Origin of the sequence: Amycolatopsis sp. NBC_00348, assembly GCF_036114655.1 — a bacterium.
Lineage (GTDB): Bacteria > Actinomycetota > Actinomycetes > Mycobacteriales > Pseudonocardiaceae > Amycolatopsis.
Genome location: NZ_CP107994.1, coordinates 5336601 through 5393553, shown reverse-complemented (window position 1 = coordinate 5393553; position 56953 = coordinate 5336601). Strand labels below are relative to the sequence as shown.

57 protein-coding genes (2 of these 57 only partly in view) are annotated in these 56953 nt (G+C 72.5%); 26 read left to right on the top strand and 31 right to left on the bottom strand.

All coding sequences use genetic code 11. From position 1 onward, the window contains the following. From OHS58_RS22990 to OHS58_RS22980, 3 genes are all read right to left on the bottom strand, one after another. A protein-coding gene (locus OHS58_RS22990) for an HRDC domain-containing protein (protein WP_442788357.1) crosses the window boundary here: on the bottom strand, window positions 1-240 show its 5' portion. It extends 984 nt beyond the left edge of the window; 240 of the gene's 1224 nt are visible here — the first part of the coding sequence; its start codon is at window positions 238-240; its stop codon lies beyond the left edge, outside the window. Between the two features lie 100 nt (window positions 241-340). After that, window positions 341-1057 (bottom strand): response regulator, encoded by a 717-nt coding sequence (locus tag OHS58_RS22985; RefSeq protein WP_033261886.1) that lies wholly within the window; start codon window positions 1055-1057, stop codon window positions 341-343. Between the two features lie 762 nt (window positions 1058-1819). Beyond that, complete coding sequence (locus OHS58_RS22980) at window positions 1820-2383, bottom strand: DUF3000 domain-containing protein (RefSeq protein WP_326947730.1); 564 nt, start codon at window positions 2381-2383, stop codon at window positions 1820-1822. An 88-nt stretch (window positions 2384-2471) separates the two neighbouring features. Here OHS58_RS22980 and hemE point away from each other — a divergent pair, with 88 nt between their 5' ends. From hemE to OHS58_RS22960, 4 genes are read left to right on the top strand one after another with little or no spacing between them, the layout of a single operon-like run. After that, window positions 2472-3542: a uroporphyrinogen decarboxylase gene (gene hemE / locus OHS58_RS22975; protein ID WP_328643962.1), complete on the top strand. Its 1071-nt coding sequence runs from the start codon at window positions 2472-2474 to the stop codon at window positions 3540-3542. Further along, window positions 3539-4939: a protoporphyrinogen oxidase gene (gene hemG, locus OHS58_RS22970; protein WP_328643961.1), complete on the top strand. Its 1401-nt coding sequence runs from the start codon at window positions 3539-3541 to the stop codon at window positions 4937-4939. The genes hemE and hemG overlap by 4 nt, the downstream gene beginning before the upstream one ends. Window positions 4940-4996: 57 nt before the next feature. Next, window positions 4997-5689, top strand: coding sequence for a hydrogen peroxide-dependent heme synthase (gene hemQ, locus OHS58_RS22965; RefSeq protein WP_328643960.1), 693 nt, complete (start codon window positions 4997-4999; stop codon window positions 5687-5689). Then, window positions 5689-7026 (top strand): CoA transferase, encoded by a 1338-nt coding sequence (locus OHS58_RS22960; protein ID WP_328643959.1) that lies wholly within the window; start codon window positions 5689-5691, stop codon window positions 7024-7026. The genes hemQ and OHS58_RS22960 overlap by 1 nt, the downstream gene beginning before the upstream one ends. A gap of 1 nt (window position 7027) precedes the next feature. On the opposite strand, the gene OHS58_RS22955 is transcribed toward OHS58_RS22960, so the two are convergent. Then, window positions 7028-7960 (bottom strand): NADP-dependent oxidoreductase, encoded by a 933-nt coding sequence (locus OHS58_RS22955; RefSeq protein WP_328643958.1) that lies wholly within the window; start codon window positions 7958-7960, stop codon window positions 7028-7030. Between the two features lie 92 nt (window positions 7961-8052). Between OHS58_RS22955 and OHS58_RS22950 the strand changes: the two genes are divergently transcribed. Further along, window positions 8053-8628: a TetR/AcrR family transcriptional regulator gene (locus tag OHS58_RS22950; RefSeq protein WP_328643957.1), complete on the top strand. Its 576-nt coding sequence runs from the start codon at window positions 8053-8055 to the stop codon at window positions 8626-8628. Window positions 8629-8656: 28 nt separating this feature from the next. Here the strand turns inward: OHS58_RS22950 and OHS58_RS22945 are convergent, their stop codons facing one another. The 8 genes from OHS58_RS22945 to OHS58_RS22910 all read right to left on the bottom strand — a co-directional run bounded on the left by OHS58_RS22945 (window position 8657) and on the right by OHS58_RS22910 (window position 15032). Beyond that, window positions 8657-8995 carry a hypothetical protein gene (locus OHS58_RS22945; RefSeq protein WP_328643956.1) on the bottom strand — a complete coding sequence of 113 codons (339 nt, stop codon included), beginning with the start codon at window positions 8993-8995 and terminating at the stop codon, window positions 8657-8659. Then, complete coding sequence (locus OHS58_RS22940) at window positions 8992-9792, bottom strand: DUF692 domain-containing protein (RefSeq protein WP_328643955.1); 801 nt, start codon at window positions 9790-9792, stop codon at window positions 8992-8994. The genes OHS58_RS22945 and OHS58_RS22940 overlap by 4 nt, the downstream gene beginning before the upstream one ends. Next, entirely contained in the window at window positions 9785-10705 is a 921-nt protein-coding gene (locus tag OHS58_RS22935; protein WP_328643954.1) for a TIGR04222 domain-containing membrane protein, read from the bottom strand. Before OHS58_RS22935 ends, OHS58_RS22940 begins: the two co-directional genes overlap by 8 nt. Window positions 10706-10771: 66 nt before the next feature. Beyond that, window positions 10772-11692 (bottom strand): TIGR04222 domain-containing membrane protein, encoded by a 921-nt coding sequence (locus OHS58_RS22930; RefSeq protein ID WP_328643953.1) that lies wholly within the window; start codon window positions 11690-11692, stop codon window positions 10772-10774. Window positions 11693-11779: 87 nt separating this feature from the next. Further along, window positions 11780-12202 (bottom strand): peptide-methionine (R)-S-oxide reductase MsrB, encoded by a 423-nt coding sequence (gene msrB / locus OHS58_RS22925; protein ID WP_326947740.1) that lies wholly within the window; start codon window positions 12200-12202, stop codon window positions 11780-11782. A 19-nt stretch (window positions 12203-12221) separates the two neighbouring features. Further along, window positions 12222-12527, bottom strand: coding sequence for a hypothetical protein (locus OHS58_RS22920; protein WP_247049058.1), 306 nt, complete (start codon window positions 12525-12527; stop codon window positions 12222-12224). Window positions 12528-12583: 56 nt separating this feature from the next. Beyond that, entirely contained in the window at window positions 12584-14239 is a 1656-nt protein-coding gene (locus tag OHS58_RS22915) for a serine/threonine-protein kinase (protein ID WP_328649847.1), read from the bottom strand. 118 nt (window positions 14240-14357) lie between these two features. Next, the gene (locus tag OHS58_RS22910; protein WP_326954776.1) at window positions 14358-15032 is read right to left on the bottom strand and encodes a TVP38/TMEM64 family protein; all 675 of its coding nucleotides are present in this window, start codon (window positions 15030-15032) and stop codon (window positions 14358-14360) included. 89 nt (window positions 15033-15121) lie between these two features. Here OHS58_RS22910 and ligD point away from each other — a divergent pair, with 89 nt between their 5' ends. Beyond that, window positions 15122-16147 carry a non-homologous end-joining DNA ligase gene (ligD, locus tag OHS58_RS22905; protein ID WP_326954775.1) on the top strand — a complete coding sequence of 342 codons (1026 nt, stop codon included), beginning with the start codon at window positions 15122-15124 and terminating at the stop codon, window positions 16145-16147. A gap of 1 nt (window position 16148) precedes the next feature. On the opposite strand, the gene OHS58_RS22900 is transcribed toward ligD, so the two are convergent. Next, on the bottom strand, window positions 16149-16772 hold the full coding sequence (locus OHS58_RS22900; RefSeq protein WP_328643952.1) for a hypothetical protein: 624 nt from the start codon (window positions 16770-16772) through the stop codon (window positions 16149-16151). Between the two features lie 344 nt (window positions 16773-17116). Between OHS58_RS22900 and OHS58_RS22895 the strand changes: the two genes are divergently transcribed. Both OHS58_RS22895 and OHS58_RS22890 read left to right on the top strand, forming a co-directional pair. Then, entirely contained in the window at window positions 17117-17509 is a 393-nt protein-coding gene (locus tag OHS58_RS22895) for a DUF6221 family protein (RefSeq protein WP_247049063.1), read from the top strand. 48 nt (window positions 17510-17557) lie between these two features. Continuing rightward, on the top strand, window positions 17558-18538 hold the full coding sequence (locus tag OHS58_RS22890) for an LLM class flavin-dependent oxidoreductase (protein WP_328643951.1): 981 nt from the start codon (window positions 17558-17560) through the stop codon (window positions 18536-18538). A gap of 116 nt (window positions 18539-18654) precedes the next feature. On the opposite strand, the gene OHS58_RS22885 is transcribed toward OHS58_RS22890, so the two are convergent. Beyond that, window positions 18655-19308 carry a maleylpyruvate isomerase N-terminal domain-containing protein gene (locus tag OHS58_RS22885; RefSeq protein WP_328643950.1) on the bottom strand — a complete coding sequence of 218 codons (654 nt, stop codon included), beginning with the start codon at window positions 19306-19308 and terminating at the stop codon, window positions 18655-18657. 18 nt (window positions 19309-19326) lie between these two features. After that, complete coding sequence (locus OHS58_RS22880; RefSeq protein WP_328643949.1) at window positions 19327-20889, bottom strand: PucR family transcriptional regulator; 1563 nt, start codon at window positions 20887-20889, stop codon at window positions 19327-19329. Between the two features lie 125 nt (window positions 20890-21014). Between OHS58_RS22880 and pruA the strand changes: the two genes are divergently transcribed. The 3 genes from pruA (at window position 21015) to OHS58_RS22865 (ending at window position 24858) form a co-directional block, all read left to right on the top strand. Continuing rightward, entirely contained in the window at window positions 21015-22643 is a 1629-nt protein-coding gene (gene pruA, locus OHS58_RS22875; protein ID WP_326947748.1) for an L-glutamate gamma-semialdehyde dehydrogenase, read from the top strand. A gap of 12 nt (window positions 22644-22655) precedes the next feature. After that, window positions 22656-23585, top strand: coding sequence for a proline dehydrogenase family protein (locus OHS58_RS22870; protein WP_328643948.1), 930 nt, complete (start codon window positions 22656-22658; stop codon window positions 23583-23585). Between the two features lie 67 nt (window positions 23586-23652). Next, window positions 23653-24858 (top strand): IS30 family transposase, encoded by a 1206-nt coding sequence (locus OHS58_RS22865; protein WP_328643947.1) that lies wholly within the window; start codon window positions 23653-23655, stop codon window positions 24856-24858. Window positions 24859-24917: 59 nt separating this feature from the next. On the opposite strand, the gene OHS58_RS22860 is transcribed toward OHS58_RS22865, so the two are convergent. Beyond that, on the bottom strand, window positions 24918-25292 hold the full coding sequence (locus tag OHS58_RS22860; RefSeq protein ID WP_247049069.1) for a thioredoxin family protein: 375 nt from the start codon (window positions 25290-25292) through the stop codon (window positions 24918-24920). An 89-nt stretch (window positions 25293-25381) separates the two neighbouring features. On the opposite strand from OHS58_RS22860, the gene OHS58_RS22855 reads away from it, so the two are divergent. Continuing rightward, complete coding sequence (locus OHS58_RS22855) at window positions 25382-25624, top strand: DUF2630 family protein (protein ID WP_247049070.1); 243 nt, start codon at window positions 25382-25384, stop codon at window positions 25622-25624. Window positions 25625-25731: 107 nt separating this feature from the next. Here OHS58_RS22855 and OHS58_RS22850 read toward each other — a convergent pair whose 3' ends face one another. The 11 genes from OHS58_RS22850 to OHS58_RS22800 form a co-directional block, all read right to left on the bottom strand. Continuing rightward, complete coding sequence (locus OHS58_RS22850) at window positions 25732-27276, bottom strand: alpha/beta hydrolase (protein WP_371827491.1); 1545 nt, start codon at window positions 27274-27276, stop codon at window positions 25732-25734. Between the two features lie 69 nt (window positions 27277-27345). Further along, window positions 27346-28425, bottom strand: a complete 1080-nt coding sequence (locus OHS58_RS22845) for an ATP-dependent DNA ligase (protein ID WP_326954769.1) — start codon at window positions 28423-28425, stop codon at window positions 27346-27348. Between the two features lie 26 nt (window positions 28426-28451). Continuing rightward, the gene (locus OHS58_RS22840; RefSeq protein ID WP_328643946.1) at window positions 28452-29051 is read right to left on the bottom strand and encodes an alkaline shock response membrane anchor protein AmaP; all 600 of its coding nucleotides are present in this window, start codon (window positions 29049-29051) and stop codon (window positions 28452-28454) included. After that, window positions 29048-29584 carry a DUF6286 domain-containing protein gene (locus tag OHS58_RS22835; protein WP_326954767.1) on the bottom strand — a complete coding sequence of 179 codons (537 nt, stop codon included), beginning with the start codon at window positions 29582-29584 and terminating at the stop codon, window positions 29048-29050. The genes OHS58_RS22840 and OHS58_RS22835 overlap by 4 nt, the downstream gene beginning before the upstream one ends. 2 nt (window positions 29585-29586) lie before the next feature. Beyond that, window positions 29587-29937, bottom strand: a complete 351-nt coding sequence (locus tag OHS58_RS22830) for a hypothetical protein (RefSeq protein ID WP_328643945.1) — start codon at window positions 29935-29937, stop codon at window positions 29587-29589. Beyond that, complete coding sequence (locus OHS58_RS22825) at window positions 29934-30110, bottom strand: hypothetical protein (protein ID WP_013224542.1); 177 nt, start codon at window positions 30108-30110, stop codon at window positions 29934-29936. Before OHS58_RS22825 ends, OHS58_RS22830 begins: the two co-directional genes overlap by 4 nt. A 101-nt stretch (window positions 30111-30211) precedes the next feature. Further along, a complete protein-coding gene (locus tag OHS58_RS22820; RefSeq protein ID WP_328643944.1) occupies window positions 30212-30475 on the bottom strand; it encodes a hypothetical protein in 264 nt (87 codons plus the stop codon). Then, a complete protein-coding gene (locus OHS58_RS22815) occupies window positions 30472-30909 on the bottom strand; it encodes an Asp23/Gls24 family envelope stress response protein (protein ID WP_247049077.1) in 438 nt (145 codons plus the stop codon). Before OHS58_RS22815 ends, OHS58_RS22820 begins: the two co-directional genes overlap by 4 nt. Window positions 30910-31000: 91 nt before the next feature. After that, window positions 31001-31402 carry a hypothetical protein gene (locus tag OHS58_RS22810; protein ID WP_247049078.1) on the bottom strand — a complete coding sequence of 134 codons (402 nt, stop codon included), beginning with the start codon at window positions 31400-31402 and terminating at the stop codon, window positions 31001-31003. Beyond that, entirely contained in the window at window positions 31402-31962 is a 561-nt protein-coding gene (locus OHS58_RS22805; RefSeq protein ID WP_326947757.1) for an RNA polymerase sigma factor, read from the bottom strand. The genes OHS58_RS22810 and OHS58_RS22805 overlap by 1 nt, the downstream gene beginning before the upstream one ends. Beyond that, on the bottom strand, window positions 31959-32693 hold the full coding sequence (locus tag OHS58_RS22800; protein WP_328643943.1) for a dihydrofolate reductase family protein: 735 nt from the start codon (window positions 32691-32693) through the stop codon (window positions 31959-31961). The genes OHS58_RS22805 and OHS58_RS22800 overlap by 4 nt, the downstream gene beginning before the upstream one ends. 100 nt (window positions 32694-32793) lie before the next feature. Here OHS58_RS22800 and zapE point away from each other — a divergent pair, with 100 nt between their 5' ends. After that, the gene (gene zapE / locus OHS58_RS22795) at window positions 32794-33816 is read left to right on the top strand and encodes a cell division protein ZapE (RefSeq protein ID WP_326954763.1); all 1023 of its coding nucleotides are present in this window, start codon (window positions 32794-32796) and stop codon (window positions 33814-33816) included. Here the strand turns inward: zapE and OHS58_RS22790 are convergent. The 4 genes from OHS58_RS22790 to rocD all read right to left on the bottom strand — a co-directional run bounded on the left by OHS58_RS22790 (window position 33770) and on the right by rocD (window position 38472). Next, complete coding sequence (locus OHS58_RS22790; protein ID WP_326951477.1) at window positions 33770-34321, bottom strand: phosphatase PAP2 family protein; 552 nt, start codon at window positions 34319-34321, stop codon at window positions 33770-33772. The two genes, zapE and OHS58_RS22790, sit on opposite strands and share 47 nt — an antisense overlap. A 74-nt stretch (window positions 34322-34395) precedes the next feature. Continuing rightward, window positions 34396-35694 (bottom strand): glycoside hydrolase 5 family protein, encoded by a 1299-nt coding sequence (locus OHS58_RS22785; protein ID WP_328643942.1) that lies wholly within the window; start codon window positions 35692-35694, stop codon window positions 34396-34398. A gap of 84 nt (window positions 35695-35778) precedes the next feature. Beyond that, entirely contained in the window at window positions 35779-37137 is a 1359-nt protein-coding gene (locus OHS58_RS22780) for a DUF2252 domain-containing protein (RefSeq protein ID WP_328649753.1), read from the bottom strand. A gap of 102 nt (window positions 37138-37239) precedes the next feature. Beyond that, entirely contained in the window at window positions 37240-38472 is a 1233-nt protein-coding gene (gene rocD / locus OHS58_RS22775; protein WP_328649752.1) for an ornithine--oxo-acid transaminase, read from the bottom strand. 162 nt (window positions 38473-38634) lie between these two features. Between rocD and OHS58_RS22770 the strand changes: the two genes are divergently transcribed. From OHS58_RS22770 to aspS, 13 genes are all read left to right on the top strand, one after another. Then, the gene (locus OHS58_RS22770) at window positions 38635-39489 is read left to right on the top strand and encodes a PPK2 family polyphosphate kinase (RefSeq protein ID WP_326947763.1); all 855 of its coding nucleotides are present in this window, start codon (window positions 38635-38637) and stop codon (window positions 39487-39489) included. A gap of 20 nt (window positions 39490-39509) precedes the next feature. Then, complete coding sequence (locus tag OHS58_RS22765; protein WP_328649751.1) at window positions 39510-41609, top strand: S9 family peptidase; 2100 nt, start codon at window positions 39510-39512, stop codon at window positions 41607-41609. Further along, on the top strand, window positions 41606-42556 hold the full coding sequence (locus tag OHS58_RS22760) for an LLM class F420-dependent oxidoreductase (RefSeq protein ID WP_328649750.1): 951 nt from the start codon (window positions 41606-41608) through the stop codon (window positions 42554-42556). Before OHS58_RS22765 ends, OHS58_RS22760 begins: the two co-directional genes overlap by 4 nt. Window positions 42557-43036: 480 nt before the next feature. Continuing rightward, window positions 43037-44482, top strand: a complete 1446-nt coding sequence (locus OHS58_RS22755) for a pyridoxal phosphate-dependent decarboxylase family protein (RefSeq protein WP_328649749.1) — start codon at window positions 43037-43039, stop codon at window positions 44480-44482. Then, entirely contained in the window at window positions 44479-45765 is a 1287-nt protein-coding gene (locus tag OHS58_RS22750) for a lysine N(6)-hydroxylase/L-ornithine N(5)-oxygenase family protein (RefSeq protein WP_328649748.1), read from the top strand. The genes OHS58_RS22755 and OHS58_RS22750 overlap by 4 nt, the downstream gene beginning before the upstream one ends. After that, window positions 45762-47501: an IucA/IucC family protein gene (locus tag OHS58_RS22745; RefSeq protein WP_328649747.1), complete on the top strand. Its 1740-nt coding sequence runs from the start codon at window positions 45762-45764 to the stop codon at window positions 47499-47501. The genes OHS58_RS22750 and OHS58_RS22745 overlap by 4 nt, the downstream gene beginning before the upstream one ends. Continuing rightward, window positions 47498-48823, top strand: coding sequence for a glutamine synthetase (locus OHS58_RS22740; protein ID WP_328649846.1), 1326 nt, complete (start codon window positions 47498-47500; stop codon window positions 48821-48823). The genes OHS58_RS22745 and OHS58_RS22740 overlap by 4 nt, the downstream gene beginning before the upstream one ends. A 120-nt stretch (window positions 48824-48943) precedes the next feature. Continuing rightward, entirely contained in the window at window positions 48944-49900 is a 957-nt protein-coding gene (locus OHS58_RS22735; protein ID WP_328649746.1) for an alpha/beta fold hydrolase, read from the top strand. Further along, on the top strand, window positions 49875-51074 hold the full coding sequence (locus tag OHS58_RS22730) for a hypothetical protein (protein ID WP_328649745.1): 1200 nt from the start codon (window positions 49875-49877) through the stop codon (window positions 51072-51074). Before OHS58_RS22735 ends, OHS58_RS22730 begins: the two co-directional genes overlap by 26 nt. A gap of 101 nt (window positions 51075-51175) precedes the next feature. Next, a complete protein-coding gene (gene sthA, locus OHS58_RS22725; protein ID WP_328649744.1) occupies window positions 51176-52588 on the top strand; it encodes a Si-specific NAD(P)(+) transhydrogenase in 1413 nt (470 codons plus the stop codon). A gap of 184 nt (window positions 52589-52772) precedes the next feature. Continuing rightward, complete coding sequence (locus OHS58_RS22720) at window positions 52773-54701, top strand: intein-containing Rv2578c family radical SAM protein (protein WP_328649743.1); 1929 nt, start codon at window positions 52773-52775, stop codon at window positions 54699-54701. Window positions 54702-55041: 340 nt separating this feature from the next. Next, complete coding sequence (gene merB / locus OHS58_RS22715) at window positions 55042-55644, top strand: organomercurial lyase (RefSeq protein ID WP_247049093.1); 603 nt, start codon at window positions 55042-55044, stop codon at window positions 55642-55644. A 104-nt stretch (window positions 55645-55748) separates the two neighbouring features. After that, window positions 55749-56953, top strand: partial view of an aspartate--tRNA ligase gene (gene aspS, locus OHS58_RS22710; protein WP_328649742.1) — the 5' portion only. The gene runs 574 nt beyond the window's last position; 1205 of the gene's 1779 nt are visible here — the first part of the coding sequence; its start codon is at window positions 55749-55751; its stop codon lies off the right edge, out of view.

Sequence of the window (56953 nt, the reverse complement as noted above, 5' to 3'; positions counted from 1 at the left end):
GTCGAGCTCGGTCGGGTCGATCAGGACCGTGCCGGAACCCTCACGTCGCAGCTGGACGAGATAGGCCTTGGGCCAGTACCGGTAGCCGGACGCGCGTTCGGTGTCGACGGCGACGGCCCCGGTGCCCGCGGCGAGCCGCTCACAGGCTTCGAGCAGTGCGGCCCGGTCGGTGACCACCGGAGGTGTGCCCTCGGCGGGCTCGCGTAGCAGCACGGGTCCGCCTGCGGACTCGATCTCCATCCCGGCGTCCTCGGCTTCTGCGCTTTCCATGGTTGACGACCCTACGGGACGGGCGTACCGCGCCTGGTGCGCCCGCCCCGTGGGGAGGTTCGTCTATCCGTCAGCGGATGACGCCGGCTCGCATGGCCAGCGCAACCATCTGAGCCCGGTCGCCCGTGCCGAGCTTGCGCCCGATGCGAGACAGGTGGGACTTGACGGTGAGGGCGGAGAGGGAAAGTTCCTCGCCGATCTCCTTGTTGGACTGTCCGTCGGCGACCAGCTGGAGCACCTCCACCTCACGAGCGGAAAGCTCGCGCGGGGTGTTGTCGGTGCCGGCGACGCGGGTCCCGGTGGCGAGCACCGGAGCCACGCTCGGGTCGGCGTAAACGCCGCCTTCGAGCACACGCCGCACGCCATCGGTCACTACGACCGGCGACGCGGACTTCAGCAGGTACGCCTGGGCCCCGGCCTGGAAGGCCGAGCGGACCGCGTACGGGTCGTCCGAAGATGCGAGAACCACCACGCGCGGCCACCCGTGGCTACGAAGTTCCGTAACCAGTTCGATGCCGCTGCCGTCCGGCAGTCCGAGATCGAGGATCGCCAGGTCACAGGGCCCTGTGGCCTGTGCTCGCGCCCTCGCTTCGGCCACCGTGGCGGCTTCGTGAACGGTACCCGCACCCATCTGTGCGAGTCTTGCTGCGATTGCCTCCCTCAACAGCGGGTGGTCATCGACCACCAACACGGAAAAAAGCTCTTCCCGCGGGTGCGGAACCATGCTCGCCGGCAAAGCACCGGCTGGCGTGGATCGGACGGCCTGAGAAATGCCGACGGTAGCCACGTCACTACCTCCCTGGAGTCGGTCGTGCCCCCCGACCGGCACCGGGACCTTCGGCCGTTCAGCCGCGCCAGCTTTAGACCGAAAGTGGTGTCGTCGAAGGCACTGTAGCCGCCCTGAGGCCGCTGCGGGGGGATCGAATGGGTATCTATCTCAAACGAACAGTCACTCAGGGAGTTCGTGGTAACACGATTGGGCTAGTACACGGCCGGTTGCTAACGGATAGCCCAGCGAACACGATGCAAAGAAGTTACCGGCGCCCAAATGGCCGTGCAGATGGGCCGTGCACCTTCCAGTGCGTCCGCCGACCGGGGGCTCCACGGGGGTCCGACTGCTCCGGAAAGCGGTCTCGGCCGGGGCATGATCAACTTCGTGAAACGGCTTCAGAAGGGCTTTCGCAGCCGCTCGTGGTGACTGTCCGTATCCCGTGAAGGGTGTTCACCGGTTCCGGCGGCGATCGCGGGGCAAGTTGATCTTGTCGCACTGCGTGACGGCGTTGTCTCACGAACGGGGGCATCCGCGCGAGACGTGAAATGACCTCGGGAACGCTCCGGGTGGTCCGCCGGGGTCTTGTGTTGTATAGACCACTCCGAGCGCGTGACGGCCCGCTGAGCGGCCGTCGAACGGGCCGCCCGGGGTTGGCCGTCGTTCGGCGGACGCGAATTTTGCTCACATTCGTACAAGACGCGACCCGGCGGACGCTCGCGAAGACCCGGCGTCGCGGTTCCGCCCGTGACTGTCGCCCGGACGGCCGCAGGGCGCGGCTCAGGAGTTCTGGCGCTGCCCGAAGAGCGTCACGCCGACCGGCGGCAGGCCGACGACGCTCGCCATCACCTGGCAGAACGCCTGCCCGTGGGGCAGCAGCGCGCCGTCGGCGGGCGTCCAGGACGCCCGCAGCTCGAGGTCGTCGGTGCGGGCCGGGCCGGAGATGTCGCCGAAGCGGGCCGACGACGTCTCGGTGACCGTGCCGCCCAGTGCCTTCCAGCTCGCGCCGGACACCTCGAGGGCGTCGGTCAGCCACGACCAGCCGACGCCGGGGAGGAAGGGATCGGTCGCCAGTTCGCGGTCCAGCTCCGCGCGCACGTACATGACAAGGCGCAGGACGCCGTCCCAGCCTTCCTGGCCGTCCGGGTCGTGCAGCAGGACCAGCCGGCCCGAGGCCAGCACGTCGGCGGGACCGGCGACCTCACAGCTCACCGCGTAGGAGAACGGTGCGAGCCGCTGCGGCGCCCGCATCCGCTCGAGCAGCACCTCCCGGCGGGGCCGGACGGACTGCAGCGACGCGACGGCTTCGCGGAAGAGTTCGGGCACTGGAGTCGTCGCGGTCACGCATCGACTTTAGGGCGGGCACGCCCTGTTGCGGGCGGAGGCGCGCCGAGAGAAGGGCCCCACCGGGCTCGTGGCACGATTGAAGACGATGTCTCCCACCACGCCTCTGCCGCAGCGGACCCCCGCGTCCGCCCGCCGCGAGCTGCCCGAAGCCCCGTTCCTGGCCGCCGCGCGCGGCGAACGCCCGGCGCGCACGCCCGTCTGGTTCATGCGCCAGGCCGGGCGGTCGCTGCCCGAGTACCGCGCGCTGCGCGAGGGCGTGGCGATGCTCGACGCCTGTTTCGACCCCGAGATGCTCGCCGAGATCACGCTGCAGCCGGTCCGGCGGCACGAGGTCGACGCCGCGGTCCTGTTCAGCGACATCGTCGTGCCGCTCAAGGCCGCCGGGGTCGACATCGACATCGTCCCGGGCACCGGTCCCGTGGTCGCGACGCCGGTGCGCGACCTGGCCGCCGTGAGGGCGCTGCCGGAGCTGGTCCCCGACCAGGTCGGCAAGGTCGCCGACGGCATCGCGCTGCTGGTCGAGCGGCTCGGCGAGACGCCGTTGATCGGCTTCGCCGGCGCGCCGTTCACCTTGGCCAGCTACCTCATCGAGGGCGGCCCGAGCCGCAACCACGAGCACACCAAGGCGCTCATGCACTCCGAGCCGGCGGTGTGGCACGAGCTGGCCGGCCGGCTGGCCGACATCGCGCTGACCTTCCTGCGCGCGCAGCTCGACGCCGGCGTCGACGCGATCCAGCTGTTCGACTCCTGGGCCGGCGCGCTGTCCGAGCGGGACTACCGCGAGTTCGTGCTGCCGCACTCGGCGAAGGTCCTCGACGGCGTCGCCGCCCACGGCGTCCCCCGGATCCACTTCGGCGTCGGCACCGGCGAGCTGCTGCCCGCGATGCGCGACGCGGGCGCGGACGTCGTCGGCGTCGACTGGCGGATCCCGCTCGACGAAGCCGTCCGGCGGCTCGGTGGCAAGGCCGTGGTGCAGGGCAACCTGGACCCGGCGCTGCTGTACGCGTCCTGGCCGGTGCTCGAGGCCCAGGTGCGCCGCATCGTCGCCGAGGGGCGAGCCGCCGACGGCCACATCTTCAACCTGGGCCACGGCGTGCTCCCCAGTGTCGATCCCGAGGTCCTGACCCGCGTGGCCGGGCTGGTGCACGAGCTGTGACGCGGGTCGCCGTCGTCGGGGCGGGCGTCTCCGGCCTGACCGCGGCGTACCGGCTGCGGCAGCTGCTCGGCACCGGCGCCGAGATCGTCGTCTTCGAGAAGACCCGGACCCCGGGCGGCAAGCTGCGCACCACTGAGCTGGCCGGCGTGCCCTACGACGTCGGCGCCGAGGCGTTCCTCGCCCGCCGGCCCGAGATGCTCGCGCTGGTCCGCGAGCTGGGCCTCGACGTCGTCCACCCGACCGGCGCCCGCGCGAAGATCCACGCCGGCGGGACCGTGACCGGGCTGCCGCCGGGCACCGTGATGGGTGTCCCGGCGTCGGCGGAGTCGGTCGCCGGCGTGCTGTCGGAGGCGGGGCGCCGCGCGGTCGAGGCCGAGGTGTCGCTGCCGGAGCTGCGGCTGCCGGGCGGGGACGTGCCGCTGGGGCCGCTGCTGCGCGAGCGGTTCGGCGACGAATTGGTCGACCGGCTGGTCGACCCGCTGCTGGGCGGCGTCTACGCGGGCGGGGCCGACGGTCTCGGCCTGCGCGCGACCATGCCGGGCCTGGCCGCGGCGGTGGCCGCCGGCGCGGGGTCGCTGACCGCGGCGGCCGCGTCCCAGCTGCCCGCGTCACCCAGCTCGGCCCCGGTGTTCGGCACGGTTCCCGGCGGCCTGGGCACGGTCGTCGACCGGCTGACCGAGCTGTCCGGCGCCGACCTGCGGACCGGGCTGCCGGTGTGCGACATCGAGCGGAACGGCACGAGCTGGCGGTTGCGGATCGGCGCGGCGCCGACCGCGCACGCGCCCGCGGAGAACACGATCGACGCCGACGCGGTGGTCCTCGCGGTGCCCGCGCCGTCGGCCCGCCGCCTGCTCGCGGACCTGGTGCCCGCGGCGTCGGCGGCGTTCGGCGAGGTCGAGCTGGCGTCGATGGCGGTGGTCGCGCTGGCCCTGCCACCCGGCACGGAGCTGCCTTCGGCGTCGGGAATCCTGATCGGCCAAGGCGAGCGTGACGCGGCGGGTGTGCCGTACGCGGCGAAGGCGTTCACGTTCTCTTCGCGCAAGTGGGCGCACTTCGGCACGGGCCCGGTCCTGGTCCGCGGCTCGGTGGGCCGCTTCGGCGAGCTGGGCGCGTTGAAGGCGGACGACGTCGAGCTGGTCCGCGTGGTCCGCGACGACCTCGCGCGCCTCACGGGCGTCACGGCGGAACCGGTGGAGACGCTGGTGACCCGCTGGGGTGGCGGCCTGCCGCAGTACGGCACCGGCCACCTGGAGCGGGTCGAGCGCATCGAGAAGGCGATCGCCGGGATCCCGGGCCTGGCCGTGGCGGGCGCGACCCTGCACGGCGTCGGGCTGCCGGCGTGCGTGGCGACGGCCGAAGCGGCCGCACAGCGGGTGGCAGCGCACCTTTCCGCGTGAGTGCTCTCACGGCTACCCGTGGGGGCGCCCTGCGGGCCTCGGTGACAGGATGGACGTATGGCGCGGGTCAACTTCAGCGAGCTCAACGACACCATCCGGTACACCACGTGGTCGGTCTTCCGGATCGAGCCCGGCAGGCTGGGTGAGGACCGCGGGACCGCCGGTCGCGAGACCACCGAGTACCTCGACGGGCTCGAGGTCAAGGGCGTCGTCGTCCGCGGCGTCTACGACCTTTCCGCGCTGCGGGCCGACGCCGACTACATGATCTGGTGGCACGCCGAGGAGATCGAGCAGGTCCAGGCCGCCTACGCCGGGTTCCGGCGGACGCCGCTCGGGCGCGCGTCGACGCCGGTCTGGAGCCAGACCGCGCTGCACCGGCCCGCCGAGTTCAACAAGAGCCACATCCCCGCGTTCCTCGCCGGGGAAGAGGCCCGCAAGTTCATCTGCGTCTACCCGTTCGTCCGCTCCTACGAGTGGTACCTGCTGCCGGAGAACGAGCGCCGCAAGATGCTCGCCGACCACGGCAAGGAAGCCCGCGACTACCCGGACGTGCGCGCCAACACCGTCGCGTCGTTCGCGCTGGGCGACTACGAGTGGATCCTCGCCTTCGAGGCCGACGAGCTGCACCGGATCGTCGACCTCATGCGCCACCTGCGCGGCACCGAAGCGCGCCTGCACGTGCGTGAAGAGATCCCGTTCTACACCGGCACCCGCGTGCCGCCCGCCGAGCTCGTCGCGGCGCTGCCGTAGTGACCGAGATCCTGGACGGCGTCTGGCACACCCTCACCGGGGAGACGCCGGGGCCGGTCGAGCTGACCGGGACCGAAGACGTGCTGCCCGGCCCGTACCGGGTGGCGGCGGCCGCGACCACGACCATCGCGGCGGCGACCCTGGCCGCCGGCGAACTGCTGAAGCTGCGCGAGATCGACCCCGGCGTCGTCACGGCGGACACCCGCCACGCGGCGGCGGCCTTCGCGAGCGAAGCCTTCTCGCGCGTCGAAGGCATCGAGCCCGAGTCCGTGTGGGCGCCGCTGTCGGGCAACTACCGCACGACCGACGGCTGGGTCCGCCTGCACTGCAACTACCCGCGTCACGAAGCCGCGGTGTGCTGGGGACTCGGCGTCCCCGGCAGCCGCGACGTCGTGACGAAGACGGTCGCCGGGCGCATCGCGCGCGAGGTCGAGCACGCCGTCGTCAGCGCCGGGGGAGCGGCCGCGGAGCTGCGCTCGCCGGAGGACTGGGCGGCGCACCCGCAGGGCGAAGCGGTGGCTTCGCTACCGCTCGTGGACCTCGCGCCGATCGGCGAAGCGCCGAAGCGGACGTTGTTCTACTCGGACCGCCCGCTCGGCGGCGTCCGCGTGCTGGAGTTGACGCACGTCCTCGCCGGCCCGGTGGCCGGCCGGGTGCTCGCCGCGCACGGCGCCGACGTCCTGCACGTCGGGGCCGCGCACCTGCCGCGCGTCGAGACGCTCGTGCGGGACACCGGGCAGGGCAAGAAATCCGCGTTCGTCGCCCTCGACACCGAAGGCGGCCGCGCGCGGCTCAAGAAGCTGATCAGCCGGGCCGACGTGCTAGTGCAGTCGTTCCGCCCGGGCGCGCTCGAGCGGATCGGCTTCGGCCCCGCGGATCTGGCCGAGCTGCGGCCGGGTTTGGTGATCGCCGACCTGAGCGCCTACGGCTGGGAAGGCCCCTGGGCCCGGCGGCGCGGGTTCGACAGCCTGGTCCAGATGTCGAACGGCATCGCGTGGGGAGACGAGCCGTCGCCGCTCCCGGTCCAGGCGCTGGACCACGGCACGGGCTGGCTCGCCGCGGCGGCGATCATGACGGCCCTGCGCCGCCAGGTCACCGACGGCGGCACCTGGCGGGTCCGGCTGTCCCTCGCGGGAACCGGCCGCTGGCTGGATTCCCTGGGCCGCAAGGATCCTGCGTCGTCCGAAGTGGACTTCAGCGACCTGCTGGAGGAGACCGACAGCGGCTACGGCCGGCTGACCCGGGTCCGGATGGCGGGCGGCCTGCCGGGCGCGGAACCGCACTGGGACTTCGGGACGCGCACCCCGGGTGTCGACAAGCCGACCTGGACGCCGTGACCTAGAGGTCGATGACGACCTTGCCGTGCACGTGCCGGCCGGCCTGCAGTTCGGCCGCGCGGCGGATCTGCCCGATCGGGAAGCTCGCCCCGACAGGCACCCGGAGCCGGCCCGCCGCGACCAGGCGGGCGAGCTCTTCCAGGGCGCCGGGAGCGGCGTTGGCGCCGTTGGCCGCCGACACGCCCTCGACCTGCGCGGCGACGGTGCAGATGCGGCCGTCCGGGACGCCGAGATCCCGTGCGACGTGCACCGTCTCCGTCCCGTGCAGGTCGATGGCGGCGGTGACACCGCCGGGCGCGATGGTCCGGACCCGGTCGGCCAGGCCGTCGCCGTAGACGACCGGCTCGGCGCCGAGGTCGCGCAGGAAATCGGCCGACGACGCCGACCCCGTCCCGATCACGCGTGCTCCGGCGATCCGGGCCAGCTGGACGGCGAACACCCCGACCCCGCCCGCCGCGCCGCCGATCAGCACGGTGTCGTCCGGGCCTGGGGCGACCACGGCGAGGGCGGCGGATGCCGTGCGGCCGGCGATCGTGAGGGTGGCGGCGGTGCGGTCGTCGACGCCGTCGGGGGTGTGGTGGGCCTCGTTCGCCGCGATCACCCCGGCCGGCTCGATCACCACGAAGTCGGCGACCGCGCGGGACAACGCGCCGCCGAACACCCGGTCGCCGGGGGCGAAGCCGGTCACCCCGGCGCCGACCTGGTCGACCACACCCGCGTAGTCGGTGCCGAACCCGGCCGGGAGGCTCAGGCCGAACCGGGCGGCGGTGTCCGCGTCGGCGGTCATGATCCAGTCCATCGGGTTCAGGCCGGCCGCGCTGACCCGCACGCGGACCTGTCCCGGGCCGGCCTGCGGAGCGGAAACCGCACGGACGTCGAGGACTTCGGGGCCGCCGAAGGCGTCGAGCCGGACCGCCCTGCTCTGTTCTTGCATGGACGTCTGTCTCCTCGGGTCAGGGAACGCGGTGAAACGGACTATGCTCCGTTTCCATGGACGACCCTAACACAACCGGAGCGCGATCCGTTTTGGCTGAGGCGGAGACACGCGTGCCGCGGGCGGACGCGGCCCGCAACCGTGACCAGCTGCTCGCGGTGGCGACCCGGGTGTTCGTGACGGCGGACGCCGAGCCGTCGATGCGGGCGATCGCCCGCGAGGCCGGGGTCGGCATCGCCACGCTCTACCGGCACTTCCCGACCCGCGAGTCGCTGGTCGACGCGGTCTACCGCGACCAGGTCGGCCGGCTCACGACCGGCGCCCGCGAGCTGACCGAAGGGCTGCCCCCGGCCGCCGCGATGCGGCGCTGGATGGACCTGTTCGGGGACTGGATCGCGACCAAGAACGGCATGCTCGACACGCTGCTCGCGATGATCGACGCCGGCGAGATCGCCCACGCGCAGACCCGGACCGAGCTGCTGACGGCCATCACCACGATCCTGGACGCCGGCCGCGCGGCGGGCGACCTCCGCGCCGACGTCACCGCCGAGGACATCGCCGCTTCCCTCATCGGCATCTTCACCGTGGCGCCCCGGCCCGAGCAGGAAGCCAAGGCCGGTCGCCTGCTGGACTTGCTGATGGACGGCCTCCGGCCGCCGCCCGGCTGAGCCGCTTCGACGGCGGCCGGCGCGCCGGCTAGCGGCGCCGGAGCCGGGAAACCAGGCTCCGCTTGGGTTTCGGCAGGTGGCCCGCCGCGATCAGCCACGTGACGAACTCGTCCGCGTACGCGTGCGAATGCTCCGTGGCCTTCTTCGGGCGGCCCGCCGCGAACTCCGCGAACAACGGCCCGTACCGCTCGCCCAGCGTCTCCGCCAGCTCCGGGCGCTGGTAGGCCAGCACCTTGCCGTGCTTGCGGCGCAACACGTTCGCCTCCACCTTCAACCGCGCAGGGTCGAAACCCGGCGGGGCCTCGCCGCCGGCCAGGAGGGCGTGCAGCAGCTCCGCCTGCCGCGTCGCCAGCTCCTCGCGGCTCACACCGTCACCGCCGCCCGGAGCGCGGCCAGCTCCGCCGCCAGCTCGGCGTCGCTCGGGTAGTCGTCGTCGCGTTCCAGCAGGACTCCCGGCGGGTCCGTCCGGCGGCGGAGTTCCGCCAGCAGCGCGAGAACTTCCGGCAGCACCGGGTGCGCGTGCGTGTCGTGGTAGACGCCGTCGCGCTCGATGCCGCCCGCCATGTGCACGTACGCCAGGCGCTCCCACGGGATGCCGTCGAGGAAGGCCTCCGGGTCGGTGCCGATGTTGCGGGCGTTGGCGTACAGGTTGGCGACGTCGATGATCAGCCGGCAGTCCGTCCGCTCGGTGAGCTCGGTGAGGAACTGTTCTTCGGTGAGCTCGGCGTGCGGCCATTCCAGCACCGCCGCGATATTCTCCAGCGCGAACGGGACGTCCACAATGGACTGCGCCAGGCGCACGTTCGCGACCAGCACGTCCAGCGCCTCCCGGGTGCGGGGGAGCGGCATCAGGTGCCCGGAGTCGAGCCCGCCCGCGCGCACGAAGCAGACGTGGTCGCTGACCAGCGGCGCGTCCAGCGCCCGCGCGATCTCCGCGAGGTGCTGGACACGCCCGGTGTCGAGCGGCTCGGCCCCGCCGAGCGAGAGCGAGACGGCGTGCGGCAGCACCGGCAGACCGCGCTCCCGCAACGCGACGAGCGTCTCCGGGAGGTTGTCGTGGTGCAGGTTCTCGGCCACGACCTCGACCCAGTCCACGCCCGGGAGCCGGGCGATGGACAGGTCGAGCTCGTGCCGCCAGCCGATCCCGATGCCGAGCTCACCCACCGCAGCCCCCGCCTCCGCAGCCACCGCCGCCACCGCACGAAGAACCGCTGCTGCACGACGACGAACTCGAACACGACGACCCGCTGCTGCACGACGACCCCGACGACCCACCGCCGCCGACCGCGCCCGCGGGCGGCATCAGGGCCGCGCTCAGCTCTTCGTCCGGGTACATCGCCAGGCCGCCGAGGGCGACCGCGGCGACGGCGCCGCCGAGCAGCACGCCGCCCGCGAGCGCCCCGGCCGGCACCGGCCCGGACGCCGCCGCGCGCGCCTGGCCGAGCAGGCGGTGCCCCGCGGCCGACGGCTGCCGCATGCCGGTCTTGTTCCGCCGGACCGCGGCCACGATCGTCAGCACGGCCGCGATCAGCACCAGGAACACCAGGACACCGACCGGGCGGCCCAGCGAGATGCCGTTGAGCAGCCGGATCACGCCGAGCGCGAGCACGGCCAGCTGCAGGACCAGGCCGACCGTCCGGGCCTGGCGCCGCGCCGCGGCGGACGTCAGCAGTCCCCGCTGGTCGAGGCCGTCCTCCAGCGCCCGCATGGCCGCGGAGCCGCGGACCTTCGCCCGGATCGTCGCGGTCGTCTTCAGCTGCGCGACGTCGGCGACCGCCTGCTCCAGCGGCTCCACCGGGCGTGCGCCGGCCTGGCTGATCTGCCGGTAGCTGTTGACCCGCAGCTGGCCGCGTTCCACCAGCGCCGCGATCGCCGCGTCGGTCGCCCGGTCCGGGCCGCCGGCCAGGAACGCGAGCTGGTAGACACTCGGCGTCGGGCCGGGCTGGGCGTGGTCGGCGCGCATCGCGCGGCCGGCCATGACGCCGGACACGACGAGCCGGATCAGCAGGACCGCGCCCAGCAGCGCGATGTAGAGGACCACGAAATCGGGTCCCGAGATGCCCCACGGGTCGTCCATCGCCCGTCTCCCCTCAGTTGATGCCGGTTACCGTAGCTGTGAGACGCAGCAGGTCGCGTCGGCGTTTCAACCGCCGCAGCCCCCGCCGCCACCGCCGCCACCACACCCGCCGCCCCCGCCTCCGCCGCCGCAGGAGCTGCCGCCCCCGCCGCAGGAACTGCCGCCGTAGTAACCGACGGCCGCGCCGCCCCCGGCGTTCGCCCAGCGCGAGCGGCGTGCCCGGCGCTCGTAGGTCTTGGCGGCGGCGTGCGTGGCCCGGGTGACGGCCGTGCGGACGTCCTTGTCCGGGTGGGCGGCGAGGCCGCCGCTCGCGACGGTGCCGGTCGTGCCGGAGAGCAGCGTCCCGGTCCGGCGGGCTTCTTCGACGGCCATCCGCCCGGCGCCGGTGGCCTTCGCCTCCGGCGCGTTCGCGGCCCGCACGGTGACCGCGACCACCGCGACCACGTTCAGCACGAGCAGTCCGAGCAGGTAGCCGACGGCGTGGCCGGTGCTCGCCCCGGCGACCAGCCGCGCGATGCCGAGCGCGATCAGCACCCAGTACGCGATCGACGTGGTGGTCCAGGTCAGCCGCAGTTTCCGCGTGTCGGCGAGCAGGCCGCGGCCGACCAGTCCGGCCGCCAGCTCGGTCACCGACCGGTGCTGGGAGACGGCGGTGCGCACCCGGTCGACCGAGCTGCCGGTCTTGCCGACGCGGTCGACCGCGATGCGGCCCAGCTCGTCCGCCGGCCGGCCCGTGACGCGGTGCAGCCGGCCGGTGCCGTCCATCCGGACGAACTGGTGCTCCAGCAGCCCCGCGACGACGACCTCGCCGACGCGGTCGGGCCCGCCCGTCAGCAGGGCCAGCTCTTCGACGCTCCGGGGTGCCCCGCCCGCGTGGCCACGCGCCAGCAGGCTGGTGCGCACCACCGCGTAGAGCAGGGGAATGAGAAGCAGGCCCAGGTAGAGGCCCGTGAACAGCGGTCCGGGAATGCCCCACGTGTCGGTCATGACTCCGCCCTCCCTCGTCCGTGTGCGGAGACTACGTTCGAGGAAGGGCGGAGGGTTGCCGGCTTAAGGAGGATTTAGGCCTGCGATTTAGGCCTGTGGTTCCAGTTTCAGGGAGATCGAGTTGATGCAGTAGCGCTGGTCGGTCGGGGTCGCGTACCCCTCGCCTTCGAAGACGTGCCCGAGGTGGCTGTGGCAGGAGCCGCAGAGCACCTCGATCCGCTTCATGCCCATGGCCCGGTCTTCCCGGAGCAGGACGGCGTCGGAGTCGGCCGGGTCGTAGAACGACGGCCAGCCGCAGTGGCTCTCGAACTTCGTGTCGCTGCGGAACAGCTCGGCACCACAGGCGCGGCAGGCGTAGACGCCGGTCGTCTTGGTGTCGGTGTACTCGCCGGTGAACGGCCGTTCGGTGCCGGCCTGGCGGAGTACGGCGTACTCCTCCGGGCCCAGCTCCGCCCGCCATTCCTGCTCGGACTTCACGACGCGAGGGGTGGCGCCGACAACGGGTTTCATACCTTTCACCCGATCCACGTTACGCCGCGAGCCACGCGAGGGCGTGCACCACGATGTCCCATGCGGCGACTATCACTCCCAGGACGATGAGCACGACGATCAGGGCGGACACCCAGTAGCGCAGGCCGCCGAGGCGGTTGCTGGAATCGGCGAAGTCGGCGACGCCGTCGAGCGCGGCTTCGATCGTGAAGTTCGGACCGGATCGTTCGATCCGGTCGAGGTGCTCGGCGAACGCGCGCGCCTCCGGGTCAAACGGGTCCAGCCCGACCAGGTCCTCGTGGAAGCGAGGGTTCCCGCCCGGCGGCGAAGCTCCGCTCTCGGCCATACCACCACGGTAGGCCATCGGGACCGCTCAGCCCACCAGCGGCGCGTTAAGTCTCACTAGCGGGAGGCCGAGCCGGGGAGCCTGGTGTCGGCGTCGATGAGCATCTGACCGCCGACCGTGACGATCCGGTAACCGCTGCGGACCCCGTTGACCGTCAGGTTCATCGTGATCGAGCCGTCGGAGTTGGCGCCGCCGCTGTCGGCGCGGGCCGTGCTGTAGTTGGGGGCTTTGTTGCTCGACCAGTAGTCGGTGAAGGCCTGCTCGCCGCCGTACACCTGCTGCGCGGCCTGGGTGAGCTTCGACCAGCCGCTCGACGGGCTGTCGTAGAACGCGGTGAGCGCGCGGCCGGCGGCGCCGTAGTCGCTGATCTTGCCTTCCGGCGCGGTCTTGCCCAGACCGGCGGGGGCGTCCGTGGCGCTCGGGGCACCGGTGCTCTTCGGCGCGGTGCCGGGTGCGCTGGTCGGCGCGCCCGGGGACTGCGCGGTCTGGTCGCCGCCCGTGCCGCCGCTGCCGGAGTTGACCATCAGGAAGATGATCACGGCGACCACGACGACCGCGGCACCCGCGCCGGCGAAGATCGCGTACTTGCGCTTGTTGTCCGGCTTGGCCGTGCCCGACGAGTACTGGGGCGCCCTGGCCGACGGCGCCGAAGCCGCGGGCACCGGTCTGGGCGGGGTGTTCGGCGGCGCGGCCGCGGACCGCATCGGCATGAACGCGGCGGTCGGGCGCGGCGGGTTCGACGGCGCCTTGCCCGCGGGCACCGGCGTGCCGACCGGCGGTGACGGCGGAGCCTGCTGCTGGTCGGAGCGCTGCCACGGCGGACGGTCACCGCTGTCCGCGGGGGGAGCGGCGGGCCTGCGGCCCCCGCCACCCGAGAGCAGCGGCGGTGACGCCGACATGCCGCCCGGCTCGGTCCGGGCCAGCGCGGCCAGCCGTTCGCGGGCCTCGGCCATGGACGGGCGCTCGCCCGGTTCGCTGCGCAGCAGGCTCATCAGCAGCGCGGTGGCCCCGCCCGCCTGCACCGGCGGGTTGATCTGGCCGTTCGCGGCCGCGTAGAGCAGTGCGAGCTGGTTGGTCGTGTTGCCGTAGGGCGTGGTGCCCTCGATGGCCTGGTAGAGGGTCGCGCCGAGGGCGAAGACGTCGGAGCTGGGCACCGGGTCGGCGCCGCGCGCCAGCTCGGGCGCCAGGTAGGCGGGCGTGCCGCCGATCAGGCCGGTCGCCGTCAGCGTCATGTCGCCGGCCGCGCGCGAGATGCCGAAGTCGGTGATCTTCGCGGTGCCGGTCTCGTCGATGAGGATGTTGCCGGGCTTGACGTCGCGGTGGACGATCCCGGCGCGGTGCGCGGCGACCAGCGCCGACGCCACCTGCTCGCCGATCCGCGCGATCCGGCCGAGGGGCAGCGTGCCCTCCTCGGAGAGGATCGTGGAGAGGCTCGGCCCGTTGAGGTACTCCATGACCAGGCACGGGTCGCCGTTGTGCTCGGCGATGTCGAACACCACGATGGCGTTCGGGTGCTGGAACCGGGCGGCGTTCTTCGCCTCGCGCATGGCGCGCTGGCGCATGTTGTCGCGCTCGGTCTCGGAGACGCCCGGCTGGGGCAGGATCTGCTTGATCGCCACGGTGCGCTCGAGGCGCACGTCGGTCGCGCGCCACACGACTCCCATGGCACCGCTTCCGACGTGCTCGACGAGGCGGTAGTGCCCCGCGATCAGCTGACCGGTGTCGATGGCGACTGCTCCTGACGAAATTCCCGGTGATGGTGACCCTGCTCAGCGCGTACCCGCTTCGCGCACCCGATCGAGTGTAGCGGGCGGCCGTGTGCTGTTCGCGTCAGCCAGCCGGACCGGCGGGCTCCGGTTCGGGTACCGGCTCCACCGGCGCCCGTTTCCGGAACACCCTGACCAGCCCGATCGCCCCGGCCAGCGCGAAGACGCCGTAACAGGCGAGCAGCGCGGGCGGCGTGTCGCCGGTCAAGACGTCCCCGAGCACGACCACCGCGACGGTGCCGGGCACGCTTCCCAGCAGCGTACCCGCCAGATACGGGGTCAGCCGTACGGACGACACCCCGCAGAGGTAACTGAAGGGCGCGAAGGGCACTACGGGTATGAGTCGCAGCGACGTGATGGCCAGGACGCCACCGTCGGAGAGCCGGTCGTTGACCGCCCGCACCGACGTGCGGTGCAGGTGCCGGGTGATGAGGTCCCGGCCGAGCAGCCGGGCCAGCCCGAACGACAGGCCGGCCGCGATGGTGGTGGCGACGAGCCCGATCGCGATCCCGGCCGCGGTGCCGACCAGCAGGCCGGCCGCGAGGTTGAACACCGTCCGCGGGATCGGGATCACGGTGAGCAGCGAGTACGCGACGAACAGGATGAGCGGAGTGGCCGGGCCGGTGGCCGCTGCCCAGGCGCGCAGCTCGGCCGGCCCCGGGATCGGCAACAGCACCGCGGCCGCCGCGAAGAGGGCGAGCACGGCGAGCGCGACGATCAGCTTGGTGCGGCCGGACACCCGTTCGAGGCTACAGCGTCGGTTCCCCGGGTCGTTTCGGCGGGAAACTCACGCGGGCCGGGCGGCGCGATCACCGCTAGCGTGGCCGCATGCCCAAGCACGGTGACCCGGTGACCTACGAGGTGGGCGGGCGCAGCGTCCGCGTCTCCAGCCCGGACAAGGTGTACTTCCCGCAGCGCGGCATCACCAAGCGGCAGGTCGTCGAGTACTACCTGGCGGTCGGCGAGCCGCTGCTGCGCGCGATCGGCGAGCGGCCCACGACGCTGAAGCGCTACGTCGACGGCGTCGAGGGCGACTGGTTCTACGCCAAGCGCCTGCCGAAGGGCGCGCCGGACTGGGTGGAGACCGCCGAGATCACGTTCCCCTCGGGCCGCAAGGCCGCCGAGGTGTGCCCGACCGAGCCGGCCGTGTTCGCGTGGGCGGCCAACCTCGGCACGTTCGACTTCCACCCGTGGCCGGTGCGGCGCCCGGACGTCGATCACCCGGACGAGCTGCGGATCGACGTCGACCCGCCGGACCGCGCCGGGTTCGCCGACGCCGTCGAGGTCGCGCAGGTCGTCCGCGAGGTGCTGGAGGCCGCCGGGCTGACGGGCTACCCGAAGACGTCCGGCGGCCGCGGCGTGCACGTGCTGGTCCGGATCCGCCCGGAGTGGGACTTCGTCCAGGTGCGCCACGCGGTGATCGCGCTGGGCCGCGAGGTCGAGCGCCGCATCCCGGACAAGGCGACGATCGCCTGGTGGAAGGAGGAACGCGGCGGCCGCGTCTTCCTCGACTACAACCAGGCGGCCCGCGACCGCACGGTCGCGTCGAGCTGGTCGGTCCGCGGCACCCCACGAGCGACGGTCTCCACCCCGCTGACGTGGGACATGCTGCCCGAGGTCGACGCGGACGACTTCGACGTCCTCACGGTCCCGGACTTCCTGGCCGAGCACGGCGACCTGCACGCACACCTGGACGACAAGGCGTACGGCCTAGAGACGGCCCTGGAGTGGTACGAGCGCGACCTGCGCGACCACGGGCTCGGGGATCTGCCGTATCCGCCGGACTATCCGAAGATGCCGGGGGAGCCGAAGCGGGTCCAGCCGAGCAAGGCCCGCCCGGAGCCGGAGGCCTGACTCAGGGTTTCCGGCAGCTGACACCGGTCACGGTCGCCTTGGGCGCGACCTTGGTGCTCATGGTGGACATGACGGTGCGGTCGACGCGGTAGGAGGAACCGCCCTGGGAGTAGGCGGTCTCGATCAGCTCGCCGGAGTCGTCCCCCGAGATGCTGTAGGTGATGTCGCAGTCCCAGAGCAGGGTGCTCGCGCCGAGCATGCTGAGCTTCGGTTCGACGACGACGTTGCAGCCCGCGGAGCCGAAGCACTGCTTGGACACGACGCTGAGGGCGACGGAGTAGTCCTTCGCCGCCGGCTCCGGCAGCAGGGGCTCGGTGCTGGTCGGCGCGACCAGCTCGGGGATGGACGGGCTGGTGGTGGCGGGAGCGACGGCGTCGCGCGGGCGCACCTGGCCGTCGGCCGACACCCACGTCCCGCCGGGGCCCACGCACGGGGCCTGCTGCGCCTTGTCCAGGCACGGGCCGGAGGCGGCCTTGCCGACCACGACCACCACGGCGATGCCGGCCACCAGCAGCGGCAGGGCGACCAGCGCGGCGACGGCCCACGGCCACTTCTTGCGCGGCGGCTCGGGGGCGGGCGGTGCGTAGTACGGCAGCGGCGGGCCGGTCGGAGTCGGAACGGACATGGTTTCCTCCCGTGACGGTGTGCGAGGACAGACGCCACGACGAATCACGTTGTTACTCAGCGAGACCAGTCCGTGCCGAAAACCGGCACGGACTGTAACCATCGCCACAGGGGTGCCGGGTGCCACTCGCGCTCGGCGAAAGTGGTCAAAACCTTTATCGGTTTCCCGCCCGAAAAGAACGCGGAGTGATCACCCAAGCGCGCGGTGTCGCCTATAGGGTCACAAATGTTGCACGGCCGAGTTCGGCGTCACGATCATGGACTCGAACGGCGTAACGTGCGGTCCCGAATCGACGACTCCCCGGGACAATGCCGGGGGCGGGCTCGACCAGAGGGAGGCCCTTCGTGGACGACCTGATCGCATTCCTCGCCGCGCGCGTGGGCGCGCGGCAGGCGTTGATCATGCAGGCCGTCAACAAGGCCAAGGGCGGCGACACGATGAACCGCGGCGAGACGAAGGTCGCCGTGGAGCAGCGGATCCGCGGGCTGACCGACCTGGACCTCGACGCCGTCAACCAGATGATCAACGAGATCGAGGCGACCCGGCGGATCCTGCTCGCCCACCGCACGACGGTGTCCGAGAAGGTCCCCGGCTTTCCGCTCTACGGCAGCGAATACTGGTGTGAGACCTGCCACGTGCCCGCCGACGAGGCCGGCTCGAACTGGTGCCTCACGCTGCGCCTGCTGGCACTGCCCTACGCCGACCACGCGGACTACAGCGAGCGCTGGCGCCCCTGACGGGAATCCCGTCGCGCGCCGGGCGTTGCACCCGGTGTGAAGCTTTCCGTGCTCGACCGTTCGCCCGTGCGGCGCGGCAGCACCCCGGCGCGGGCGCTGCGGGACACCGTCGCCTTCGCCGCCGGCGTCGAACGGCTGGGCTACCACCGCTTCTGGGTGTCCGAGCACCACAGCGTGCCCGGGGTCGCCGGGTCCGCGCCGACCGTGCTGGCCGCGGCCGTCGCCGGGGCGACGTCGCGGATTCGCGTCGGCACCGGCGGCGTGATGCTGCCGAACCACCGCCCGCTGGTCGTCGCCGAGCAGTTCGGCGTCCTCGAAGCGCTGCACCCGGGTCGGATCGACATGGGGCTGGGCCGCTCGGTCGGGTTCACCGGCGGGGTCCGCGAGGCGCTCGGCCACGGCAAGGACGCCGCCGACGACTTCGGTGCGCAGGTGCGGGAGCTGCTCGGGTTCTTCACCGGCGACTACGGCTATCCCGGCGTGCACGCCTACCCGGCCGAGGGTGCCCGCGTCGCGCCGTTCCTGCTGGCCACCGGCTCCGGCGCGGACCTCGCCGCCGAGCTGGGGCTGCCGCTGGTGATCGCGCCGGTCCGCGGCGAACAGGCCCTGAAGGAAGCCGTGACGCGTTATCGCGACGGGTTCCGGCCGTCGGCGTGGGCGGGGGAGCCGTACGTCGTGGTCTCGACGGCCATCGCCGTCGCGGAGACGACGGCCGACGCCCGGCGCCTGCTCGTCTCGGAGGCCTGGGCCACGGTCTATTCGCGCTCCCACGGCGTCTTCCCGCCGCTGTCCCCGCCCGCGGAGGTCCTGGCCCTGCCGATGACCGACCGCGAACGCCGCCGCCTGGAGGAGACCCTGGACGGCCAGATTTCCGGCACACCGGCCGAGGCCGGCGACCGGCTGGGCGCACTGGTCGAGACCACCGCGGCCGACGAAGTCCTCGCGACGACGGCGGCCTACGACCAATCCGCGCGTCTCGATTCTTTCGCGGCCTTGGCCGAGTTGGCCGATCTTCGCGTTCCCGTCTGAATTCCGTGAGCCGTCGACCAATTCGAGCGATATCGCGTCGGTGAATGAAATTCCGAGTATCGGACTATCGTGTCGTCAATTATCCGTGACGGTTCGGCGACGTCGTTCTCGCGCGATCACCCGAGGACCAACGGCAGCCGGGCGGCGAGGGTGCCCAGCGCGGCCGTCTCCGCTTCCGTCGGGGCGCGGCGGCCCGTGACCACCCGCAGCGCGTCCGTGTCGTCCAGCCGGTCGCCGATCGTCGTGCCGGCGAACTTCTCCAGCACCTGCCGGGTGTACGCCAACCCCTCTGCGGGCGGCCCGGCCACCTCCGGCAGGTGCGCGACCAGGTCCAGGTGGTGCAGCGTCCACTCCACGACGTACACGCCGAGGTAGTCGGCGATCGTGATGACCCGGTCGGTCGTCTCCACCCGCCGCGCCGGGTCCGCCGCGGCCGCCGCTCGGCCGGCGGCGCCCGCCAGGTCGTCGAAGTGGTGGCGGAGGCCGTCGGCGTCGCGGTAGGCCGCCGCGCCGCGGCGGACGAACGCCGCTTCCGCGTCGACGCCCGTCGGCAGGTCCGCGGGCTGCCAGTACGTCACCGCGTCCATGTCCGGTTCCGCGTCGGTCGGCGTCACCAGGGTGATCAGCACGTCCTGCGCGTCGATGACCAGGTGGAACACCAGGTCCTGCACCAGCCAGCCGGTGCAGCCCGACGGCTGGGCCCACTGGCCGCCTTCGAGACCGGCTACCGCCGCGCGCAACGCCGTCCACGACCGCGAGAAGAGATCCACGTCGGCCAAGGTAGCGAGTCAGAGCCGCAGCTGCAGCTGGGTGAGGATGCGCTGCGCGGGGTCGCCGAAGTCCACACCGGACACTTCGGCGGCGCGCCGGACGCGGTAGCGGACGGTGTTGGGGTGGACGTTCAGCGCCGCGGCGGCGGCGCGGACGTCGCCGAACGCGTCGAGCCAGCTCAGCACGGCGGGGACGAGGATGCCGCCGTGCTCGGCGTCGTGCGCCACCAGCGCCGTCAGCCGCGGGTCGCGGATCCGCGGCTGGTCGCCGAGGTGGGCCAGCACCTCCGACAGCAGCACCTCGGCGCGGACGTCGGCCAGCGAAGCGACGTCGGACGGCCAGTGCCCGCGCGCCATCGTGGCCAGGACGCGGTCGGCGTCCCCGCGCGAGGCGACGGCGTCGGACAGCCGCGGCACGACGCCGCCGAGCGCCGCCCGGACCGGGACGTCCAGGTGCCGGCGGGCCGCGCCGGCGATTTCGCGGGCCAGCGCCAGGACGGCGGCGTCCGAGTGCTCGGGCAGGTCCGGCAGCAGCGCGTAGACGCGGCCGCCGATCACGCTCACCAGCGCGCTGCGCCGGTACGCGGCGGTGTGCACGGCGATCAGGTGCACCAGCTCGGCGCGCCGCAGCTGCCGGTTGTCCGATCGCTCCAGGGCGAACGCCAGCACCTGCGCCGGCCGCGACGGGTCGGCGCCGATGTCGTCGGCGACGGACTCGGCGTCCAGCCTGCCTTCCAGCAGGCTCGCCAGGAGGTCCTCGCGCAGCCGCAGCTCGGGGCTGGGCAGCGTGCGGGCGCGGATCAGCTGCGGGGCGAGCGCGCGGCTCGCGCCGAGCAGCGCCAGCTCGGCCTGCTCGGTGAGCGGCTGGGCGCCTTCCTGGACCCAGATCGTGCCGAGCGGCTGCGTGCCGGCGTGGATGCCCGCGGCGATCCGCCGCCGGATGCCGAGCTCCGGGCGCTCGTCGATCCGCACGATCCCCTCGCCGGCGCGAAGCCGCTGGTAAACGCCCCATTCGCGGAGCAGCGCGAGGTAGCGTTCCGGGCCTTCGCGGCCGAGGATCGACAGCCGTCGCAGCTCGTCGACCTCGTCGCCGGCGCGGGAGTAGGCGAGCACGCGGCTGGCCGTGTCCTCGATGCTGACGAGCCCGCCGGTGAGGGTCGCAATCGTCTGCGCCAGGGCGAACAGGTCGCCGAGCACCTCGCCGCTCGCCGCTTCGCCGCCCGCGCGGGCGGCCTCGACGACACCACGGGCGAGTGACTCCACTTGCTCCCAGCGGGCTTCGGCGCCGACGGTGAGGAGGGCGACGCCGGCGTCCGCGGCCACCTCGGCACCGCCGGTGCCCTTGACCGCGACGGCCGCCGCACCGCCGCGGCCGGCCGCGCGGATCGCGGGTGCCGCGGCCCGCCCGCGCGCGCCGATGACCAGCACCAGGTCGCCGGGGCTCGCTTCCAACGGGTCTTCGGGGTCGAGGATGACGACGTCCGAGACCGGCACGCCGAGGCCGTGCGGCGCCACGACGACCTCGACCAGCGGTTCGCCGAGGGTGGCGAGCACGTGCCGCAGCGACGTCCCGGCCGTCACCTGCGGGTCAGCCGATAGGACAAGCTCATGTCGGTGATTTTAGCCGTTCGGACAAACCCAGAACACGTGTCCGGGGTTACCGTTCGGGGCATCAGGACTTGGAAGAGCGCTGCAGAGGAGCCGCCGTGGACGCCGTGACCCAGACCCCCGCCCCGAAGAACGAGACGGTGCTGACCTACGCGCCGGGTAGCGCGGAGCGCGCGGAACTCGAGGGCGCGCTCAAGCGGCTGGGCCAGGCGGAACCCGTCGACCTCACGGTCACCGTCGGGGGCGAGCAGCGTCCCGGCGGCGGCGAGAAGATCGACGTCGTGCAGCCGCACAACCACCGCCACGTGCTGGGCACCATCCACAGCGCCACGCAGCAGGACACCACGGACGCCATCACCGCGGCCGCGACGGTCGCGCCGGAGTGGCGCGCGCTGTCCTACGACGACCGCGCCGCCATCCTGCTGCGCGCGGCCGACCTGCTGACCGGCCCGTGGCGCGCCACGATCAACGCCGCCACCATGCTCGGCCAGTCCAAGACCGCGACCCAGGCCGAGATCGACTCCGCCTGCGAGCTCGCCGACTTCTGGCGCTTCAACGTCGAGTTCGGCCGCCGCGTGCTCACCGAGCAGCCGATCAGCTCGCCGGGTGTGTGGAACCGGCTGGAGCACCGCCCGCTCGAAGGCTTCGTCTACGCGATCACGCCGTTCAACTTCACCGCGATCGCCGGCAACCTGCCGACCGCGCCCGCGCTGATGGGCAACACCGTGCTGTGGAAGCCGTCGCCGACGCAGTCGTTCGCCGCGCACCTGACCATGCGGCTGCTCGAAGAGGCCGGCCTGCCGGCGGGCGTCATCAACCTGCTGCCGGGTGACGGCCAGGCCGTCTCCGAGGTCGCCCTGACCCACCGCGACCTGGCCGGCGTCCACTTCACCGGCTCGACCGCGACGTTCCAGCACCTCTGGGGCACGATCGGCGCGAACATCGCCGGGTACCGCTCCTACCCGCGGCTGGTCGGCGAGACCGGCGGCAAGGACTTCATCGTCGCGCACCCGTCGGCCGACGTCGACGTCCTGCGCACCGCGATGGTCCGCGGCGCTTTCGAGTACCAGGGCCAGAAGTGCTCCGCGGCGTCGCGGGCCTACATCCCGCGCAGCGTCTGGAACCGGGTGAAGGACGGTCTCGTCGCGGAGACCGAAGCCCTGTCCTACGGCGACGTCACCGACCTGTCGCACTTCGGCGGCGCGGTGATCGACCGGCGCGCGTTCGACAAGCACGCTTCGCTGTTCGACCGCGTCAAGGGTGACGCCTCGGTGGAGATCCTCACCGGCGGCACGGCCGACGACACCGACGGCTTCTTCGTCCAGCCGACGATCCTCGTCTCGGACAACCCGAAGCACGAGATCTTCTCGACCGAGTACTTCGGCCCGATCCTCTCGGTGCACGTCTACGAGGACGGCGACTTCGACGCCGTGCTCAAGCTCGTCGACGAGACGGCGTCCTACGCGCTGACCGGCGCGATCATCGCGAACGACCGCACGGCCGTCGCGAAGGCGTCCGAGGCGCTGCGGTTCGCCGCCGGCAACTTCTACGTCAACGACAAGCCGACCGGCGCGGTCGTCGGCCAGCAGCCGTTCGGCGGCGCGCGGGCCTCGGGTACCAACGACAAGGCCGGCTCGATCTTCAACCTGCAGCGCTGGACGAGCCCGCGGTCGATCAAGGAAACCTTCGTCCCGCCGACCAGCGTCCGCTACCCCCACCAGGGCTGAGGAGGTCCCGTCATGTTGCGTGCCCCGTTGCTCGCCGCCGCCCGCTCGAAGGGCATCCGGCGGCTCGTCGAAGCGGTGCCCGCCACGCGATCCGTGGTGCGCCGGTTCGTGGCCGGGTCCGAGACCGCCGACGCCGTCCGCGTAGCCAGGGAACTGGCCGCGGATGGCCGGCGGATCACCCTCGACCACCTGGGTGAGGACACCACCGACGCCGCGCAGGCGACGGCGACGGTCGCGGCCTACGAAGCCGTCCTGTCGGCCCTGGCCTCGGAAGGGCTCGCTGCCGGCGCGGACGTCTCGGTGAAGCTGTCGGCGGTGGGCCAGTTCCTGCCGTCGAACGGCGAGGACGTCGCGCTGGAGAACGCCCGGAAGATCTGTGCGGCGGCGGACGCGGTCGGCGCGACCGTGACGCTCGACATGGAGGACCACACCACCACGGACTCGACGCTCGGCATCCTGCGGGAGCTGCGCGGCGAGTACCCGTGGGTCGGCGCGGTGCTCCAGGCGTACCTGCGGCGCACCGAGCAGGACTGCCGCGAGCTGTCCGGCCCGGGCTCACGGGTGCGGCTGTGCAAGGGCGCCTACGCCGAGCCGGAGTCGGCCGCGTTCCAGGACAAGGGCGACGTCGACAAGTCGTACGTGCGCTGCCTGCGTGTCCTGATGGCCGGACAGGGCTACCCGATGGTGGCCTCGCACGACCCGCGGATGATCGAGATTGCCGCGGCGCTGGCGATCGAGAACACCCGGTCGTCCGACGACCACGAGTTCCAGATGCTCTACGGCATCCGCCCGGAGGAGCAGGCGCGGATCGCGGCGTCGGGCTCGCGGATGCGCGTCTACGTGCCCTACGGCGACGAGTGGTACGGCTACTTCATGCGCCGTCTCGCGGAGCGCCCGGCCAACCTGGGCTTCTTCCTGCGCGGCCTGGCCACCCGGTCCTGAAAAGCCGTGAAGGCCTCTCGGAGTCATGGAGTCGTTGCAACACCGCCCAGCGAAGGGTGGAACTGCGATGACACGGGTACGAACCCATCGGTGGCTACCACGCTCGGCGCAGCTGCTGTTCTGGCAGCAGATCCGGGCAGGCCTGACCGCGAAACCGGCCGCGCAAGCGGCCGGTTTCGCCCCCGCCACAGGCGGGCGGCTGTTCCGCCAAGCTGGCGGGGTGATCAGCAACGCACCCCACCAGCCCGGGCCGGTCCGGCTGACTATCGCCGAGCGGGAAGAGATCGCCTGTCTGAAAGCCGCAGGTCACGGCCCACGCGCCATCGGCAGAACGATCGACCGGCCGGCCTCGACAGTGTCACGGGAGCTGGCCCGCAACACCGGCCTGACCGGCCACTACCGGGCCAGCAGCGCCCAGCACCGGGCCGAACACCGCGCGAAACGACCCAAGACCGCGAAGCTGCGTGCCGATCCGGCGTTGCGGGCGGCGGTGCAGGACGGGCTGACCCGGAAGTGGTCGCCGCGGCAGATCTCCGAGAGACTGGTGCTGGACTTTCCCGACCGGCCGGAGATGCGGGTGTCGCACGAGACGATCTATCAGTCGCTGTATGTGCAGGGCCGGGGCGCGCTGCGCCGGGAACTGACCGCAGCACTGCGGACCGGGCGGGCGTTGCGGATGCCGCGGCGGCAGGCCCAGGCCCGGCGGGAGCGCCCGTCGGGCGGGATCCAGGACATGGTCAACATTTCCGAGCGGCCTGCCGAGGCCGCCGACCGGGCGGTGCCGGGGCATTGGGAAGGCGACCTGATCCTGGGCCAGGACAATCGGTCCGCGATCGGGACGCTGGTGGAACGGTCGACCCGGTTCGTGATGCTGCTGCACCTGCCCCACGGGCGAGACGCAGCCACGGTCGCGGCGTCGATGACCGAGATGATCCAGACGTTGCCGCCGCTGCTGCTGGGCTCGCTGACCTGGGATCAGGGCAAAGAAATGGCCCATCACCGGAAGATCACCCTCGACACCGGGTTGCAGATCTACTTCTGCGATCCGCATTCGCCCTGGCAGCGCGGCAGCAACGAGAACACCAACGGACTGCTCCGGCAGTACTTCCCCAAAAGCACCGACCTGTCCCAGCACAGCACGGCGGAGCTGGTGCGGGTGGCGGAGGAGCTGAACGGGCGACCTCGGGAGACCCTCGGCTGGCGGACACCAACCGAGGCCCTCACGAAGCTACTGTCAGATCAACAAACACCAGGTGTTGCAACCACCGCATGAATCCGCCCCTCCTTACCGGCCATAAGAGCCGGGAAGGAGGCCTTCACGGCTTTCGGGCGTTACGCCTGCTCGGCCGTCTCGGCTTCGGCGGCCTTGCGCTTGACCTCGGCCATGTCGATGTCGCGCGCCTGCTTGATCAGCTCTTCCAGGGCGGGCTCGGGAAGAGCGCCGGGCTGGGCGTAGATCAGCGTCTTGTCGCGGATGATCGCGAGCGTCGGAATCGAACGGACGTCGAAGGCGGCCGCGAGCTGCTGCTGCGCCTCCGTGTCGACGCTCGCGAACACGATGTCCTCGTGCTTCTCCGACGCCTTCTCGTACACCGGCGCGAACTGACGGCACGGGCCGCACCAGCTCGCCCAGAAGTCGATGAGGACGAACTCGTGGTCATTGAGGGTCTGGTCGAAGTTCTCGGCGGTCAGCTCAACGGTGCTCATGACCTGGTCAACGACGTGGGCGCGGCGGGAATTCCCGGGCGCGCGGTAGCGTCTGCACGAGCGAAACCCGCGTGACCCGAGGAGGAGACATGGCCGACAGCGAGATCCTGGGCCGGATCGACGAACTGATCGCGGAGGAGCACGAGCTCCGGTCGCGCTCGGTGGGCGTCGGCCTGGCCGGCACCGACAAGGACCGGCTCACCTCGGTCGAGCAGCAGCTCGACCAGTGCTGGGACCTGCTCCGGCAGCGCCGCGCGAAAACCGAGTTCCACGAGAACCCGGAAGACGCCCAGGCCCGCCCGGTCTCCGAGGTCGAGTCCTACCGCCAGTAAGCCGTAACTCGCGTGATCGGGGCCGGAACCCACGTGATTGAAGCCGGAACTCGCGAGTTCCGGCTTCAATCACGTGAATGACGTGCCGGATCACGCGAGTTACGGGGTCAGGCGGGGCAGAGGGTGCCGTCGGCGGGGATCTTGCCGTCGATGAGGAAGCCGCGGGCCGCGTCCGTGACGCAGGGGGACGCGCCCAGCGCGCCGTGGCCCGCGCCCTGCCAGGTCAGCGTCACCGCGGACGGCATCTGGTCGGCCGCGCGGGTGGTGCCCACCTGCGGGGTGACCGGGTCGGCCGCGGTGGCCGTGACCAGGATCGGCGGTGCGCCCGGGGCGCCCGCCGGGGGAAGCGGCTCGGTCCGCACCGGCCACGGGCCGCACCACGCCAGCTCCTGGGCGACGACCGCGCCGAACTGCGGGTACTTGGCGCGCATCCCGCCCACGACCTGGTCGAGCTGGTCGGCCGACAGGCGCGTCTGGCTGTCGTTGCAGTGCGTCGCGATCGTGGAGTCGAGCCGCGACGGCTGGGCCCGCGAGTCGTGCAGCGCCGGCGCGGCGAACGCGGCCAGCGGCGCGATGGTCCCGCCCTTGGCCGCCGTGATCGCGTCGGCCAGCTCGGGCCAGCGCGAGCGCTGCGTCAGTCCGGAGTAGACGGCGAACATCGCGACGCCCGGGCCGAACGCGCTCCCGTCGTCGTTCGACGGCGGCGAAGCGCGCAGCTGGTCGGTCAAGGTGGCGAGGGCGGCCTTCGGGTCGCCGAGCGAGCACCCGCGCGCCGCGCAGTCGGCCGCGAAAGCGTCCAAAGTGGACTGGGCGCCGGCCGCGACGGCGTCGAGCACCGCGGCCGAGTCCGGGCCCGGGTCGGGCACGCCGTCGAGCACCATCCGGCCGACCTGGCCGGGGAAGCGCACGGCGTACTCCGCAAGCACCTTCGAGCCGTCGCCGCGGCCGAGCGCGTCGAGCCGCTCCATGCCCAGCTGCTTGCGCAGCTCGTCGAGGTCGCCCGCGGCGCGCCAGCTGTCCAGCGCGGTCTGCGTGTCGTCCAGCTCGATGGCGCACTGCTGACCGGCCTTGCGCGCGGCGTCCAGGACGTCGGCGAGGCCGCCCTGCGCCGGGTCGGCGTCGATCAGGTCGTGCCGGATCTCGGCCGGCACGCACTGCACGGCGCCCGACATCCCGGTGCCGCGCCGGTCCAGGCCGATCAGCGAGAACTTCTCCAGGAACGCCGGCGGCAGCGTGGTGGCGAGGCGGGCGGCGTAGATCGTGCCCGGTTCGCCGCCGACGTCGTTGACGACGACGAGCGGCACCGGCCCGGCGCCGACCTTGAGCGCCAGCAGCCGCATGACCGAGCGGCGCGGCTCGCCCGGCGCGTCGACCGGGGTCGACACGCGGGCGCAGGTGAAGTGCAGGCTGTCCGGGACCGGCGGGGTGCCGATCCGCTGGCGGGTGTCGTCGTCGCAGTCGGACCACTTCAACGTCGACGACTGCGGCTCGCCCAGCGGCGGCAGCGGGACCGGCGGCGTCGCGCTGGGCGCCGCCGACTTCGCCGGGCCGTCGTTCTCGACCAGCGCGGGGCGCACCGACGGCCCCGCGGCGCAGCCCGCGGCGGAGGCCAGGGCGAGCAGCGCGACCAGCAGACGGGAACGGCGGCGCACGGGCGAAGTCCTCACGTAGATCAAGGCCGGAACACCCGTGAGCTTTCCACGTCGTGTGTGGGACGCGGGTTAGCGGGTACGCACCACCTGGCCGCGGAACACGGCGTCGAGGTCGTAGCGGGCCGGCTCGTCGAGCTGGCCGTAGTCGCACGACGCGGGCTCGCGGTCCGGGCGCCACCGCACGAACCGCGCGTTGTGCCGGAACCGCGACGGCATGCCGCCCTCGGTGTTCTCGTAGGCCACCTCGACGACGCGCTCGGGCCGCAGCGGCACCCATTCGTGCTCGGTGGCGCGCCAGCGGGTGATCCCGCCGGGGATCCGCTGCGCCTCGCCGGTGGCCTTGCCGCCCCACGGGTGGTCCTCGCCGTCGGTGATCAGCGGCGCCAGCTCCTCGGCCAGCTCGCGACGGCGGTCCTTCGGGAACGACCCGATCGTGCCGACGTGGTGCAGCACGCCCGCGTCGTCGTGCAGGCCGAGCAGGAACGAGCCGACGAGGTCGCCCGGGCCGCCGTCGACGTGCCAGCGCAGCCCGGCCAGCACGCAGTCGGCGGTGCGCAGGTGCTTGTACTTGAGCAGGACCCGCTTGCCGGGGGCGTACGGCTCGTCCAGGGGCTTGCCGATGACGCCGTCGAGGCCGGCGCCCTCGAACAGCTCGAACCAGTGCCGCGCCGTGTCCGGGTCGGTGGTCGCCGGGGTGAGCGAGATGCGGCCGTCGGCCAGCTTCTCGAGCCGTTCGCGGCGGGCCGACGTCGGTTCGTCGAGGAAGGACTCGTCGCCGAGGGCGAGCAGGTCGAACGCGACGAACTCGGCGGGCTGCTCGTCCGCCAGCAGCGTGATGCGGCTTTCGGCGGGGTGGATCCGCTGGGTGAGCGCGTCGAAGTCGAGCCGCCCGTCCCGTGCGACGACGAGTTCGCCGTCCAGCACGACCTTCGGCGGCAGGATCTCGAGCAGCCGCGCGACCGCCTCCGGGAAGTACCGGTTGAGCGGCTTCTCGGCGCGGGACTGCAGGTACAGCTCGTCGCCGTCGCGGAACACGATGCAGCGGAAGCCGTCCCACTTGGGCTCGAACAGCAGCCCGCCGGAGTCCGGGATGGCCTTGGCGGGCTTGGCGAGCATCGGCTTCAGCGGCGGCTGCAGCGGTAGGGGCATGACGGCATTCTGCGGAACAACGCCGCTCAGCGCACGCGTTCGGCCCGGCCCGTGTCGAGCTCGAGGCGCACGGCCGTCGGCAGGACGTCGAGGCCGAGGGACTCGCGCGCCCTGGTCAGCACGCGCAGGTCGAGGTCCTCCCAGACGCGCTTGAGGTCGGTGCCCTCGTGCAGGTACAGGGTGATGCGCAACGCGGGAGAAGTCCGCGAGCCGACCGCGCGGACCCGGGCGCGGCTGACGCCGTCGAGCTGCTCCGCGTCGGCTTGGACCGCGTCGGAGATCGCGCCCGCCGTGACGACCAGCTCGGCACCCGCGGTGTCGTCGAGGGCCAGGTCGGGCCGCGGTTCCGGGCGCAGCGACCGCACCGCCCAGCGCAGGCCCAGCACGAACAGGAGCAGGCCGAGCACGATCGCGGCGATGCGAGCGGGCGTGGCGTGCCCGCCCAGCCAGTCGACGGCCATCGGGTCGAGCAGCGGGCGCCGGCCGCGGAACTCGCCGAGCCAGCCCGCGCCGACGACCAGCGCGAGCGCGCCGCCGAGCAGGGCCAGCAGCCCGACGAGGAACGTCAGCACGCGTTCGCCCGCGTACGACCGGGAAAGCGCCTTCGTGGCGATCGACTTGCTCATCGGCGGTCCTTCGGCGAGTCGACGACGACGCTGACCTTCGGCCGCCGGGCCAGCGGGACGTCGTCGAGCAGCGTGGCCACGGTCTCCAGCAGGCGCGGCCGCAGCTCGCCCTCGGTCTCGAGCCTGCTGGTCGCGCGGACCCGGACCCGGCGGGCGCTGGCGGTGACCGTCGCGCCCGCGACGTTGTCCTGCGCCCGCACCACGAGCCCGACGAGCCGGGCCAGCGACCGCGGGGACGTCGAGACGCTGACCTCGTCGGCCGGATCGGTCAGTCGGACCGCGCGGTTGCCGGCGGCCAGCGCGCACAGCAGCAGCACCAGGCCGGCGACGGCGAGCACGACGGCGCCGACGCGGACGGTGTAGGCGTCCCAGCCCAGGGCCGCGAGCCCGGCCTGCCAGCGCGGCCACGGCACCAGCAGCGGCCCGGACCCCGGGCGCCACCAGTGCCAGCCGACCTCGAGCGCGAGCAGGATCCCGGCGCCGGCGAAGGCCAGGCCGAGCAGGGTGGACAGGAGCCGGACGAACAGGCGCACGGTTACCGCACCCTCGGCGGGACGTCGGGCAGCAGCGCCGACACCGTCACGGCCAGGGTCCGCACCTGGTAAGACGTGATCCGCTCGACCTCGTCGACGACGCGCTCGCGCACGACGCCGACGACCGCGCGCACCGCCGCCGGGTAGTGCAGGGCCAGGTCGAGCGCCAGATCGACGTCGTTGTCGTGGCCGCCGACCCGCGCGTTCGTGCCCTTCTTGCCGGCCCGCGCGGTGCCGGGCACCTGGTCGGCGGCGTGCTGCGCGACCTTGCGCACTACCGCGTGCCCGATGGTGAGGGTGCCGCGCTCGTCCGGTTCGGCGAGCTCGCGCGGCACGTCGAGGAGCCGGCTCACTTGTCGCGGCCCTTCCCGAACAGCTCGCCGAGGTCGAGTTCGCCGTCGAGCACCCGGCCGGCGACCAGCCCGATGATCCCGACGGCCAGGGTCACCAGGAACGCGGTGAACCCCTGGGTCGCGGCCAGGCCGAGGATGAGCCCGGCCAAGAGCCCGGTCTGCGTTGCGTTCACGTTGTCCTCCAAGGACAGGCGGGGAGAAACCTCTTCTTGCGGGGTCCGGGTGGCGGAGCCCCCGGCCCGGGGCAAGGCCCCGGGATGTCACTGCGGGGAGGTCATTTGACGCGGGGCGGACGGCGGCGCTTGCGCAGGCGCGCGAGCACCGCGGCCACCCCGCGGCGGTTCACCACGAAGCGGATCGGCGCGTCGAACCGGGCGTCACCGATCGTCGAGTCCACTGCGGACTTGCCGGCGCGGAACCGGGCGAGCCCGGCGGCGAACTCGGCCGGGTCGCCGCCGACGTCGGGGTGGTGGGTGCGCACGAACTCCCGGAAGGCCGCGCGGGCCTCCGGGTCGTCCCGCGCACCCCGCGCGGTCACTCCACCCGCGACGGGAGTTCGGGCTCGTCCTCACCCGGCAGGTGGATGTCGTTGACGGCGATGTTGACCTCGATCACCTCGAGGCCGGTGATCTGCTCGACGGCGGTGATCACGTTGCGCCGCACCGCGCGGGCGACGTCGGCGATGCGCGCGCCGTACTCGACGACGACGTCGAGGTCGATCGCGGTCTGCTTCTCGCCGACCTCGACCGACACGCCGGACGTGGTGACCGTGCCGGAGCCGGGGATGCGCTCGCGCAGGGCGCTGAACGCCCGCGACATGCCACCGCCCAGCGCGTGCACCCCGGTGACCTCGCGGGTGGCCATCCCGGCGACCTTCTGCACCACCAGCGACGAGATCGTGGTGCGGCCGGCGGCGCCCTCCTCGTTGAGCGGGGTCACCAGGCCGGGGCTTTCGGTCCGTTCCGGATGCATGCCTGCAGGCTCCTTTCGAGCGGTCTTGTCGTCCCTACGATGCCCGCGACCACGGGGCTCTCACGCAAGGTCACCCATTCGGGGGAATGTTTCAGTCGGGGTGGACGTCGACGACGTGCACGTTGACCACAGTGGCCACGCCCAGCTGCCGCGCCAGCTCCGCGGTGATCTCCCGCCGCAGCGTCTCGGCGGCTTCGTCGGCGGTGAGGCCGAAGCGGACCGACACCAGCACCTGGACCACGTCGTCCTCCACCGCGACGGCCGAGATCCGCACGCCCGCGGGCGCCCGTGCGGCGGCGATCGCCGAGGCCAGGCGGCCGACGACCCGCTCGGTCACGCGCAGGCTGCCTTCCTCGCCGGGCACGTCCACCGCCGTCCGGCGGCCGCGGGCCACCGTGCGCAGCACGCGTTCGACCAGGCCGGGCGGGGTCGGCACCCGGCGGCGGGCGGCCGCGCGCACGGCGTCCCAGCGGGGGTCCTGTTCCGGGTCCATCACCGCTCCCTCAGCTCGGCGAGCAGCGCCACCCTGGCCCGGTGCAGGCGGGAGCGCAAGGCGCCGACGTTCACGTCGAGCACTTCGGCGACCTCTTCGTAGCTCAGCCCTTCCAGTTCGCGCAGCACCAGCGGCACCCGCTGGGACAGCTCGAGCCGGCCGATCGCGCGCAGCACGGCGTCGACCTCCTCGGCGCGCACGACGCGCCCCTCCGGCCCGGGTTCGGCCGCCGCGAGCAGTGCGCTGTCCACAGTGGACTTCCCGGCGGGCTCGGGTGAGTCCAGGGAGATCGTCGGCTTCCGGCGGCGCAGCATCGCGAGCGCGCCGTTGGTGACGACGCGGTAGAGCCACGTCGACACGGCCGACTCGTGCCGGAAGCCGCCCAGCGAGCGCCAGGCGGCCAGCCACGCCTCCTGCACGACGTCCTCGGCCTCGGCGGCGCTGCCGGTGATCCGCAGCGCGACCCGGTACATCCGGGGCGTGTGCCGGCGCACCAGCACGCCGAACGCGGCTTCGTCGCCGCCGGCGGCCCGTTCGACCAGCGTGGCGTCGTCGGTCATCCGCCACCCCGGCGGTAGCGCAGGAGCGTGAAGCCGTCCTCGACGAGGACCGACGCCAGGGCGAGCGCGCGCGGCGCGGCGAGGGCCGGACCCGCGGCGATGCGCCCGGCGCCGCCCGCCACGAGCAGCGGCGCGACGGTGAGGCACAGCTGGTCGACGAGGTCGGCGGCGATCAGCCCGGCGAACAGGCGCGGCCCGCCTTCGCAGTCGACGCGGCGCAGGCCGCGCCCGGCCAGCAGGTCCAGCGCGAGCGCGAGGTCGACGTCGCCGTCCCCGGCGCGCAGGACCTCGACGCCGGCCAGGTGCGCGGTGTCGGCGCCGGTGGTCGTGACCACGATCGGGGCCACGATCGTGTCGGTGAACAACGGAGAGTGCGGGTCGAGGTCCGCGGTGCGCGTCACGACGGCGATCGGCGGGACGTCCGCCAGCCCGAGCCGGCGCCGGCGCTCGAGCCGCTTCGCGCTCGCCCGGACCCCGCGGTAGCCCTCGGCGCGCGCGGTGCCGGCGCCGACCAGGACGACGTCGCAGAGATCGCGCCCGAGCAGGAAGACCTCGCGGTCGGCGGCGTGCGACAGGCCCGCGGACGTCGTGTCGACCTCGACCGCGCCGTCGGCGGAGGCGACGAAGTTGACCTGGACCCACGACCGGTCGAGGGCCGCCGGGTAGGCGTAGATCGCCTCCAGGTCGGCCCCGGTCAGCTCGCCCGGTGATGGTGGCCACACGATCCGCACCCGACCATCCCAGCACGGCCGGAAACCCGTTCTCCACCGGGGGATGTGGCTACTCACCGGTGATCCGGGGCCTTCGCGGCGGCGGATAGGCTCTGCGACCATGCCCGCGCACCTGACCGACCGCCGTCCCGTGCTCGGCGCCGACGAGCTGATCACGGCGCTGGTGCCGCCGCCGCGTTTCGACGCGGTGCGGTTCGACACCTACATCCCGAACCCGGACGAGCCCAGCCAGGCCGCCGCGGTCGAGGCCTGCGCGGCGTTCGCCGGCCGCATCGGCGCGCGACCGGAGAAGAAGAAGTTCCGGCTCTTCGGGGGCTCCTCCTCGGCGCCGTCCGGCCCGATGGGGCTCTACCTCGACGGCGGCTTCGGCGTCGGCAAGACCCACCTGCTGGCTTCGGCGTGGCACGCGGCGCCGTCCCCGAAGGCGTACGGCACGTTCGTGGAGCTGACCCACCTGGTCGGCGCGCTGGGCTTCCCGGAGGCCGTGCGGCGGCTGTCGGAGCACCGGATCCTGGCCATCGACGAGTTCGAGCTGGACGACCCGGGCGACACCACGCTGGTCACGCGGCTGCTGCAGGAGCTCATGGACGCCGGGGTGTACATCGCGGCGACGTCGAACACCCTGCCGGAGAAGCTCGGCGAGGGGCGCTTCGCCGCCGAGGACTTCCTACGCGAGATCCAGTCGCTGTCGGCCCGGTTCGGCGTCGTGCGCGTCGACGGTCCCGACTACCGGCACCGCGGCCTGCCGGACGCGCCGCCGCCGGTCTCCGCCGACGAGCTGGAGGCGTCCGTCGCGGCCCACGACGGGTCCACTGTGGACGACTTCGACGCGCTGTGCGCCCACCTGGGCGAGCTGCACCCGTCGCGGTACGGGCGGCTGCTGGACGGCGTCACCCGCGTGCACCTGCGCGGCATCCACCCGGCGCCGGACCAGAACGTCGCGCTGCGGCTGGTGGCGCTGGCCGACCGCCTCTACGACCGCGCGATCCCGGTCGTCGTCTCGGGCGACCCGCTGCCGGCGCTGTTCACCGACGAGATGATCGAGGGCGGCTACCGCAAGAAGTACCTGCGCGCGATCAGCCGGTTGACGGCGCTGGCACGCGACGCGGCACAGACCACGTGACGAGCACGACGGCGACCGCGAACAGCGTGCCGCCGACGACGTCCGTGAGGTAGTGGTAGCCCATGCCGATCAGCCCGGCGGTGGCCGCGAGCAGGGCCACGGCGCTCAGCACGACGACGTAGGTCTTGCGCGTGAGCAGCACCAGCACGGTCAGCACCGCGACCAGGCTGACGGTGTGGCCGCTGGGGTAGACGAGCGTGCCGTTCTTCCACCGGTCGTACAGCGGCTTGAGCAGCCAGGTGTTGAGCAGGATCGCCAGCAGCGGCCCGCCCAGCGCGAGCGCGGCTTCCCACCGCCGCCCGGCGCGCAGGCACAGGAACACGGCGACGGCGGCCAGCGCGAACACGACGTACGGCTCGGTCGGCAGCACCAGGATCCGCGCCGCCACCGGCCCCAGGTGCGCGACGGCGCCCGCGGCGGCCGAGTCGAGCGCACTGGGCGTGTCACCGCCGGCGAACGGAAGCCCCAGCAGGAGGGCCAGCAGACCGCACCCGGCGGCGAGCACCCAGATCGTCCTCACCCCCGCGAGGGTAGTCGTCGCCCGCTCCCGCGGCCGCGCGGCGGACGTCGCGGGCCTGGTCAGGGCTGTACCAGCGCCGTGATGCCCCGCTGCGCCAGGTAGTTCGCGTCGCCGGCCCGGCTCTGCAGCACGAACGCCGCCCGCGTCCCGGCGTCGGCCAGTGCGAAGAAGCGGTCCGAGCCCCGGGTCGGGTCCGCGTCCGGGATGACGATCGCCGTCGTCCGCGGCGCCGGTTTCGGCGGGGTGCGGTCGAACTCCGCCACCAGCGCCTGCAACGCGCGGCCCGCGGGCTTGAGACGGTGCTCGTTCGTGTACAGCCCCAGGTCGTACTCCAGCGGGTTCAGGTTCGGGACCAGCGCCGGGTCGACGTCGTGCGAGCACCACCACGTGAAGCCCAGCGTGTGCGCGCACGACGCCGCGTTGCGGATCGAACGGGACAGCCACTCGGCGTACTGCGGGCGGGTCGCGTCGCTGAAGTGGATCGACGGCGCCGCGCCGTCCTCCTGGATCCAGCACGGCCTCGCCGGGTCCGTCGCGTACGCCTGCGCCACCTGGATCAGGCGCTCCGCGTTGTGCGTCTCGAACGCGCCGAGCGGGGTCGTCTTGAGCGTGCCGAAGAACGACGTCCACGGGTGGATCGCCACGATGTTCCCGGCGTCGGCCAGGCCGGCGCGGGTGAAGTAGCGGCCGTTGTCCCACGGCGCGCGGTCGCAGCCGACCGTGTGCGCCTTTCCCGGCGCGACGCTCTCCGCCGTCTCGCACAGGGTGTGCGCCCACGCGTCGGCCTGCTCCGGCGTCACCGCCAGGCCGGCGAAGGAGTCCCAGTAGTAGTACGGCTCGTTCGACAGGTCGAACCCGAGGAACCGCGGGTGCTTCCCGATCCGCGCGGCCAGTGCCGTGAGCAGCGCGCGCTGGGCGTCGAGGGCCGCCGGGTCGGTGAACCAGTTCACCGGCTCCGGCGTGGTCTGCAGCCAGTTCGGCGTCCAGTAGCGGGCCGAGATGTGGCCGTTGAAGACCGTCACCTCGACGTCGAGGCCGGCCGCGCCCGCGAGGTCCAGGAACCGGTGCAGCCGGTCGAGCTTCTCGCCGCTGACCAGGTGCGGTTCGGGCTGGAACGCCGACCACAGCAGCATCATCCGGATGTGGTCGAGCCCGAGCGCGGCGATGTCGTCGAGGTCGCGGCGCAGGTCGGCTTCGCGCCAGTCCTCCCACATGTGGAACCAGCGCGTCGAGGGTGTGTAGTTGACGCCCAGCCGGAACGGCCGCCGCCTGGGGGAGGCGAGTGCGGGCGCGGCGGTGGCCGCCAACGCCGTCGCGACCGCTCCCGTGAGCACCGACCGCCGTTTGAGATCCGCCACGCCGTCTCCCTCGCCGTCACCCGTTCACGAAGATCTAGCACGGCGGGGAATTCGTTCTCCAGCGTTGACCGGCTTCCTGTCCGGTCAGGTCCCCGAGAAGGCGGCGTGGTCGGCCTCCGTCCGGTCGGCGTAGCGCACGGCGTACGCGCCGATCGCCTCGTCCAGCTCGGAGTCGTCGGCGAAGTAGCCGGACAGCAGCTGCGGGTGCAGCGACCGCGTGTGGGCGCGGGCGAGCAGCGCCCCGGCGAGCCGGCCGTAGTCGTCGAGGTGGTCTTTCTCCAGCTCCGCCGGGTCGATGTCGCCCTTGAGGTTCCGGAACTGGCGGACGATGTACGGGACGCCGTCGATCGTGGTCCAGCCGAGCAGGATGTCGGTCTCGGCCTGCACGAGCCGGGCGCCGTCGACGATCCGGCGGCCTTCGTGTTCGGCCGCGGGCAGGTCCAGGTACGGCCCGAGCGCCGGTGACGCCGCCTGTTTCACCTGCAGGACAAGGTCTTCGTCGTCGTTGCCGTGCAGCAGCGCGACGTAGCTGCGGAGCCCGACGCTGCCGGTGCCGACGACGCGGAAGGCGACGTCGGCGATGCGGTAGCGCGAGATCAGCGTCCGCCGCGACTCGCGCAGGGTGTCCACATAGGACGCCAGCCCGGCGGCGACGGCCTCCGCGGTCTGCTCGTCGACGTGCGTCAGCACCGGCGGGTCCTCGACGAACCGGTGGCGCGCCAGGCCCGTCCGGTGGTCGTCGACGCGCTCGGTCCACTTCGCGGCGACCTTGGCGCTGTCGTTCTTGCGGGCCTTCTCGGCGGCGTCGGCGAAGTCGTCGATCAGCTCGTCCGCGCGGGCCTTCGACAGCACGGACGAGTCCGGCAGCGCGTTCCAGCTGCGCAGGAACGGCAGCTCGGCCAGCGCGCGGATGGTCCGCCGGTACGACTTCGCCGCGTCCTCGGCGGCTTCGCGGCAGCCGGACTCGCCGATGCCGCCCTCGCGGCCGGCGAGCACGAGGCTCGCGGCGAGCCGTTTGAGGTCCCACTCCCACGGGCCGGGGACGGTCTCGTCGAAGTCGTTGATGTCCATCACGATCTTGCCCTCGGGCGTGCCGTAGAGCCCGAAGTTCGCCGCGTGCGCGTCGCCGCAGAGCTGGGCGTCGAGGCCGGAGACGGGCGTGCGCGCGAGGTCGGCGCCCATCAGCCCGGCGGCGCCGCGGAAGAAGGTGAACGGGGACGCGAGCATCCGCTCACGGCGGAGTTCGACCAGCTCGGGCAGCCGTCCTTTGCCACTGGCCTCGAAGTACTGCGCGGGCGTCGGCCGGTCCGTCGCGGCGGCCTCGTGGTCGTGCGCGGTGACCGGCGTCTTGTCCCGCAGCCGCTTCCCCTGCTCGTACAGCTCGGCCGGCGTGACGCTGTCCGCACCGGCCAGCGGCCGCTCCACCCATTCCCCTGATCCCATACCTGCCCAACGCCCGATCCGCCCGGTTCGCTCCCGAACGCCGTGAATGCCACATCGAGGGACACTATGTCCCTCGATGTGGCATTCACGGACAACCGGGGTTCAGGGGCGGATGACCTCGGCGATGGCGTCGATGCCGCGGTCCAGCTCTTCACGGGTGATCACCAGCGGCGGGGCGACGCGCAGCGTGCGGTCGTGCGTCTCCTTGCACAGCACGCCGCGCGCGGCCAGGGCCTCGGACGCCGCCCGGCCCTCGGGGCCGCCGGGGGCGATGTCGATGCCCGCCCACAGGCCGCGGCCGCGGACCTCGGACAGCCCGCTCCCGACCAGCTCGGTCAGGCGCGTGTGCAGGTGGGCGCCCAGTTCGGTGGAGCGCTGCTGGAACTCGCCGGTCCGCAGCAGCTTGACGACCGCGCGGCCGATCGCGCAGGCCAGCGGGTTGCCGCCGAACGTCGAGCCGTGCTCGCCCGGCTTCAGCACGCCCAGCACGTCGCGGCTGCCGACCACCGCGGACACCGGCAGGATGCCGCCGCCGAGGGCCTTGCCCAGCGTGTAGACGTCGGCGCGGACGCCCTCGTGGTCCAGCGCCAGCACGGTGCCGGTGCGGGCCAGGCCGGACTGGATCTCGTCGGCGATCAGCAGCACGTTGTGGTCGTCGCAGGCCGCGCGGACGTCGGCGAAGTAGCCCGCCGGCGGCACGATGACGCCGGCCTCGCCCTGGACCGGCTCGAGCAGGACGGCGGCCGTGCGCGGGGTGATCGCGTCGCGCAGGGCGGCGGCGTCGCCGTACTTCACCGTGACGAAGCCCGGGGTGAACGGGCCGAAGTCGGCACGCGCGGTCTCGTCGGTCGAGAACGACACGATCGTGGTGGTCCGGCCGTGGAAGTTCGAGTCGGCGACGATGATCTCGGCGGTGCCGTCCGGCACGCCCTTGACCGTGTGCGCCCACTTGCGGGCGAGCTTGACCGCGGACTCGACGGCCTCGGCGCCCGAGTTCATCGGCAGCACCATCTCGGTGCCGGTCAGCTCGGCCAGCTCGCGGCAGAACAGGCCGAGCTGGTCGTGGTGGAAGGCCCGCGACGTGAGCGTGACGCGGCCGAGCTGCTCGACGGCGGCGCCGATCAGGTCCGGGTGGCGGTGGCCGAAGTTCAGCGCCGAATAGCCGGAGAGGAAGTCCAGGTAGGACCGGCCTTCGACGTCGGTCACCGTCGCTCCGGAGGCTCCGGCGATCACGACGGGCAGCGGGTGGTAGTTGTGCGTGCTCCATTGCTCGTCGAGCGCGATGAAGCTCGCGGCGGTGGGGGCGGCGGTTTCCCGGCCGGCGAACGTCGTCATGCGTTCAGGTTAGAGACCGCAGACGCAGAGTTCAGCCGGGAATCGTTGCTTTCACCCGTTGTTCGTTGCGCAATCCGCGGATCCGACCCCCGAATCGCTGCGCCGCCACCCGGCCGGGTGCGTCGACAGGAAAGCCGCCGCCCGAGTCGTTAACCTCGCGGGATGGGCAAGAAGAACGACGAGGGAAGCCGGGTCCGGGACGCGCTGCGGATCACCGGGGAGCTGCCGGACCCGGGCTCGGCGCCGGTCGGGCCCGGCAAGAAGCCGAAGGCCCTCGCCAAGCTCGGCACCGCGGGCGAGCGGCTGTCCGCGCTGCAGGAGGCGCTCTACGCCGAGGGCGTCGGCGGCGGCGAACGCAACGTCCTGCTGGTGCTGCAGGGCATGGACACCTCGGGCAAGGGCGGCACGGTCTCGCACGTGCTCGGCCTGGTCAACCCGATGGGCGTGCACTACTCGGGGTTCAAGGCGCCGACGGCGGCCGAGCGGCGCCACCACTACCTCTGGCGGATCCGCAAGCAGCTGCCGGTGCCCGGCCAGATCGGCGTGTTCGACCGCTCGCACTACGAGGACATCCTGGTCCCGCGGGTGTCCGGGCTGCTCAGCGCGGAGGAGCGGCGCCGCCGCTACAGCGAGATCAACGCGTTCGAGAAGGAGCTGACCGACGGTGGCACCACCGTCGTCAAGGTCTTCCTGCACATCTCGCCCGAGGAGCAGCTCAAGCGGCTGAAGGCCCGGCTGGAGACGCCCGAGAAGCACTGGAAGTACAACCCGGGCGACCTCGAGGCGCGGTCGCACTGGCCCGCCTACCAGAAGGCCTACGCCGACATCTTCAAGAAGACGTCGACGGACTACGCCCCGTGGCACGTCGTGCCGGCCGACCACAAGTGGTACCGGAACTGGGCCGTCGCGGAGCTGCTCATCGAGACCCTCACCGAGCTGGACCCGAAGTTCCCGCAGCCGGACTACGACGTCGACGCCGAGCTGGCGAAGCTGAAGGGTGTTGGCGTACCGGCCTGAGCGTCTGGAAGAGTGCGGGCGTGACCGATGTCGACGATCTCCCGTTCCTCCGCAAACAGGCCCGTACCCAGCGCTTCACTCTCGGCGCGCCGAAGGCGTTCCGGGTCGCCCCGGACGGTTCGCGCGTGCTGTTCCTGCGGGCGGAGTCGGGTACCGACCCGCGGCACAGCCTCTGGTCGGCCGACCTCGCGAGCGGCGCCGAGACGAAGGTCGTCGACGCCGCCGAGCTGCTGCCCGGCGAGGAGGAGCTGCCGGCCGAGGAGCGGGCGCGGCGCGAACGGGCCCGCGAGACCGGCGGCGGGGTCGTCCACTATGGCGTCGACGCGGGCTTCACGGTCGCGGCCTTCACGCTCTCGGGCAAGCTCTACACCCTGGATCTCGCGTCCGGCGAGGTGACGCTGCGGGTCGACGGCGCGGTCATCGACCCGCGGCCGAGCCCCACCGGCACGCACGTCGCGTACGTGCAGGACCGGCGGCTGCACGTCATGGAGCTGGCCACCGGCGACGACCGGGTACTGGCCGGGGAAGACGACGAAGACGTCTCCTGGGGGCTCGCCGAGTTCATCGCCGCCGAGGAGATGGACCGCACCCGCGGCTACTGGTGGGCCCCGGACGGCGCCGCGCTGCTGGCCGAGCGCGCCGACCGCGGCCCGGTGCCGCGCTGGACCATCGCCGACCCGGCCAACCCGCAGAACCCGGCCAACGTCGTCGCCTACCCGGCCGCGGGCACCACGAACGCCCTGGTCACGCTGGCCGTCCTCGGCCTGGACGGCTCGCGCGTCGACGTCGCGCCCGGCGAGTGGGAGTACCTCGCCTCGGTGCACTGGTCGGCGGGCGGCGCGCCGCTGCTGGCCGTCGAGCCGCGGGACCAGACGCGGCTGGACGTGCTCGCCCTCGACGTCACCGACGGCTCGACGTCGGTCGTGCACACCGCCACCGACCAGCACTGGATCGACATCGTCGGCGGCGTCCCGGCGTGGACGCCGGACGGGCGCCTCGTCACCGAGCGGATGGTCGACGGCGACCACCGGCTCTACGTCGGCGAAGACGCCGTCACCCCGGCCGGGCTGCAGCTGCGCGCGGTCCTCGACGTCGGCGACGAGCTGCTCTTCAGCGCGTCCGACGCGGACTCGACGCAGATCCACGTCTACCGCACCGAAGGCGGTTCGATCCACCGGGTGTCCACTGTGGACGGCGTGCACCACGGCGCCGGGTCCGTCGCGGTGACCGTGCTGTCGTCGTGGAGCCTGGAGCACAGCGGCCCGCGCGTCTCGGTGCTGCGCGACGGCGCCGAGGCCGTGGCGATCGCGTCGTCCACTGTGGACCCGGACATCGTGCCGAACCTGACCTGGCTGACGCTGGGGGAGCGCGGCCTGCGCGCCGCCCTGCTGCTGCCGCGCGGCTACGAGCCCAGCGAGGGCAAGCTGCCGGTGCTGCTCGACCCGTACGGCGGCCCGCACGCCCAGCGCGTGCTGCAGAGCCGCAACGCGTTCCTGACGTCACAGTGGCTGGCCGACCAGGGGTTCGCGGTGCTCGTCGCCGACGGCCGCGGCACACCCGGGCGCGGCGCGGTGTGGGAGCGCGAGATCCACGGCCGCCTCGCCGACGTCACCCTGCAGGACCAGGTCGACGCGCTGCAGGCCGCGGCCGCGCGGTTCCCGGAGCTGGACGTCGAGCGCGTCGCCATCCGCGGCTGGTCCTACGGCGGGTACCTGTCCGCGCTGGCCGTGCTGCGCCGCCCGGACGTCTTCCACGCGGCGGTCGCGGGCGCGCCCGTCACGGACTGGTCGTTGTACGACACGCACTACACCGAGCGCTACCTCGGGAAGCCGCAGGATGAGGTGGAGAGCTACGCGCACAACTCGCTGATCGAGAGCGCCGGCGAGCTGAGCCGCGCGCTGCTGATCGTGCACGGGCTGGCCGACGACAACGTGTTCGTCGCCCACTCGCTGCGGCTGTCGTCGGCGCTGCTGGCGAAGGGCCGCTCGCACGTGTTCCTGCCGCTGGCCGGGGCCACCCACATGACGCCGCAGGCCGAAGAGGTCGCGGAGAACCTGATGCGCACCCAGGTGGACTGGATCCTGCGTGAGCTTTCCGTCGTGGAGAAGGAGATCGCATGAGCCGCTGGGGCCTCACGATTCCGCTGACCGGGGTGCCGTTGACGGCGCACCGTGAGCTGGTCGAGCAGCTGCCGGACCTGGGTTACACCGACGCGTGGACGGCCGAGACGGCGGGCACCGACGCGTTCACGCCGCTGGTGCTCGCCTCGCAGTGGGCGCCGCAGCTGCGGCTGGGCACCGCGATCGTGCCGGTGTACACGCGTGGTCCGGGTCTGCTGGCGATGCAGGCGGCGACCGTGGCCGAGCTGGCGCCGGGCCGGTTCGTGCTCGGCATCGGCGCGTCGTCGCCGGTGATCGTCTCGAACTGGAACGCGGCGCCGTTCGAAGCGCCGTTCGCGCGGTCGCGGGACACGCTGCGCTTCCTGCGTTCGGCGCTGACGGGGGAGAAGGTCAGCGAGAAGTACGAGACGTTCGCCGTCTCGAAGTTCCGCCTGGAGCGCCCGGCCGACCCGCCGCCGTCGATCATGCTGGCCGCGTTGCGCCCGGGCATGCTGAAGCTGGCCGCGCGCGAGGCCGACGGCGCGATCACGAACTGGCTGGCGCCGACGGACGTGCCGAAGATCCGCTCGGTCGTGGGCCCGGACGTCGAGCTGGCGGCCCGGATCTTCGTCTGCCCCACCGAGGACGCCGCCGCGGCGCGGGGCCTCGGCCGGATGCTGATCTCGAGCTACCTCACGGTCCCGGTGTACGCGGCGTTCCACGAGTGGCTCGGCCGCGGCGAGGCCCTCGCCCCGATGCACGAGGCCTGGGCGGCGGGCGACCGCCAGAAGGCCAACCAGGTCATCCCGGACGCGGTGGTGGACGACCTGATCGTCCACGGCAGCCTCGACTCGTGCCGGGAACAGATCCAGTCCTATGTGGACAACGGCCTGACCACCCCGATCATCGCGCTGTTGCCGACGGGCGGCGACCCGTTCGAGCAGGTCCGGGCCCTGGCCCCGCGCTGACCCTTCGCCGAGTCGTCGCGCGAGAAACCGGCGCGCGGCAAGGCTTTCGTGCGGCGAGCCAACCGCGCGCACGAAAGCCTCGCCTCGCGCGGCGCCGGGTGATCCCGGCGAGATCCGGGCGGAAGCGGCGGCACAACGGCTGCAGCCCGGCGTCGCCGCATGAAGCGCAAGTGGTCGGCAGCACGCTCGCCGAGTACGTCGACCGGATATCGGACACCGCGTCGGCCGGGAAGACGGTGAGCGACCGGTCAGACCGCGTCCGCCGGCGCCTCGGCCGCCCCGATCGGGGCCAGCCCGGCGATCCGCGCTCGCAGCCCGTCGTCACAGCCGATCACCTTCGGGGCCGAACCTACTCCCGATGGCCGACGCGTTCCCGCCGCTCGGTCGCGCATGCTGGAACGGGGCCGGGTGACAGGCAGCCTTCGGTCGCCGTACTGTTGCTCAGCGTAGGCAAGGCAACCCTAAGGAAGGCGGGGGTACATGCGGGCAGACGGGCTGGCCGGGGGCGAAGGCGGCGCGGACCGGCTCGGGGAGCTGATCCCGGCGGCACTGCGCGGCATGGCGGCCGGAGTCGCCGAACGCGGCGGGCCGGTGCCGGCCGGCGGACCCGCCGCGGTGGCCGCGGCGCTCGCCGGTGAAGGGGGCGCGCTGCCACGTCACGGCGTCGGCGCCGAAGCCGCGCTGGAGGAGCTCAGCCGGCTGCTCGCGGCGGGCTCGGCCGATCCCGCCGACCCGGCCTGCGCGGCCCACCTGCACTGCCCGCCGCTCGCGGTGTCCGTCGCCGCCGACGTCGTGGCGAGCGCGCTCAACCCGTCGATGGACTCCTGGGACCAGGCGCCGGTGGCCAGCGAGCTGGAGCGCGAGTTCACCACCGGCATCGCCCGCCTCTGCTACCCGGACGCCGCCGCGCCGGACGCCGTCGTGACCACCGGTGGCACCGAATCCAACCTGCTCGGGCTGCTGCTGGCCCGCGAGCGGGACGCGCACGTCCGGCCCGTCTGCGGCGTCAACGCCCACCACAGCGTCGCCCGCGCGGCCTGGCTGCTCGGCCTGCCCGCGCCGGTCGTCGTCGCGTGCGAGGGCGATCGCCTGCTCCCGGCCGCACTCGCCGAGACTCTCCGCGACCTGGGCGCGCCCGCCGTCGTCGTCGCGACCGCCGGCACCACCAACACCGGCACGATCGACCCGCTGCCCGAGATCGCCGAGATCTGCCGCCAAGCGGGCGCCCGGCTGCACGTCGACGCCGCGTACGGCGGGATGGCGCTGTGCAGCACCGCGCTCCGGGCCCAGCTCGCCGGGCTGGAGCAGGCCGGCTCCGTCGCGCTCGACCTGCACAAGTTCGGCTGGCAGCCGGTCGCGGCCGGGCTCTTCGCCGCCCGCGAGGCCGCCGACCTCGGCGCGCTGACCGTGCGGGCCGAGTACCTCAACGCCGACGACGACACCGAGGCCGGCCTGCCGGACCTGCTCGGCCGCTCGATCCGGACGTCGCGGCGGCCGGACGCGTTCCGGATGGCCGTCACCGTGCGAGCGCTGGGCACCGACGGTCTCGGCGCGCTCGTCGAGCACTGCTGCGACACCGCCGGCGAGGTCGCGGCCGTCGTCGACGCCCACCCCGGCCTGCGCCTCTGGGGCGCGCCGGAGCTGTCCACCGTCGTCCTGCGCCCGGTCGTCGCCGAGAACCTCGCGGACGCCGAAGCCGACGAACTGGTCGCCCGGGTCCGCCGCGCGCTGCTGGAGGCGGGCACCGCGGTGATCGGCCGGGCCGCGCTGCCGACCGGCCCCGGCGGCGCGCCGCAGCTGTGGCTCAAGCTGACGCTGCTGCACCCCGAAACCACGGTCGAGGACTACCGCCCGCTGCTGGACCGGATCGCCGCCACCGCGGGCGCCGAGCTCGTCGCGAACCGGGAAAGCCCGGTCGCTTCGTGAGGCGCCACCACGTGGCGGGCATCGGGATCGGGCCGTTCAACCTCTCGCTAGCGGCGCTCGCCGCCCCGGTCGACGGCCTGGACGCGGTGTTCTTCGACGCCCGCCCGGAGTTCCGGTGGCACCCGGGCCTGCTGGTCGAGGGCGCGAGCCTGCAGGTGCCGTTCCTCGCCGACCTGGTGACGCTGGTCGACCCGACGAACCCGTTGTCGTTCCTCAACTACCTGCGCGACCGCGGCCGGCTGCTGCCCTTCTACTTCGCCGAGCGGTTCCACCTGCCGCGCGCCGAATACGACGACTACGGCCGCTGGGCGGCGGCGCGGCTGCCGTCGTGCCGGTTCGGCCACGAGGTCACCGGCGTCCGGTGGGACGCGGCCGAAGCGGCGTTCGAGCTGACGGTCGCCGGCACCGAACCGGTGCTGGCCGACGCCGTCGTGCTCGGGGTCGGGTCGGTGCCGGCGGTGCCGGAACCGTTGCGGGACCTGGTTTCGGACCCGGACACCCTTGCCCTGCACTCCGCGGACTACCTCACCCACCGGGCCGCGCTGGTGGCCGCCGAGAGCGTCACCGTCGTCGGGTCCGGGCAGTCGGGGGCCGAGGTCGTCCTCGACCTGCTGCGCGCGCGATCCACTGTGGACGGCCTCCGCTGGCTTGCTCGCACCCCGGCGTTCGCGCCGATGGAGTACTCGAAACTGGGACTGGAGCAGTTCACCCCCGACTACACCACCTACTTCCACGGCCTGCCGAGCGCGGTCCGCGACCGCCTGCTGCCCACGCAGTGGCAGCTGTACAAGGGGATCGACGCCGAGACGATCGCCGCGATCCACGACGAGCTCTACCGCCGCAGCATCGGCGGCGGCTGGCCCGCCGCGGTGCTGAGCCCGGGCGTCGAAGTCGTCTCGGCGTCCACTGTGGATGGACAAGTCGACTTGGGGCTCCGGCACGCGCAGCAGGGCCGCAACGGGACCGTGCGCACCGCCGCCGTCGTCGCGGCCACCGGCTACACCGAAACGCCGACCGGGCCGCTGCTGGCCGGGCTCGGCGACGCCGTGCACCGCGACGACCGGGGCCGGCTCGTGGTCGGCGCCGACCACCGCGTCGCCCTCGACGTGCCGGGGCCGCTGTTCGTGCAGAACGCCGAACGGCACACGCACGGGCCGGGCGCCCCCGACCTCGGCCTGGGCGCCTGGCGGGCGGCCGTGATCCTCAATGCCGTGTGCGGCAAGACCGTGCACGAGCTGCCCGACCGCACCGCCTTCACCACGTTCGGCCTGGAGGACAAGTGAGCATCGACGAGGCGGCCGCCTGGCGCGCGGCCGGTGCCCTGATCACGCACAAGATGCTCGGCGAGCTGTCGTACGAGCACATGCTGGAGCCGGTGGCCGACGGCGACAGCTACCGGCTCGAGCTGCCGGACGACGTCGTCTACACCTTCCGGTCCCGGCGCGGCGCCTTCGACGCCTGGACGGTGGTCGCGGGCAGCGCGCACCGGTCCGGCGAGCCGGCCACCGACCCGCGCACGCTCGTCGTGGACGCCCGGAAGACGTTGGGGCTCAGCGGGTTGCGGCTGGCCGACGTCCTGGCCGAGCTGACCGCGACGGTCGCCAACGAGGCCGCCCGCCTGCGCCGCGCGCCGACCGCGGCGGAGCTGTCCACACTGGACTACAACGTCGCCGACGGGCACCTCACGGGTCACCCGCGGCTGGTGCTCAACAAGGGCCGCGTCGGCTTCTCGGCGCTCGACCGCGCGCGGTTCGCGCCGGAGGCCGGGGCCGACGTCCGGCTGCGCTGGTTCGCCGTCCACCCCGAGCACGCCGAGTTCCGCAGTGTCGACGAGCTGAGCCGGGACGCGTTGCTGGCCGCCGAACTCGGCGACCTGCGCGCGGAGTTCGCCGGCCGCGCGCCCGACGGCTACGTGTGGGTGCCGGTGCACCCGTGGCAGGCCGACGAAATCCTCGGCACGCTCTACGCCGCCGAGCTGGCCACCGGCGTCATGATCGACCTCGGCGAGAGCGCCGACGGCTACCGCGCGCACCAGACCGTCCGGACGCTCGCGAACGTGAGCACGCCCGGGCGGCACGACGTCAAGACCGCCGTGTCGGTGCGCAACACGCTCGTCTACCGGGGGCTCAACTCCGCGGCCACGCTCGCCGGGCCGTCGGTGACGTCGTGGCTGCGCCGGGTCAGCGCGGGTGATCCGTTGCTGGCCGAGAAGTACCGGTTCGGGCTGCTCGGCGAGGTCGCGAGCGTGTCGGTGAAGCACCCGCTGTTCGGGCACCTGGAGGAGCTGCCGTACCGGTTCCACGAGACCCTGGGCGCGTTGTGGCGGGAACCCCTCACCGCGCACCTGGCGGCCGGGGAGCGCGCCATCTCGTTCGCCGCACTGCCTTATCGCGGGCCCGACGGCGTCTCGGTGCTCGCCCACCTGATCGGCGACGGCGACCCGGAGGGGTGGCTGACGCGGCTGTTCGACCTGACGCTCACGCCGTTGCTGCAGTGGCTGCTGCGCCACGGCGTCGGCTTCTGCCCGCACGGCCAGAACCTGATCCTCGTCGTCGACGCCGCCGGCGTGCCGCAGCGGGTGCTGATCAAGGACTTCGCCCAGGGTGTCGACCTGCTCGACGAACAGCTCGAAAGCTACGAAAGCCTCCCGCCCGAGGCGGCCGCCGACATGCTGCGCTGGCCGGCGCACCTGCTCGCGCAGTCGCTGTTCAGCTCGGTGTTCTCCGGGCAGTTCCGGTTCTGGGCCGAGGTACTGCTCGACGAGCTGAGCCTGCCGCGGGCGAGGTTCTGGGCGCCGGTGCGCGAGATCGTCGGCCGCTACCGCGACGAGAACCCGGACGTCGCCGCGCGGTTCGACGCGTGTCGGCTGTTCGCACCGGACGTCGAGCGCGTCACGCTCAACCGCGAGCACTTCGCCGGGCAGGGCTTCGACAAGGTGGAGCGCGACGACGAGTTCGACGTCCGCTTCGGCCGGGTGCCGAACCCGCTGCACAGCGCGGATCCCGGCGGCGCGTGGTGACGCCGTTCGCGCGCCCGGCCGGCCCGCGGTCGCTGGCCGCCCGGCGTGCGGCGGCCGTGACCGGGGAAGGCGTGCTGCGCGGGGTGCTCGCCGAGGACGGCGCGCGGCTGCTCCTGCTGGTGCCCGACCCGCACGCCCGCTTCGCCGCCGTCGAGCTGGCCGCGCCGTTCGCCGCCGACGTCCTCACCGACGGCTACGGCGTCTGCAGCTACGTCTTCGCGTGGACGCCCGAGCGCGCGGCGTTGCCGGAGTCCGGGGCGCTCGGTGGCTACCTGAATGGCTACCTGGAGGGCTACGGCGACCTGCGGATGCGGCCGGATGCGGCGAGCGCGATCCCGCTCGGCGACCGGACGTGGGCGGTGGTGTGCGACGCCGAGTGGCCGGCCGGGCCGGTCGCGGAGCTGGCCTCGCGCGAGGTGCTGCGCGGGCAGCTCGAAGCACTGGAAGGACTCGGGCTGGTGCCGTCGGTGGGCATCGAGCACGAGGTGGTGTTCCGCGACGCGGCCGGCGAGCCGCTCACCGCGCACGGCGTCGACTACGCGGTCGGCGGCACCGAGCGTCTCGCGCCGCTGCTGCGCGACCTGCGGGAGGCGCTCGACGAGGCCGGGCTGGGCGTCGAGTCGGCGCGCGCGGAGTGCCACCCGGGCCAGTACGAGATCGTGCTGCGCCACCGCGACGCCCTCGCCGCCTGCGACGACGTCCTGCTGCAGCAGCTGATCGTCCGCCGGGTCGCGGCGCGCCACGGCGTCACCGCCGATTACCTCGCGGCGCCCGCGCCGGGGCAGGGCAACTCGGGGCACGTCCACCTGTCACTGTCCGCCGTGGACGGTTCCGGGCCGGATCTGCTGGGCGGGTTCCTGGCGGGCGTGCTGCGGGACGCGCGGGCGCTGACGGCCGTGTGGTCGCCGACGTGGAACGGCTACGTCCGGCTGCGGACGGCACCGTTCTCCCCGCGCGAGATCCGCTGGGGCCACGACGACCGGACGGCGTCGGTCCGCGTGGCCGGGCCCGCGGCGAACCGCCGCTTGGAGTTCCGCTTCCCGGGCGCCGACGCCCAGCCCCACCTGGTCGTCGCGGCCCTGCTGGCAGCCGGGCGGTTCGGGCTGGAGGAAGGCCTGACGCCGCCGCCGGCCGGGACGACCGTGGACGAGCTGGCGACGTCGCCGTGGGAGGCGCTGACGCTGATCTCGGACGGCCGCGCCGGCAAGCTGCTCGGCGTGGACGTCGCGGCCCAGCTGACGGCGTTGCTCACGGAGGAGATCGAGTCCGGTCTGGACGCGGTGACCGACTGGCAGCGGCGCCGGGGCGCCCTCCGGGCCTGAGCCGATTCTCTTTCGAGAACACGGTCGGGTAACAGTTCGCCGCGGCCAGGGCATGGGCGTTGCACCGGGAAAGATCGAGACGACTCCTCGCGCGAACCGAAACAGCGTGGGAGACAACTCGTGGGCAAACCAGCCGAATACTTCCCCTTTGAACTGATCCTCGATCCGCGATATTTCGGATTGGTCTCGGGTTTCCACGATGGGCCGTTCGGGCGCCTGCACTACGTGCGCGGCGTACAGCTGCAGCATGGCTCCGAAGCGACGGTTTTTCTCCACGGCGTGGCCAACGACTGGACGACTTGGACGCCGCTTCTGCAGCTCGCTTGTGATCAAAGTCCTGGTAAGAAACCCGCCGAAGTGCTTGGTGACTTCATCCTCGTCGATCTGCCAGGCTTCGGAAGGTCCGACAATAAGGAAGACCATCTGGAGGGTCGGCTGGTAGGGGACCTGGTGATCGAATTGGCCCGGACCCTGGGGTTCGACAGAGTGCGGCTGGTCGGCCATTCGATGGGCGGGTTCCTCGCGTTGGACATCGCTGCCCGGCACGCTAAGGTGGTGTCTTCCGTGCACCTCGTCGCCGGAGCGTACTTCTCGGTGATCAGGACAGTGCAGAGTCCCTGGCTGAGCCTGCTTTCCCGGCACAAGGTCGCGGTGGCTTACTTCTCGCAGAGTGCGCTGGCCATGCTGGGCCCGGCGGGTCTGCTGCTCATTCGCGCGCTGGCCAGGACCCGGTTGCTGCCGCTTTCTCTGCGAGGTTTCCTGGCCTACCCGTGGTCGGCGAACCGGAGTTTCCTGGATGGGCTGACGCGGGGAATGCGTCCCAAATCGTTCCTGCTGGCGGCTCAGAACGGAATCGACTACGACCCGGACGTCGAATGGCAAAAGATCCATTGTCCAGTCGTCGGGGTGTTCGGGGTCAAGGACAAACTGGTCCCCGTATCCGACATGGTCGACCTACGGCGGGTCTGCGACAGTGCCGAAGTGCATCTCTTGGACAGCTGCGCCCATTTTCCCCAGGTCGAGATGCCGCATCGTACGTACCAGCTCTTGCTTGGCGGGCGAGGCCGTGATGAGTGAGCGCCCTTTTGTTCCAAGCCGGCCGGTGGTCGAGGTACTGCTCATCCTCGGTGTGCCGCTCGCCATGGTCTGGATGGCCGTCTCCACCTTGGTGAACGGAACCTTTGCGGCTGCCGGTTGCAATCCATTGCGCATCGTACGTCTGCTGGTCGCCGGAGCTGAGCATCCGGACCTCACTTGCACGAGCGTGCCGTTCATTGCCGATCTGCCCAGCCTCGGGCTCGGCCTGACCTCGGAGACGGCGGTCGTTCTCTATCTACTGCTCATCAGGCGGATGCGTAAGCTCGACGTCAGCTTGACCAGAGAAGGTGCGGCGATCTTCGACAAGGGCCAGCTGGATCAGGACCCGATGCGCACTCGGTACGCCAAGTTCCTGGTCAGGCTGAAGGTGCCGTCGATCCGTCAGCTGGTGGTGTTCTCCGCGGTGATCACGCTGGGCACCGGCTTCTACGTCAGTGCATCGAAGACCAACCACTTGTTCAAGACGATGGCGAACATTCAGGGGGTCCCGCATCCGTCGGTTTCGGTGCAGGACGGCTACCGGCTGTCGTGGTGGGCGCAGTGGGACACCGACCCCTCGATGGCAATTCTGTGGATCGCCGTGGGATCGATCGGAACGTACTTCGCGTTTCGGCAGGCCTACCTCTACTACCACATCGCCCGGCTATTCAAGGACGTCCCGAAACTCGTGGTGTTCCGGCATGTGCCGGCCCGGATCGACCGCGATCACGGCTGGCGTCCAGTGGGCAGGCTTACCGTCATTGCCTATTTGTCGTCGTTGTGCTTCGTTTGCTCGCTGATCGTCCTGATCTACATACTTCGCGACCCCGACGCGCCGCGTCCTTACCGGGTGGTGATCAATGTGTTGCTCGGCGCCGTCGCATTCGCGGGGACCCTGCTCAACTTGGCGGTCGTCGCGACCCTGCGATCTGGAATCCACAAGTCGTACGCGAAGAGCCTGAAGGACCGGATGGTCAGGCTGAACTCGGAGAGTGCGGCCCTCGAGAACACGGGGCAGTTCCTGGCCGCCAGGACTACTCGACTGGAGGCCGACCACCTCGTCAGCGACGCGGGCTACCCGATCCGGGGCGGAGTGGTCCGTGTGGCGTCGCTGGCGTCTGGGCTGATACCGGTCATCAAGTTGTCCCATGACGTGATCAATCTGTACTTCTGATCTTCGTCAGGAAGCCGGCAGTACGCGCCGACGGCGGGTCCACATGGTTCTTCACCCGCTGGGGGTTGCGCGGCGGGCTCCGGGTGCGCAGGCTCGACACCGTGAGCGAGCACGAGTACGACCTCATCGTCATCGGTTCGGGCCCGGGTGGGCAGAAGGCCGCCATCGCGGCCGCGAAACTGGGCAAGAAGGTGGCGGTCGTCGACCGGCACGACATGGTCGGCGGGGTGTGCGTCAACACCGGCACGATCCCGTCCAAGACCCTGCGCGAAGCGGTGCTCTACCTGACCGGCATGAACCAGCGCGAGCTGTACGGCGCCAGCTACCGGGTCAAGCAGGACATCACCATCGCCGACCTGCTGGCGCGCACCCACCACGTGGTCGGGCGCGAGGTCCAGGTGGTGCGCGCCCAGCTGATGCGCAACCACGTCGACCTGATCGCCGGCCTCGGCTCGTTCGCCGACCCGCACACCGTGGTCGTCGACGGCAAGCACGCCGGGGACCGCCGGACGCTGACCGGGGACTACGTCGTGATCGCCACCGGCACCCGGCCCGCGCGGCCCGGGCACGTCGACTTCGACGCCGCCCGCGTGCTGGACTCCGACGAGATCCTGCGGCTCGAACAGATCCCGTCGTCGCTCGTCGTGGTCGGCGCGGGCGTGATCGGCATCGAGTACGCGTCGATGTTCGCCGCGCTCGGCTCGCGCGTCACCGTGGTCGAGCAGCGCGACCAGATGCTCGACTTCTGCGACCCCGAGATCGTGGAGTCGCTGAAGTTCCAGCTGCGCGACCTCGGCGTCACGTTCCGGTTCGGCGAGAAGGTCGCCGACGTCGCGGTGTCCGACGACGCGACGATCACGACCCTGGTCAGCGGCAAGCGCATCCCGGCCGACGGCGTGATGTACTCCGCCGGCCGCCAGGGCATGACCGGCTCGCTCGCGCTGGAGGAGGCCGGGCTGGCCGCGGACGAGCGCGGCCGGCTCGTCGTCGACGAGCACTACCGCACCGAGGTCCCGCACATCTACGCCGTCGGCGACGTGATCGGCTTCCCGGCGCTCGCGGCGACGTCGATGGACCAGGGCCGGCTCGCGGCCTACCACGCGTTCGGCGAGCCGGCGAACGGCCTCGGCGCGCTGCAGCCGATCGGCATCTACACGATCCCGGAGATCTCGTACGTCGGGGCGACCGAGGCCCAGCTGACGTCGTCGTCGGTGCCCTACGAGGTCGGCATCGCCCGCTACCGCGAGCTCGCGCGCGGCCAGATCACCGGCGACAGCTACGGCATGCTGAAGCTGCTGGTGTCCACGAAGGACCGGAAGCTGCTGGGCGTGCACGTGTTCGGCACGGGCGCCACGGACCTGGTCCACATCGGACAGGCGGTGATGGGCTGCGGCGGCACGGTCGACTACCTCGTCGACGCGGTGTTCAACTACCCGACGCTCTCGGAGGCCTACAAGGTGGCCGCGCTGGACGCCACCAACAAGATCCGCGCCCTGGACCGGTTCACCTCCTGACACCGTCGTCGCCGAATTCGCCAGGCTCTGTGACACCAGGGGTCGTGAGTGTTTAGGAGGGTTAGAACCCTCCTAAACACTCACGACAACCCGCGCCGAGCGTCAGGTGAGCTTCGTCGTGCGGGTCGCCGGCACGGCTTCCGTGCGTAGCCAGTCGCGAACGCGTTTGACACCCCAATAGAACATGTGTTCGACTGCCGGAGTGCGATGGGATCGGCAGCGAGCAGGGGAGGGTGAGCCGGCACTGCCCGGGCTGGAAGGCCTGGTGCGTTCCGTGCGGTCACCGGAATTCGACGGCGTCACCTTTCACGAGGTGAACGCCCGCTCGGTGCTGAACAAGGTGCCCACGGGCTCCGGGGTGCCGTTCAGCTGGACCGTGAACCCGTACCGCGGCTGCTCCCATGCCTGTACGTATTGCTTGGAAGGCGGCACCCGGATCCTGCTCGCCGACGGCCGGACGCGGGCGCTGTCGGAGCTGAAGGTCGGCGACGCGATCTACGGCACCCGCGGCCACGGCGCGGCCCGGCGGCTGGTGCCGACCACGGTGCTCGCGCACTGGACGACGTTGCGCGACGCCTACCGCGTCACCCTCGACGACGGCACGCGGCTCGTCGCGAGCGGCGATCACCGGTTCCTCACCTCGAAGGGCTGGAAGCACGTCACCGGCAGCAAGCTCGGCGCCGCCCAGCGGCCGCACCTGACCCCCGGGGCCGAGCTGATCGGCGTCGGCCGGTTCGCGCCGACGCCCGACGAGACGCTCGGCTACCGCGCCGGCTACCTGTGCGGGATGCTGCGCTCCGGCGGGTTCGGCGCGGAGGCGGACGCGGCCGCGCGGGCGCTGGAGTACCTGCCCGACTTCGGGGCGTCGGTCGGGTTCCTGAAGGTGCCCGCCGACCCGGACGCGCACTGGCGGCGCGGGTTCCTCGCCGGCGTCTTCGACCTCGCCGGCAGCCACGGCCGCGGGATGCTGTCCGTCGCGCACGACGAGCCGGAGATCGCCGACGCCTTCGTGGCGGCCCTCACGAGTTTCGGCTTCGCGCACCAGCTCGACGAAGTGCCGAAGTTCCCGACGCGCCAAGAGGTCCGGTTGCTCGGCGGCGCCGGCGAGGTCCTCCGGTTCCTGCACCTGAGCAACCCGGCGGTCGCCTGGAAACGCTCGCTCGACGGCTCGGTGATCGGCGCCAGCCGGCGGCGCGTCGAGGCGATCGAGCCGCTGGGCCTGCAGCTCCCGCTGTTCGACATCACCACCGGCACCGGCGACTTCATCGCCGACGGCATGGTGTCGCACAACTGCTTCGCCCGGAACACCCACACCTACCTGGACTTCGACGCCGGCCGCGACTTCGACACCCAGGTCGTCGTCAAGGTCAACGCCCCGCAGGTGCTGGCGGCGCAGCTGAAGCGGCCGTCCTGGCGGCGCGAGCCCGTCGCGATGGGCACCAACACCGACCCGTACCAGCGCGCGGAGGGCCGCTACGGGCTGATGCCGGGCATCATCACGGCGCTCGCGCGGTCCGGCACGCCGTTGTCGGTGCTCACGAAGGGCACCGTGCTGGCCCGGGACCTGCCGCTGCTGCAGAGCGTCGCGGCGGACGTCCCGGTCGGCCTCGCCGTGTCGATCGCGCTGCTCGACCGCGAGCTGCAGCACCGTCTCGAACCCGGCACGCCGAGCCCGCAGGCGCGGCTGGAGCTCGTCCGCAAGGCCCGTGAGGCCGGGCTGCCGTGCTCGGTACTGGTGGCGCCGGTGCTGCCGTGGCTGACCGACTCCGCCGAGGCCCTCGACGCGCTGTTCGCGCGGCTGGCCGAGGTGGGCGCCACGAGCGTGACGGTCATCCCGCTGCACCTGCGCCCGGGCGCCCGCGAGTGGTTCGGCCGCTGGCTGGCGGGCACCTACCCGGCGCTGGTCCCGCGCTACCGGGAGCTGTACGCGAAGGGGAGCTACGTGCAGAAGGCGTACCGCGAGCGGCTCGGCGAGCGGGTGGCGCCGCTGCTGAGGCGGCACGGGCTGGCCCCGAAGACGGGGTACGAAGTACGGACGCCGGAGCCGCCGGTGCCGTCGGTGTCGTCGCGGGGGGAGGACGTACCGCCCGCCGAACAGCTGCGGTTGCTGTGACGGCCTCGCGGTGCCCTGTCACGGCGGAGCGCGTCCGGTGCTCACTCAGCGGGACGGCTCCCGCTCGCCGGGCGATTCCGGCTACTCTGATGGCCCAGTGGGTCAGCGTCCGCAGCGAGTCCTTTGACTGTCCTTTATGGACCACGATTGCGGTACGTGATCCTCCCACCGGGCGGCCGTGTGAGTGAGGTCGTCACCCCCGACAACCGTGACACTGCACCGTTCGCCGTAACCCGGCGGGTGGTGTCGGGTGCTTGCGGGAAAATGTCCGATCGTGTCGTTGTCGGGCCCCCTCACCGACGCCTAACGTCGAAGGGATCGATCCGAAAGGAGCCGGACGTTGACGACCTCGCAGACCGACCGTGTCGCGGCGGCCCGGCTCGCCTGGGCCGCGCTGAAGCTGACCCGGGCCGGCCGTCACCCGGTGGGCGTCGACCGGCTCGCCGGGACCGTCGGCGTCACCCCGGCCGAAGCGCGCCGGCTCGTCGAGCTGATCGGCTTCACCCTGCACCGCGACCTCGTCTCGACCGGACCCGCGCCGCGCGGGAGCCACCAGCGGCTCGAGCCCGCCGAAGGCACCCTCGGGGCCGGCCCGGACGGCTCCGTCGACATGTTCCTGCTGGCCCTGGCGACCAACGAGCGTGTGCACGCCGTCGCGACCTGCCCGGTCACCGGCACCCGCATCCGCATCGAGCTCACCCCGTGGGGGATCCTGCAGGCCGACCCGGCCTCCGCCGTCGTCGCCGCGGTCGACCTCGGCTTCGACCTCGACCGCGTGGACGCCGTCGCTTGCGCCGGGCAGCCGTTCTTCGCGTCGGCGTCGGCGGCCGCGAACTGGCTGGTCTCGCACCCGGGCGGCCGCATCTACCAGGTCGCCGCCTACCTCGCCCAGGCCCACCGGCTGGTGGCCGCGCTGGAGGCCCGCCCCAAGTTCGTTCTTTGACACCTGGCACCGCCAGAAGTCAAACCTGCCGACGTCGTACGCTGGGCGGTTCGTTAGCCTTTCCGGGCAGCGAGAACCGTCCATGTCGAAGGAGAGCAGTCGCAGTGCTCCGCACTCACAACGCCGGCACCCTGCGTGCCGAGCAGGTCGGACAGACCGTCACCCTCACCGGATGGGTGGCCCGGCGGCGAGATCACGGCGGCGTCATCTTCATCGACCTCCGCGACGCCAGCGGTGTGGCCCAGGTCGTCTTCCGCGAGGGCGAGATGGCCGAGCGCGCCCACGCGCTGCGCTCGGAGTTCTGCGTCAAGATCGTCGGTGAGGTCGCGAAGCGCCCCGACGGCAACGCGAACGCCGAGATCCCGACCGGCGAGATCGAGGTCCTCGCGACCGAGCTCGAGGTGCTGTCCGAGGCCGCGCCGCTGCCGTTCCCGATCGACGACCGGGTCGACGTCGGCGAGGAGATCCGCCTCAAGCACCGCTACCTTGACCTGCGCCGCAGCGGCCCGGCCGCGGCGATGCGGCTGCGCAGCGAGGTCAGCCGCGCCGCCCGCGAGGTGCTGCACGAGCAGGACTTCGTCGAGATCGAGACGCCGACGATGACCCGCTCCACCCCGGAAGGCGCCCGCGACTTCGTGATCCCGGCGCGGCTCAAGCCCGGGTCCTGGTACGCCCTGCCGCAGTCGCCGCAGCTGTTCAAGCAGCTGCTCATGGTCGGCGGCATGGAGCGGTACTACCAGATCGCGCGCTGCTACCGGGACGAGGACTTCCGCGCCGACCGCCAGCCGGAGTTCACCCAGCTCGACATCGAGATGAGCTTCGTCGAGCAGGACGACGTCATCAAGGTCGGCGAGGACATCGTCACCGCGCTGTGGAAGCTGATCGGGCACGAGATCCCGCGGCCGATCCCGCGCATCACCTACCTCGAGTCGATGGCCAAGTACGGCTCGGACAAGCCGGACCTGCGCTTCGACCTCGAGATCACCGACATGACGGAGTTCTTCGCCGACACGCCGTTCCGCGTGTTCCAGGCGCCCTACGTCGGCGCGGTCGTGATGGCGGGCGGCGCTTCGCAGCCGCGTCGCCAGCTCGACGCGTGGCAGGAGTGGGCCAAGCAGCGCGGCGCGCGCGGCCTCGCGTACATCCTCGTCAACGAGGACGGCACGCTCGGCGGCCCGGTCGCCAAGAACCTGTCCGAGACCGAGCGCGAGAACGTCGCCGCCGCCGCGGGCGCGAAGGCCGGCGACTGCGTCTTCTTCGCCGCCGGCAAGGCCGCGAGCACGCAGCCGCTGCTCGGCGCCGCGCGTGA

What these genes read in the sequence shown, in the direction of transcription:
- OHS58_RS22780 (WP_328649753.1), bottom strand. Translation starts at nt 37,137, where the DNA reads ATGGGATCAGGGGAATGGGTGGAGCGGCCGCTGGCCGGTGCGGACAGC.
- OHS58_RS22815 (WP_247049077.1), bottom strand. Translation starts at nt 30,909, where the DNA reads ATGCATCCGGAACGGACCGAAAGCCCCGGCCTGGTGACCCCGCTCAAC.
- OHS58_RS22955 (WP_328643958.1), bottom strand. Translation starts at nt 7,960, where the DNA reads ATGCAAGAACAGAGCAGGGCGGTCCGGCTCGACGCCTTCGGCGGCCCC.
- OHS58_RS22860 (WP_247049069.1), bottom strand. Translation starts at nt 25,292, where the DNA reads ATGAGCACCGTTGAGCTGACCGCCGAGAACTTCGACCAGACCCTCAAT.
- OHS58_RS22845 (WP_326954769.1), bottom strand. Translation starts at nt 28,425, where the DNA reads ATGCCCCTACCGCTGCAGCCGCCGCTGAAGCCGATGCTCGCCAAGCCC.
- hemQ (WP_328643960.1), top strand. Translation starts at nt 4,997, where the DNA reads ATGGCGCGGGTCAACTTCAGCGAGCTCAACGACACCATCCGGTACACC.
- OHS58_RS22810 (WP_247049078.1), bottom strand. Translation starts at nt 31,402, where the DNA reads ATGGACCCGGAACAGGACCCCCGCTGGGACGCCGTGCGCGCGGCCGCC.
- OHS58_RS22930 (WP_328643953.1), bottom strand. Translation starts at nt 11,692, where the DNA reads ATGACCGACACGTGGGGCATTCCCGGACCGCTGTTCACGGGCCTCTAC.
- OHS58_RS22755 (WP_328649749.1), top strand. Translation starts at nt 43,037, where the DNA reads ATGCGGGCAGACGGGCTGGCCGGGGGCGAAGGCGGCGCGGACCGGCTC.
- OHS58_RS22865 (WP_328643947.1), top strand. Translation starts at nt 23,653, where the DNA reads ATGACACGGGTACGAACCCATCGGTGGCTACCACGCTCGGCGCAGCTG.
- OHS58_RS22935 (WP_328643954.1), bottom strand. Translation starts at nt 10,705, where the DNA reads ATGGACGACCCGTGGGGCATCTCGGGACCCGATTTCGTGGTCCTCTAC.
- OHS58_RS22840 (WP_328643946.1), bottom strand. Translation starts at nt 29,051, where the DNA reads ATGAGCAAGTCGATCGCCACGAAGGCGCTTTCCCGGTCGTACGCGGGC.
- msrB (WP_326947740.1), bottom strand. Translation starts at nt 12,202, where the DNA reads ATGAAACCCGTTGTCGGCGCCACCCCTCGCGTCGTGAAGTCCGAGCAG.
- OHS58_RS22760 (WP_328649750.1), top strand. Translation starts at nt 41,606, where the DNA reads ATGAGCCGCTGGGGCCTCACGATTCCGCTGACCGGGGTGCCGTTGACG.
- OHS58_RS22805 (WP_326947757.1), bottom strand. Translation starts at nt 31,962, where the DNA reads ATGACCGACGACGCCACGCTGGTCGAACGGGCCGCCGGCGGCGACGAA.
- OHS58_RS22920 (WP_247049058.1), bottom strand. Translation starts at nt 12,527, where the DNA reads ATGGCCGAGAGCGGAGCTTCGCCGCCGGGCGGGAACCCTCGCTTCCAC.
- ligD (WP_326954775.1), top strand. Translation starts at nt 15,122, where the DNA reads ATGCCCAAGCACGGTGACCCGGTGACCTACGAGGTGGGCGGGCGCAGC.
- rocD (WP_328649752.1), bottom strand. Translation starts at nt 38,472, where the DNA reads ATGACGACGTTCGCCGGCCGGGAAACCGCCGCCCCCACCGCCGCGAGC.
- OHS58_RS22720 (WP_328649743.1), top strand. Translation starts at nt 52,773, where the DNA reads ATGTGTTCGACTGCCGGAGTGCGATGGGATCGGCAGCGAGCAGGGGAG.
- zapE (WP_326954763.1), top strand. Translation starts at nt 32,794, where the DNA reads ATGCCCGCGCACCTGACCGACCGCCGTCCCGTGCTCGGCGCCGACGAG.
- OHS58_RS22900 (WP_328643952.1), bottom strand. Translation starts at nt 16,772, where the DNA reads ATGTCCGTTCCGACTCCGACCGGCCCGCCGCTGCCGTACTACGCACCG.
- OHS58_RS22870 (WP_328643948.1), top strand. Translation starts at nt 22,656, where the DNA reads ATGTTGCGTGCCCCGTTGCTCGCCGCCGCCCGCTCGAAGGGCATCCGG.
- hemE (WP_328643962.1), top strand. Translation starts at nt 2,472, where the DNA reads ATGTCTCCCACCACGCCTCTGCCGCAGCGGACCCCCGCGTCCGCCCGC.
- OHS58_RS22770 (WP_326947763.1), top strand. Translation starts at nt 38,635, where the DNA reads ATGGGCAAGAAGAACGACGAGGGAAGCCGGGTCCGGGACGCGCTGCGG.
- OHS58_RS22855 (WP_247049070.1), top strand. Translation starts at nt 25,382, where the DNA reads ATGGCCGACAGCGAGATCCTGGGCCGGATCGACGAACTGATCGCGGAG.